General features: G+C 73.2%; 49 protein-coding genes, 2 pseudogenes and 1 riboswitch (1 of these 52 only partly in view). Of the genes and pseudogenes, 24 read left to right on the top strand and 27 right to left on the bottom strand.

The window, feature by feature from the left end:
* Positions 1 to 537: 537 nt before the first annotated feature.
* The 4 genes and pseudogenes from ACIRYZ_RS31870 to ACIRYZ_RS31885 form a co-directional block, all read right to left on the bottom strand.
* A complete protein-coding gene (locus ACIRYZ_RS31870) occupies positions 538 to 1581 on the bottom strand; it encodes an ABC transporter permease (RefSeq protein ID WP_402951194.1) in 1044 nt (347 codons plus the stop codon).
* A 15-nt stretch (positions 1582 to 1596) separates the two neighbouring features.
* Positions 1597 to 2019, bottom strand: a pseudogene (locus tag ACIRYZ_RS31875) (ABC transporter ATP-binding protein); the annotation flags it as partial.
* A gap of 110 nt (positions 2020 to 2129) precedes the next feature.
* On the bottom strand, positions 2130 to 2918 hold the full coding sequence (locus ACIRYZ_RS31880; RefSeq protein WP_402950975.1) for an aminotransferase class IV: 789 nt from the start codon (positions 2916 to 2918) through the stop codon (positions 2130 to 2132).
* On the bottom strand, positions 2911 to 3846 hold the full coding sequence (locus ACIRYZ_RS31885) for a GNAT family N-acetyltransferase (protein ID WP_402950978.1): 936 nt from the start codon (positions 3844 to 3846) through the stop codon (positions 2911 to 2913). The genes ACIRYZ_RS31880 and ACIRYZ_RS31885 overlap by 8 nt, the downstream gene beginning before the upstream one ends.
* Positions 3847 to 4233: 387 nt before the next feature.
* Here ACIRYZ_RS31885 and ACIRYZ_RS31890 point away from each other — a divergent pair, with 387 nt between their 5' ends.
* On the top strand, positions 4234 to 5394 hold the full coding sequence (locus ACIRYZ_RS31890; RefSeq protein WP_402950981.1) for a glycosyltransferase family 4 protein: 1161 nt from the start codon (positions 4234 to 4236) through the stop codon (positions 5392 to 5394).
* A gap of 152 nt (positions 5395 to 5546) precedes the next feature.
* Here ACIRYZ_RS31890 and ACIRYZ_RS31895 read toward each other — a convergent pair whose 3' ends face one another.
* From ACIRYZ_RS31895 to ACIRYZ_RS31905, 3 genes are all read right to left on the bottom strand, one after another.
* Entirely contained in the window at positions 5547 to 6206 is a 660-nt protein-coding gene (locus ACIRYZ_RS31895) for a response regulator (protein ID WP_402950984.1), read from the bottom strand.
* 61 nt (positions 6207 to 6267) lie between these two features.
* Positions 6268 to 6474: a hypothetical protein gene (locus ACIRYZ_RS31900; RefSeq protein ID WP_402950987.1), complete on the bottom strand. Its 207-nt coding sequence runs from the start codon at positions 6472 to 6474 to the stop codon at positions 6268 to 6270.
* Between the two features lie 57 nt (positions 6475 to 6531).
* Entirely contained in the window at positions 6532 to 7452 is a 921-nt protein-coding gene (locus ACIRYZ_RS31905) for a DMT family transporter (RefSeq protein WP_402950989.1), read from the bottom strand.
* 107 nt (positions 7453 to 7559) lie between these two features.
* Between ACIRYZ_RS31905 and ACIRYZ_RS31910 the strand changes: the two genes are divergently transcribed.
* Complete coding sequence (locus tag ACIRYZ_RS31910; RefSeq protein WP_402950992.1) at positions 7560 to 8468, top strand: LysR family transcriptional regulator; 909 nt, start codon at positions 7560 to 7562, stop codon at positions 8466 to 8468.
* A 536-nt stretch (positions 8469 to 9004) separates the two neighbouring features.
* A complete protein-coding gene (locus tag ACIRYZ_RS31915) occupies positions 9005 to 10222 on the top strand; it encodes a carbohydrate-binding protein (protein ID WP_402950995.1) in 1218 nt (405 codons plus the stop codon).
* A 55-nt stretch (positions 10223 to 10277) separates the two neighbouring features.
* Here the strand turns inward: ACIRYZ_RS31915 and ACIRYZ_RS31920 are convergent, their stop codons facing one another.
* The 5 genes from ACIRYZ_RS31920 to ACIRYZ_RS31940 all read right to left on the bottom strand — a co-directional run bounded on the left by ACIRYZ_RS31920 (position 10278) and on the right by ACIRYZ_RS31940 (position 18771).
* Positions 10278 to 13184 (bottom strand): hypothetical protein, encoded by a 2907-nt coding sequence (locus ACIRYZ_RS31920; protein WP_402950997.1) that lies wholly within the window; start codon positions 13182 to 13184, stop codon positions 10278 to 10280.
* Complete coding sequence (locus ACIRYZ_RS31925) at positions 13184 to 15052, bottom strand: HSP90 family protein (protein ID WP_402950999.1); 1869 nt, start codon at positions 15050 to 15052, stop codon at positions 13184 to 13186. Before ACIRYZ_RS31925 ends, ACIRYZ_RS31920 begins: the two co-directional genes overlap by 1 nt.
* 76 nt (positions 15053 to 15128) lie before the next feature.
* Positions 15129 to 16178: a hypothetical protein gene (locus ACIRYZ_RS31930; protein WP_402951002.1), complete on the bottom strand. Its 1050-nt coding sequence runs from the start codon at positions 16176 to 16178 to the stop codon at positions 15129 to 15131.
* Positions 16179 to 16329: 151 nt separating this feature from the next.
* Positions 16330 to 17151 carry a hypothetical protein gene (locus tag ACIRYZ_RS31935; protein ID WP_402951005.1) on the bottom strand — a complete coding sequence of 274 codons (822 nt, stop codon included), beginning with the start codon at positions 17149 to 17151 and terminating at the stop codon, positions 16330 to 16332.
* A gap of 177 nt (positions 17152 to 17328) precedes the next feature.
* Entirely contained in the window at positions 17329 to 18771 is a 1443-nt protein-coding gene (locus tag ACIRYZ_RS31940) for a glyceraldehyde-3-phosphate dehydrogenase (protein ID WP_387631437.1), read from the bottom strand.
* A gap of 298 nt (positions 18772 to 19069) precedes the next feature.
* Here ACIRYZ_RS31940 and ACIRYZ_RS31945 point away from each other — a divergent pair, with 298 nt between their 5' ends.
* The 4 genes and pseudogenes from ACIRYZ_RS31945 (at position 19070) to ACIRYZ_RS31960 (ending at position 22909) form a co-directional block, all read left to right on the top strand.
* Positions 19070 to 19537, top strand: a complete 468-nt coding sequence (locus ACIRYZ_RS31945; RefSeq protein WP_402951008.1) for a GreA/GreB family elongation factor — start codon at positions 19070 to 19072, stop codon at positions 19535 to 19537.
* A gap of 190 nt (positions 19538 to 19727) precedes the next feature.
* Entirely contained in the window at positions 19728 to 21029 is a 1302-nt protein-coding gene (locus ACIRYZ_RS31950) for an MFS transporter (protein WP_402951010.1), read from the top strand.
* A pseudogene (gene fdhD, locus ACIRYZ_RS31955) lies at positions 21017 to 21832 on the top strand (formate dehydrogenase accessory sulfurtransferase FdhD); the annotation flags it as partial. The gene ACIRYZ_RS31950 and the pseudogene fdhD, both read left to right, overlap by 13 nt.
* Before the next feature lie 159 nt (positions 21833 to 21991).
* Positions 21992 to 22909, top strand: a complete 918-nt coding sequence (locus ACIRYZ_RS31960; RefSeq protein ID WP_402951012.1) for a LysR family transcriptional regulator — start codon at positions 21992 to 21994, stop codon at positions 22907 to 22909.
* Positions 22910 to 22953: 44 nt separating this feature from the next.
* On the opposite strand, the gene ACIRYZ_RS31965 is transcribed toward ACIRYZ_RS31960, so the two are convergent.
* The gene (locus ACIRYZ_RS31965) at positions 22954 to 24255 is read right to left on the bottom strand and encodes a YhgE/Pip domain-containing protein (protein WP_402951015.1); all 1302 of its coding nucleotides are present in this window, start codon (positions 24253 to 24255) and stop codon (positions 22954 to 22956) included.
* Between the two features lie 183 nt (positions 24256 to 24438).
* Positions 24439 to 24616: riboswitch (M-box (ykoK) riboswitch) on the top strand.
* 345 nt (positions 24617 to 24961) lie between these two features.
* Between ACIRYZ_RS31965 and ACIRYZ_RS31970 the strand changes: the two genes are divergently transcribed.
* The 9 genes from ACIRYZ_RS31970 (at position 24962) to ACIRYZ_RS32010 (ending at position 32157) form a co-directional block, all read left to right on the top strand.
* A complete protein-coding gene (locus ACIRYZ_RS31970; protein ID WP_402951018.1) occupies positions 24962 to 26611 on the top strand; it encodes an NRAMP family divalent metal transporter in 1650 nt (549 codons plus the stop codon).
* Positions 26612 to 26714: 103 nt separating this feature from the next.
* The gene (locus tag ACIRYZ_RS31975; protein WP_402951021.1) at positions 26715 to 27002 is read left to right on the top strand and encodes a hypothetical protein; all 288 of its coding nucleotides are present in this window, start codon (positions 26715 to 26717) and stop codon (positions 27000 to 27002) included.
* 72 nt (positions 27003 to 27074) lie between these two features.
* Positions 27075 to 27323: a hypothetical protein gene (locus ACIRYZ_RS31980; protein WP_402951024.1), complete on the top strand. Its 249-nt coding sequence runs from the start codon at positions 27075 to 27077 to the stop codon at positions 27321 to 27323.
* Between the two features lie 46 nt (positions 27324 to 27369).
* A complete protein-coding gene (locus tag ACIRYZ_RS31985; protein ID WP_402951027.1) occupies positions 27370 to 27810 on the top strand; it encodes a winged helix-turn-helix domain-containing protein in 441 nt (146 codons plus the stop codon).
* Between the two features lie 54 nt (positions 27811 to 27864).
* Positions 27865 to 28356, top strand: a complete 492-nt coding sequence (locus ACIRYZ_RS31990; protein ID WP_402951030.1) for a hypothetical protein — start codon at positions 27865 to 27867, stop codon at positions 28354 to 28356.
* On the top strand, positions 28353 to 28721 hold the full coding sequence (locus ACIRYZ_RS31995; RefSeq protein WP_402951032.1) for a glyoxalase: 369 nt from the start codon (positions 28353 to 28355) through the stop codon (positions 28719 to 28721). Before ACIRYZ_RS31990 ends, ACIRYZ_RS31995 begins: the two co-directional genes overlap by 4 nt.
* Positions 28722 to 28803: 82 nt before the next feature.
* Positions 28804 to 30564, top strand: coding sequence for an ABC transporter permease (locus tag ACIRYZ_RS32000; protein WP_402951035.1), 1761 nt, complete (start codon positions 28804 to 28806; stop codon positions 30562 to 30564).
* Positions 30565 to 30575: 11 nt separating this feature from the next.
* Positions 30576 to 31997 carry a nitrate/sulfonate/bicarbonate ABC transporter ATP-binding protein gene (locus tag ACIRYZ_RS32005; RefSeq protein WP_402951038.1) on the top strand — a complete coding sequence of 474 codons (1422 nt, stop codon included), beginning with the start codon at positions 30576 to 30578 and terminating at the stop codon, positions 31995 to 31997.
* Between the two features lie 28 nt (positions 31998 to 32025).
* Positions 32026 to 32157: a twin-arginine translocation signal domain-containing protein gene (locus ACIRYZ_RS32010; RefSeq protein ID WP_402951041.1), complete on the top strand. Its 132-nt coding sequence runs from the start codon at positions 32026 to 32028 to the stop codon at positions 32155 to 32157.
* On the opposite strand, the gene ACIRYZ_RS32015 is transcribed toward ACIRYZ_RS32010, so the two are convergent.
* Positions 32154 to 33731, bottom strand: coding sequence for an IS200/IS605 family accessory protein TnpB-related protein (locus ACIRYZ_RS32015; protein WP_402951044.1), 1578 nt, complete (start codon positions 33729 to 33731; stop codon positions 32154 to 32156). The genes ACIRYZ_RS32010 and ACIRYZ_RS32015 overlap by 4 nt on opposite strands.
* 126 nt (positions 33732 to 33857) lie before the next feature.
* On the opposite strand from ACIRYZ_RS32015, the gene ACIRYZ_RS32020 reads away from it, so the two are divergent.
* Positions 33858 to 34094, top strand: coding sequence for a hypothetical protein (locus ACIRYZ_RS32020; RefSeq protein WP_402951047.1), 237 nt, complete (start codon positions 33858 to 33860; stop codon positions 34092 to 34094).
* Between the two features lie 18 nt (positions 34095 to 34112).
* Here ACIRYZ_RS32020 and ACIRYZ_RS32025 read toward each other — a convergent pair whose 3' ends face one another.
* From ACIRYZ_RS32025 to ACIRYZ_RS32070, 10 genes are all read right to left on the bottom strand, one after another.
* The gene (locus tag ACIRYZ_RS32025) at positions 34113 to 34523 is read right to left on the bottom strand and encodes an ArsR/SmtB family transcription factor (protein ID WP_402951050.1); all 411 of its coding nucleotides are present in this window, start codon (positions 34521 to 34523) and stop codon (positions 34113 to 34115) included.
* 33 nt (positions 34524 to 34556) lie between these two features.
* Entirely contained in the window at positions 34557 to 35213 is a 657-nt protein-coding gene (locus ACIRYZ_RS32030; protein ID WP_402951053.1) for a LuxR C-terminal-related transcriptional regulator, read from the bottom strand.
* A complete protein-coding gene (locus ACIRYZ_RS32035) occupies positions 35177 to 36475 on the bottom strand; it encodes a sensor histidine kinase (protein ID WP_402951056.1) in 1299 nt (432 codons plus the stop codon). Before ACIRYZ_RS32035 ends, ACIRYZ_RS32030 begins: the two co-directional genes overlap by 37 nt.
* 88 nt (positions 36476 to 36563) lie before the next feature.
* Positions 36564 to 38141 (bottom strand): IS200/IS605 family accessory protein TnpB-related protein, encoded by a 1578-nt coding sequence (locus ACIRYZ_RS32040; protein ID WP_402951059.1) that lies wholly within the window; start codon positions 38139 to 38141, stop codon positions 36564 to 36566.
* A 204-nt stretch (positions 38142 to 38345) separates the two neighbouring features.
* Positions 38346 to 40205, bottom strand: coding sequence for a hypothetical protein (locus ACIRYZ_RS32045; RefSeq protein WP_402951061.1), 1860 nt, complete (start codon positions 40203 to 40205; stop codon positions 38346 to 38348).
* Positions 40190 to 40984, bottom strand: a complete 795-nt coding sequence (locus ACIRYZ_RS32050) for an ABC transporter ATP-binding protein (protein WP_402951064.1) — start codon at positions 40982 to 40984, stop codon at positions 40190 to 40192. The genes ACIRYZ_RS32045 and ACIRYZ_RS32050 overlap by 16 nt, the downstream gene beginning before the upstream one ends.
* A gap of 163 nt (positions 40985 to 41147) precedes the next feature.
* Positions 41148 to 41615, bottom strand: a complete 468-nt coding sequence (locus ACIRYZ_RS32055; RefSeq protein WP_402951066.1) for a hypothetical protein — start codon at positions 41613 to 41615, stop codon at positions 41148 to 41150.
* Positions 41612 to 42004 carry a hypothetical protein gene (locus tag ACIRYZ_RS32060; protein ID WP_402951069.1) on the bottom strand — a complete coding sequence of 131 codons (393 nt, stop codon included), beginning with the start codon at positions 42002 to 42004 and terminating at the stop codon, positions 41612 to 41614. Before ACIRYZ_RS32060 ends, ACIRYZ_RS32055 begins: the two co-directional genes overlap by 4 nt.
* Before the next feature lie 10 nt (positions 42005 to 42014).
* Positions 42015 to 43592: a hypothetical protein gene (locus ACIRYZ_RS32065; protein ID WP_402951071.1), complete on the bottom strand. Its 1578-nt coding sequence runs from the start codon at positions 43590 to 43592 to the stop codon at positions 42015 to 42017.
* A 2-nt stretch (positions 43593 to 43594) separates the two neighbouring features.
* Entirely contained in the window at positions 43595 to 43912 is a 318-nt protein-coding gene (locus ACIRYZ_RS32070; protein WP_402951073.1) for a WXG100 family type VII secretion target, read from the bottom strand.
* A gap of 584 nt (positions 43913 to 44496) precedes the next feature.
* Between ACIRYZ_RS32070 and ACIRYZ_RS32075 the strand changes: the two genes are divergently transcribed.
* The 3 genes from ACIRYZ_RS32075 (at position 44497) to ACIRYZ_RS32085 (ending at position 46428) form a co-directional block, all read left to right on the top strand.
* Positions 44497 to 45246: a LuxR C-terminal-related transcriptional regulator gene (locus ACIRYZ_RS32075; RefSeq protein WP_402951076.1), complete on the top strand. Its 750-nt coding sequence runs from the start codon at positions 44497 to 44499 to the stop codon at positions 45244 to 45246.
* Between the two features lie 69 nt (positions 45247 to 45315).
* Complete coding sequence (locus ACIRYZ_RS32080) at positions 45316 to 46173, top strand: LuxR family transcriptional regulator (protein ID WP_402951079.1); 858 nt, start codon at positions 45316 to 45318, stop codon at positions 46171 to 46173.
* A gap of 75 nt (positions 46174 to 46248) precedes the next feature.
* Positions 46249 to 46428: a hypothetical protein gene (locus ACIRYZ_RS32085; protein ID WP_402951081.1), complete on the top strand. Its 180-nt coding sequence runs from the start codon at positions 46249 to 46251 to the stop codon at positions 46426 to 46428.
* A gap of 53 nt (positions 46429 to 46481) precedes the next feature.
* Here ACIRYZ_RS32085 and ACIRYZ_RS32090 read toward each other — a convergent pair whose 3' ends face one another.
* The gene (locus ACIRYZ_RS32090; RefSeq protein WP_402951084.1) at positions 46482 to 48620 is read right to left on the bottom strand and encodes a BTAD domain-containing putative transcriptional regulator; all 2139 of its coding nucleotides are present in this window, start codon (positions 48618 to 48620) and stop codon (positions 46482 to 46484) included.
* 673 nt (positions 48621 to 49293) lie between these two features.
* Between ACIRYZ_RS32090 and ACIRYZ_RS32095 the strand changes: the two genes are divergently transcribed.
* The 3 genes from ACIRYZ_RS32095 to ACIRYZ_RS32105 are packed head-to-tail and all read left to right on the top strand — an operon-like array spanning position 49294 to position 53427.
* The gene (locus ACIRYZ_RS32095; protein ID WP_402951197.1) at positions 49294 to 52089 is read left to right on the top strand and encodes an AMP-binding protein; all 2796 of its coding nucleotides are present in this window, start codon (positions 49294 to 49296) and stop codon (positions 52087 to 52089) included.
* Positions 52086 to 53009 carry an NAD-dependent epimerase/dehydratase family protein gene (locus ACIRYZ_RS32100; RefSeq protein ID WP_402951087.1) on the top strand — a complete coding sequence of 308 codons (924 nt, stop codon included), beginning with the start codon at positions 52086 to 52088 and terminating at the stop codon, positions 53007 to 53009. The genes ACIRYZ_RS32095 and ACIRYZ_RS32100 overlap by 4 nt, the downstream gene beginning before the upstream one ends.
* Positions 53010 to 53022: 13 nt before the next feature.
* Positions 53023 to 53427: a nuclear transport factor 2 family protein gene (locus tag ACIRYZ_RS32105; RefSeq protein ID WP_402951090.1), complete on the top strand. Its 405-nt coding sequence runs from the start codon at positions 53023 to 53025 to the stop codon at positions 53425 to 53427.
* A gap of 104 nt (positions 53428 to 53531) precedes the next feature.
* Here the strand turns inward: ACIRYZ_RS32105 and ACIRYZ_RS32110 are convergent, their stop codons facing one another.
* On the bottom strand, positions 53532 to 55148 hold the full coding sequence (locus ACIRYZ_RS32110) for a tryptophan halogenase family protein (protein WP_402951093.1): 1617 nt from the start codon (positions 55146 to 55148) through the stop codon (positions 53532 to 53534).
* A gap of 144 nt (positions 55149 to 55292) precedes the next feature.
* On the opposite strand from ACIRYZ_RS32110, the gene ACIRYZ_RS32115 reads away from it, so the two are divergent.
* Positions 55293 to 55631 carry a hypothetical protein gene (locus ACIRYZ_RS32115; protein WP_402951096.1) on the top strand — a complete coding sequence of 113 codons (339 nt, stop codon included), beginning with the start codon at positions 55293 to 55295 and terminating at the stop codon, positions 55629 to 55631.
* 70 nt (positions 55632 to 55701) lie between these two features.
* Here ACIRYZ_RS32115 and ACIRYZ_RS32120 read toward each other — a convergent pair whose 3' ends face one another.
* Positions 55702 to 56550: the 3' end of a BTAD domain-containing putative transcriptional regulator gene (locus ACIRYZ_RS32120; RefSeq protein ID WP_402951098.1), read on the bottom strand. 1044 nt of this gene lie beyond the right edge of the window; the window shows 849 of its 1893 coding nt (coding positions 1045–1893); its start codon lies beyond the right edge, outside the window; its stop codon occupies positions 55702 to 55704.

The raw sequence follows: 56550 nt of genomic DNA on the forward strand, positions 1-56550 counted from the left end.
CGCTGTTGAGTTCTCAAGGAACGGACGCTTCCTTCGGACCGCCTTCCAGCGGGCCCTCCGGGCGCTTCATTCTTTCGTGTTTCCAGCTTATCAGACGTTTTCCGCTCCGCTTCCGGGGCTTCGTTCATCCAACTCGCCGATGTCCTCTGGGGCTTGACGCCCCGTCCGACGTTTCAAACTCTAGCCGACCCTCGCTCCGAAAAGCGAATCCGGCCGCAACCCGATAAAACGCACACACCGAATAAGCACCGGGTCGCACCGCGAGAACGCGTAGACGACCGGTACGAACCGGAAGTGGTGTTTCAAAGGAGTGGCCGCCCCGGGACCGTCCGCGCCGATGCGTGTCCGGTGCTCCCTGCCGAGCGACTGGGAGACACTACCCCTTACCGAGGGCCCAAGACAATTCAGGAGGCTGTCGGGGTGCGCTTCTGCGTTTCACAGTCGACGTGGACGAGGCCGAAGCGTTGGTGACAGCCCTCAGGGCACTCAAGGCCTCCCCTCCCCCTCCCCCTCCCCCTCCTCCCCCGACGGTTTTGGCTACTGCCGCGCCGCGCCCGCTGTCGTCGGCCTGGTCCGCAGCAACGCCCAGGCGGGCAGCCCGGCCGCGCCGAGGCAGAGCAGCACGGCTCCGGCGGCCAGCGGCACCACGAGGGTCGCCGGGACGTACGGAGCGGTGCCCGCGACCCCGCGGGCGACCGGGACCAGCGTGATCCAGGCGATCACCCCGCCGAGCGTCAGCCCGGCGGCGGCGACCAGTAGCGCCTCCCAGCGCAGCATGCCGCGCACCTGGCGCCGGGTGGTGCCGGCCAGCCGCAGCAGGGCGACCTCGCGGCGCCGGTCCAGGACCATCATCACCAGGGTGTTGGCGGCGGTGACGGCGGCGAACCCGCCGAGCACGGCGGCCATCACGGTGTTGGCCCAGCCGTTGAGCTCCATGTCCTTGTCGGCCTTGGCGACGAACCCGGACCGGTCACTCACCGTCAGCCCGCCGAATCCGTCGAGCGCGCTCGCCACCGCCGTACGGTCCGCGCCCGGGGCGTCGGCGACCAGCACCTGGCTGTCGTACCCGGCGGTGACGTGAGCGCCGACCGCCGCCAGGGGCAGCAGCGCCCGGCCGAAGCCGAGCCCGCGGTCGTACACGGCGACCAGCACGGGGTGGACGGCGGTGCCGTCGCCGAGCCAGAGCGGGACGCGCTCGCCCACCTTGGCGGCCAGGGTGGCGTCCAGGGCGACGGTGTCGCCGGATCGGCCGAGGTCGGCGAGCGAGCCGCTGCGCACGCCCAGGTCGAGCACCCTAAGCAGCCGGGTCGGGTCGCCGTCCACGCCGAGCGCGGGGGCGGAGCCGAGCCGGCCGTTCTGCCGGTGGACGACAGCGGTGCGCAGCACGCCGACCGCGGCGTCCACCCCGGGCGCCCCGGCGGCCCGCTCGGCGGTGCCGGCGGGCAGGCCGGGGCCGGCTGCGGAGAGCACGTGGTCAGCGGTGATGCCGGCGCGGACGTTCTCGCCGGTGGCGTGGATCAGGGTGCTCTGGATCACCAGCACGGTCCCGCAAAAGGCGGTGACCAGCACGATCGGGGTCATCGCGGAAGCCAGTCGGCGGGCGTTGGCGCGGTCCTGGCGTTCTCCGGCGAGGCGCTGCGGGAGCAGCACATTCTGTTCGACGGTCAGTGAGGGCAGCAGGTCGAAGGACTGGAAGACGAAGCCGATCCGGCGGCGGCGCAGCTTGGTCAGCCGATTCTCGCTCAGCCCGGTGAGCTCCTCGCCGCCGAGCCGGACCTGCCCCGCGTCCGGGCGGTCCAGGCCCGCCGCGCACTGCAGGAAGGTGGACTTGCCGGATCCAGAGGGCCCCATCACGGCGGTGAAGCTGCCGCGGTCGAGCACCAGGTCGATCCCGCGCAGGGCGTGCACGGCCCCGTCACCGCGGCCGTAGCTGCGGCGCACCCCGCGCAGTTCGATCGCGGGGCCGGCGTGCGCGGCGGCGTACGGCTCGGCGGTCGGGCGGTCGTGGCGGCGTGCCATGGCGGGGCCTTCCTTCGGGAATCGTCGCTGGACGTCGACGGGTTCCACGCTAGGAAGCCAGGTCCACCCGGGCCATGGAGTCCGCTGGCGGACCGGGGGTGGGGTTATCCCTACACTGCCTCGGCGGCGATCCCCCGGTAGGCGGCGCGCAGTTCGGCGAGCACGGGGTGGGCGGGGTCGAAGGCGGTGCCGTCCACGGCGGCGAGCGGGCGCACGCCCACGCCCGCGTTGGCGGCGAAGGCCGCGTCGAACTCGTCCAGCCGGGTGGCGTGGACGGGCTCGCGGGACTGCGGGCCGCCGTACGCACCGGCCAGCAGCGCCTCGGTGACGCCGGGCAGGCTGGGGCCCTCGGGCCAGACCAGGCGGTCCCCGGCCAGGAAGCCGACGTTCCAGGTGGTTCCCTCGGTCACCCGGCCGTCCTCATCGGTGAGCAACGCGTCGTCGTGTCCGGCGAGTTGGGCCAGTCGGCGGTGGTGGACCAGACCGAACAGGCCGACGTGCTTCACCTCGGGCAGCTCCCGCCGGTACACCGTCGTCCGCACCCGCAGCGGGCCGGGCTCGGCCGTCGCGGCCGGGCGGGTGGTCACCAGCAGGGCGGGCGCGGCGGGCGCGGCGGGGCGTTCCAGGCCGAGAGCGGGGTCGTACCCGGTGGCCCGGACGATCACCGGTCCGCCGTCGGCGGGCAGCACCGCGCGGATCCGCTCCCGGACCGCCGCCCGGTCCAGCTCGGTGCCGAACAGCGTCCGGCAGTCCCGGACCAGCCGGTCCAGGTGCAGCGTCAGACCGCGGACCCGGCCCGCCTCGGCGCGCATGGTGGTGAAGTGCCCGTAGTTGAGCAGCCCCAGGGCGGCGAGCCGTGCCGGGTCCGCGGGGGCGCCGTCGATCTCGATGTCAGCCATCCCCCGAGTCTGCCAGCTGTGCGGTCGCCTCCGGCGCCGGACGGTACGGGCTCACCGCCCGGCGGCCCGTCCCCCGGGCGGCCTGCTCGAACTGCTCGATCTTGAAGGCGAGCCCCTCCGGCTCCCCCGCGTCCGACCAGCGCCACGCCTCCGCCCACCACTGCGGCCCGCGCACCATCGGCCACCCGGCGAGCGCCAGGTACAGCGCCAGCGTCGACCGCGCGTACTCGTGCACCCAGCCGTCGCAGCCCCGGTAGTCGGCGGTCTCGTCCAGCCGCAGCCAGCGCCCCTCCCGCCCGGCCGCCAGTATCGGCACCCAGCCGCGCTGCCCGTCGGCGACCAGCAGGAGCAGCCGCCCGTCCTCCTCGCGCACCCGGTGCAAGGGCAGTTGGGGCATCCGGGCCAGCGACAGCGACCGCTTCCAGCCCACCACCCACAGGCCCCGGCGCAGGTAGTACCGGACCGCCGACTGCCAGGTCCAGTGCGCCTCCAGGCGGAACCCCGGCAACCCCTCGGCGGTGGCCGCCGCGTACACCTCGTCCAGCGCGCCGGCGGCCAGCCCGCGACCGCGGGCCCCGGGCCCGACGTAGAGGGAACTGACGGCGAGTTGGCTCGGCCCCTTGGTCCAGTTGTCCACCGCGACGGTGCCGACGACCTCGGCCCGGTCATCCCGGATCCAGTACCGCCGCCGGTACAGCTCCCCGCCGGGCCACTCCCGTCCGCTCTCCCCCAGCCGCTCCCGCCAGGCCCGCTCGGCCTGCGGCGTCAGCCCGTCCGGGTCCACCACCTCGCCCAGCTCGCCCTCCACCAGGGAAGCCAAGTCCCACAGCGCGAACCGCCGTTCCTCCCCCTCCACCGCCGCCCGCAGCCGCTTCCCCGCCGCCAACCGCCCCTGCGCCCGCTCCACCGCGGCATCCCACGACCTCACCCACGCCACGATAGCGGGCCGCCGGGTACGAAACGTAATCCGCCGAACACCGACCGTCAGACCACGGTCACCGGGCCTCGTCCCGGGGTTTTCGCGCTGCCGGGCTCGGCAACGGGCCGAGCAGGCCGTGGGACCCGGTCCGTCCGGGGCGGTGGGTGGAGCCGTCGGGGGCGGTGCCGGGTGGTGGGGGAAACCCGACCATGGGACTCCACCTGACCCTGATGACCCAGCTGACCTGCGCCGATGGAATGGAGGGGGTCCTCCTCGTCCTGCTCACGTCCGCTTCCGCTTCGCCTGCCCCGCCGACTTTCCTGCCGATCGCCGTTCTGAGTCCGCTTCTGATTCCCGTTCCGATTCCCGTTCCGATTCCGTCATGAGAGGCCTGCCATGGGCAGCACGCTCGTCGTCACCAACGACTTCCCGCCCCGCCAGGGCGGCATCGAGACCTTCGTCCAGGCGATGGCCGACCGCCTCCCCGGCGGAGTGGTCGTCTACACCTCCGCCGAACCGGGCGCCGAGCGCCACGACGCCACACTCCCCTACCCGGTGGTCCGCGACCCCGCCCGCACCCTGCTGCCCACGCCCCGGGCGACCCGCCGCGCCGCCGAGACAGCCCGAGCGCACGGCTGCGACCGGGTCTGGTTCGGCGCCGCCGCCCCGCTCGCCGCCATGACGCCCGGCCTGCTGCGCCGGGCGCCCGGCCTGCTGCGCACCGTCGCCACCACCCACGGCCACGAGATCTGGTGGGCCCGCACCCCGGGCGCCCGCCGGGTGCTGCGCCGGATCGGGCGCAGCGTGGACACGGTCACCTTCCTCGGCGAGTACACCCGTGACCGGATCGCCCCCGCCCTCGGGCCGGGCGCCCGGCTGAGCCGACTGGTGCCGGGCGTGGACCCGGCCGTGTTCCGGCCGGGCACCTTCGTTCCGACGGCGCACCCGGTGATCCTCTGCGTCGCCCGACTGGTCCCGCGCAAGGGCCAGGACGTGCTGATCCGCGCGCTGCCCGCGATCCGCCGGGCCGTCCCGGGCACCACCCTCGTGCTGGTCGGCCAGGGACCGGACGAGTCCCGGTTGCGGGCGATGGCCCACCGCCTCACCGAGCCGGGCAGCGTCGAGTTCACCGGCGGTCTCGACCATGCCGCCACCGCCGCCCACTACGCCGCGGCCGACGTGTTCGCCATGCCGTGCCGCACCCGCCGGATGGGCCTGGAGGCCGAGGGCCTCGGGATCGTCTACCTGGAGGCGGCGGCCGCCGGCCTGCCCGTGGTGGCCGGCCGCTCCGGCGGCGCCCCCGACACCGTCCTCGACGGCGTCACCGGCACCGTCGTCGACGGCCGGAACCCGGCAGCGGTCGCCGCCGCCCTCACCCGCCTCCTGCTAGCTTCGCGGGCCGAGCGCGAACGGATGGGCGCGGCCGGGCGGCGCTGGGCGGCGGAGCACTGGTCCTGGGACGCCTCGGCCCGGCACCTGGCGCGGCTGCTGGACCCGGAGGTGCCCCTGCCGGACCGGATCGCGGACGCCGACTCGCCCATGGCCGAAGCGCGGTGAGCCGCCTCGGGCCGCCACCAGGCTCGGCCGACCAGCCGGCTCGTGTCCGCGGTGGTCATTCACGCGGCCGGTCCGCCCGCGGACGCCCCGGACGGCCACCCGGATCGCGCCCAGGCGTGCGCCGGCAGCGCGAGCACCCACCGGCCACCGTCCTACTCGTCGCCCCGCAGGTGTGCCAGCACCGCCAGCACCCGCCGGTTGCCCTCCGTCGGATCCAGGTCGAGCTTCATGAAGATGTTGCCGCAGTGCTTCACCACCGAGGCCTCGGTGATGCACAACCGCCCGGCGATCGCCTGGTTGTTGAGCCCCTCGGCCATCAGCGCGAGCACCTCGCGTTCGCGCGGGGTGAGGCGGGCCAGTGGGCGGTCGGCGGACTGGGCGCGCAGCAGGACGCGGACGACGTCCGGGTCGATGACGGTCTCCCCGGCGGCGACCCGGCGCAGCGCGTCGAGGAAGTCGGCGACCTCGCCGACCCGGTCCTTCAACAGGTAGCCCAGGCCCGCTGGTTGGGCGCCGGCGGCGGCGAGCAGGCGGGTGGCGTACGGGGTGGCCACGTACTGGGAGAGGACCAGGACGGGCAGGCCGGGGTGGCGCTCGCGCAGGGCGAGGGCGGCGCGCAGGCCCTCGTCGGTGTGGTCGGGGGGCATCCGGACGTCGGTGACCACGATGTCGGGACGGTCGGCGTCGACGGCCGCGACGAGGGCCTCGGCGTCGCCGACCGCGGCGGTCACCGAGTGCCCGCCGAGGCCGAGGAGTTCGACCAGTCCGGCACGCAGCAGTACCGCGTCCTCGGCGATCACGATCCGGAGCACGGGACCTCCAGCCGCAGCGTCGTCGGACCGCCCGTCGGACTCGTCACCATCAACCGTCCCTTCAGTAGGGCCGCCCGGTCGGCGAGCCCCGCCAGTCCGGCCCCGGCGGCACCAGAAGCGCCGCGAGGACGACCAGCAGCGGCGGCCCGAGCAACGCGCCGCAGAGCAGGTGCGCCCAGCAGCGCGGCACCCAGCGGGTGAACGGGAAGCGCAACGGACGGGCCAGCAGCGCGGCCCGGACAGCCACCGGATGCGGGTCCTCGTTCACCTGATTCCCCCCAGGATGCCCCCGGCTTCAGCCGGGGGAGGACGTCAACGGACCACTCTAACCAACCGGCTGACGGTCCTTCGGGGGCGGAGGAGCGGCGACGGGCGCCTTGCGGGGCCGGGTCAGGGCGACCGCGGCGATCACCAGGGCGCCGCCGGCCAGGGCGTTCCAGCCGACCGGCTCGGCCAGGAAGGCGGCGCCGAGGGCGGTGGACCACAGCGGCATGACGTAGGTGACGGCGGAGGCGACGGTGGTGCCCGCCGCGCGGACCAGGCCCAGGTTGAGCAGGTACGCCAGGCCCGTACCGAGCGCGCCGAGCACCAGCAGGGCGGCGGCAGCCGAGCCGCCCGGCCAGTGCGGGGCGCCTGCGGCGAGCGGGGTGACCAGCGCCAACTCGACCGCGGCGCAGCCGATCTGGAGCGCGGACAGGGCGGTCACCGACTCCGGGCGGCCGGACAGGAAGCGGCGCAGGTAGGCGAAGCCGGCGCCGTAGCAGCAGGCGGCCGACAGGCAGGCGAGGGCGCCGACCGTCGCGCCGGAGCCGAGGCCGCGCCACACCCCGAGCACGGTGAGCACGCCGACGAAGCCGAGCGCGAGGCCGGAGAGCCGGCGGGCGCCCGGGCGGCGCTCCTCGGGGACGGTGAGCACCGCGAACAGCATGGTGAACAGCGGGGTGGTCGCGTTCATCACCCCGGCCAGCACCGAGCTGACCCTGGTCTCGCCGAAGGAGAACAGGGTGAACGGCACGGTGTTGAGCAGCACCGCGACCACCGCCGAGTGCCCCCACAGCGCCCGGTCGCGCGGGGCCCGCTCGCCGCGCAGCAGCAGGACCGCCCACAGTGTGAGGGCGCCGAGCAGGCTGCGCCACAGCGCCACCCACGCCGGCGGCACCCCCGCGTCGACCGCCACCTTGATCAGGGCGAAGCTCGCGCCCCAGATCGCCGACAGTGCCACGAAGCCCGGCAACCAGCGCCGCACCCCGACCACCTCCCCGTCCGTCCTCCCGTTGTGTTCTGGACAGAGGGTGGCCCGACGACGGACCATGAGTCCAACAAGTGGCGATGCCGGAACGATGAGGAAGTCTCATGGCCTCGGAGGTCAACCTGGCCCAGCTCAGGGCACTGGTCGCGGTCGCCGACAGCGGCGGCTTCGGCGCGGCCGCCGACGAACTGGGCATCAGCCAGTCCGCCGTCTCGCACGCCGTCGCCGCACTGGAGCGCTCGCTCGGCTCCCCCGTGCTGCGGCGCGGCAGCCCGTGCCTGCCCACCCCGCTCGGCGAGCAGATCCTGCCGCACGCCCGGACCGCCGTCGCCTCCGCCGCCGCGGTCCGCACCATCGCCACCCGGCACTCCGGCGGCCCGACCGGCACCGTGCGGCTGGCCGCGCCGACCACCGTCTGCCAGGCGCTGCTACCCGGGCTGCTGCGGGGCTGGAAGGCGGCGTACCCGCAGGTCACCGTACGGCTCTTCGAGGGCGAGGACGCCGAGCTGCCCACCTGGCTGGAGGCCGGCACGGTGGACGCCGCCGTGCTGGTGGACGCCGGCCCGCTGCCGCCCGGGGCGGTCGCGCTCGGCGCCGACTCGATGCACGCGCTGCTGCGCCGGGACCACCCGCTCGCCGGGCAGGAGACCGTCCACGTGGCCGAACTGGAGGACGACGACTTCCTGCTCTCCGAGGGCGGCTGCGAGCGCCACATCCGCGAGGCCTACCGGCGGGCCGGCACCCGCTTCACGCCCCGGCACCGGATCCGCGACCTCAATACGCTGATCGGCATGGTGCACGCGGGCGTCGGAGTCTCGGTGATGCCGGCGCTGGCGTTGACCATGCTGCCGCCGGACTGCGTGCTGGTGCCGATCCGGCCCGCCGTGCACCGGACGCTGACGCTCACCGGGCCGAGCGGCCGGCCCTGGTCCCCGGCGGTCAGCGGCCTGCTCGCGGGGGTGGGTGCGGGGGTGGGCATGGGCGTGGGCGTGGCGGCCTCAGCCTCGGCCTGAGGGAAGGACGTCCCGGCAGACCGCCGCCCGCTGACGGGTCGCCCGGCGACGACGTGCTGGCGCTCACCACGGCGGTCGGCGAAGGGCGGCAGGCCGGGCGGCAAGTGGCAGGGGGCGGCTGGCGGCGCGGGCTGGGTCAGGTGCAGCTGCCCGATGGTGTGCGCCTGGACGATGGCGCCGGCGTGCACCCACCCGTCCACGCTGTCCGTGTTCTCCTCGGCCGCCCGTCAACTCCAGGGCCTGAGGCAGGTCCTGCCGCGGCGATCGGCTTGACCGTTTTGGGGTTGACCACCCTTCGCCAACAGGTCTATACCAGTGGGGACCATCGGCAACCACCCGCCGCCGACGGTCCGTTCGGCCGTCACGCCACCCCCACACCCGGCGCGACCAGGCCCGCACTGCCCCACCGCCGTTCACTGGAAAGGCCTCCGATGGAACGCGCTCTTCCCCCACAGTGTCCCTCGCGACTTCCCTCGCACGTTCCCCCGCAGCGGCACACCGCACCGGCATCGCGCAGGTCCCGGGCCGCGCTCGCCGTGGCCGGGGTGCTCGGGCTGGTCGCCGGGGGTGTCGCCGCGCTGGCCGGCACCGGCCCGGCCTCGGCCTCCACCGCCGACAGCGGCACCGGCCTGGGCAGCAACTGGTACGCCTCGGCGCCGTACCTGATGCCCGAGGACAACAGCCCGCCGGACGCCGCCGCCGTGATGGACGCGACCGGACAGAAGGCCTTCCAGCTGGCCTTCATCCTCGCCCAGGGCAACAGCTGTTCGCCCGCCTGGGGCGGCACGTCCCCGATCGACGGCGACACCACCATGCCGGCGGTCATCCAGACCGTCCGCGACAAGGGCGGGGACGTCTCGGTGTCGGTCGGCGGGTACGGCGGCACCAAGCTGGGCCAGGTCTGCGGCACCCCCGAGGCGACCGCCGCCGGATACCAGCAGGTGGTCACCAAGTACAACCTCAAGGCGATCGACTTCGACCTGGAGGAGCCGGAGTACGAGAACACGGCCGCGATCCACAACGAGATCGGCGCGGCCCGCATCCTCCAGCAGAACAACCCGGGACTGTACATCTCGATCACCACCGCCGGGACCAACGCGGGCACCGGCTGGTTCGGCACCCAGATGCTGGGCGAGGCCAAGTCCCAGGGCTTCACGCCGAACAACTACTCGATCATGCCGTTCGACGGCGGCTTCAACGGCGCCGCCGCGCAGACCGACGCGCTGGTGAAGTTCAACCAGATCCTGCAGACCACCTTCGGCTGGAACGAGGCCACCGCGTACGCCCACGAGGGCGTGTCGATGATGAACGGCCGCACCGACGCCGCCGAGTACTTCCACCAGGCGGACTTCCAGACCGTGCTGGACTTCGCCACCGCTCACGGCCTGGCCCGGTACACCTTCTGGTCGGTGAACCGGGACCGCCAGTGCACCGGCCCCGTGGACCCGGGGCTGTCCGGCTCCTGCTCCAGCGTGGCGCAGAGCGACTGGGACTTCACCAAGTACACGGCGAAGTTCGCCGGGGCGACCCCGCCCACCACCCCGCCGACCACGCCCCCGTCCACGCCCCCGTCCACCCCGCCGACCGGTCCGGGCACCTGCACGACCCCGGCGTGGAGTGCGAGCACCACCTACACGGCGGGCGCCAAGGTCTCGTACAACGGGCACGACTACCACGCCAAGTGGTGGACGCTGAACGAGGTGCCCAGCGCCAGCGGTCAGTGGGGCGTCTGGGCCGACGACGGCCCCTGCTGACGAGAACACCCGAGCAGAGGAGCGGCGGGCGCACACAACGCCCGCCGCTCCCCCGTCAGTTGGCGGTGAACCGCTCCCGCAGCTCGCCCAGGATCTGCGCGGCCTCCCGCAGCCCGGCGGCCTCGCAGCGGGCGATCCCGGCGGTCAGCCGGGCCACCGCCGCCTGGGGACGCCCGAGGTCGCTGCCCTCGATCAGCGCGGCCAGCCGGACGGACTCCGCGCGGGGCGACTCGGCCCGTTCGCCGCCCCGCTCGTAGACCGCGATCGCCCGCTCGACCTCGGCGAGGGCCTCCTCGTGCCGGTCGGCGACGGCCAGGCAGCGCCCCCGCTCGTAGTGCGAACCGCCGCGCAGGTACCAGCCGCTGTACTCCTCGCCGGTGCGCTCGGCGGCCTCGCCGATCGCGTCCGCCTCGGCGAGCAGGGCGAGCGCCGCGTCCAGCCCCTCGGCGCCCTTGTCGCGCATCGTGAGCCGGGCCAACTCCCGCAGGGTCGCCGCCAGTTGGTCGACCTGCGGGGCCTTGCCGTGTGCCTCTCGGGCGCGCCCGAGGGCCACCTCGGCGGCGTCCCAGCGGTCCGCCTGGGCGAGGGCGAGGGTGGCCTCGCAGGCGACCATCGTGTGGGTCTGCTGGTCCTCCCAGTCGGCGACCAGGTCGGCCAGTCGCAGGTACTCCTCGGCGGCGTCCCGGTACTCGTCCAGCTCGGCCAGGCCCCGGGCGAGGTCGAGGCGGGCCTGGGCGAGCATCCGCTCGTCCAGCCCGGCGCCCGCGGCGTCCAGCACCGACTCCAGGACGGCCACGGCGTCGGCCGAACGGCCGGTGCCGCGCAGCACGTCGGCCAGCTGCAGCCGCACCTGGGCGGCCTCCTCGACGGCCGTCTCGCCCTGGCGGTCGTAGCGCGCGGCGGCCTCCGAGAGCGCCCGGACGGCGCCGCCGAAGTCCTCCACCTGCATGCTCGCGTGGCCGAGCATCATGTACGTCGGCGCGAACGGGTAGGAGTCGTCGCCCCAGCGCACCGCCTCGGCCAGCGCCCGGTGGAACACCTCGGCGGCCTTTGCGGGTTCGCCGTCCTGCAGCAGCACCTGGCCGAGCAGGCCGAGCACCCGCGGGGTGTGCCAGGGCAGTTCGGCGGCGTCCAACTGCGCCAGCACCTCGCGCAGTTCGGCGGCCGCCTCGGCCAGGCGGCCCTGCCGGGCGGCGGCGTCGGCGGTGTACTGCCGCGAGGTCGCCGCCCGCCGGGCGGAGCCGAGGGAGAGGGCGGTCTGCCGGTAGGCGCCGACGGCGGCCTCGAAGCGCGCGGCGGTCTGCGCGGAGGGCTCGGGCAGCGCCTCGACCAGGTCGTGGTGGGCGGCGTAGGCGCGCGACTGCAGGATGATCAGGTAGTCGTCGTCGGCCAGCGTGCCCGCCGCCCGCTGCTCCTCGGCCCGGGCCAGCGCGGCGTCCAGCGCCGTCCAGTCCGCCACCGCGCCCTCGACGTCGCCGAGTTCGACGATCAGCGTACGGGTGCGGACCATCAGCGCCGCGCCGGGCAGCCCGGCCCGCTCGTACAGCTCGGCCGCGGCCAGCAGGCCCGCCGCGCCCTCGGCGTGCTGGTCGCGCTGCAGCGCCTCGTGGGCGTGCTGCTCGGCGAGTTCGGCGGCCAGCCGCTCGGGGCCGCCGAGTTCGGCACCTCCGGGGTGGACGAAGCCGTCGGCGCCGGCGCGCTCGGCGATCCGCTTCCAGAGCCGGTCGGCGTCGGGGTGGCCGACCACCTCCAGTTCGCGGGCCCGCAGCACCAGGGCGGTGAAGTCCTCCGGCTCCGCCTCGACGGTGCGGCGCGGCGCCGGGGCGGCGGCCTGGGCCGTGGACAGCTCGGGGGCCGCCGCGGCGCGCACCCCGAGCGCCAGCGGCTCGGCCAGCAGCGGTTCGACGGCCAGCCGGGCGCGCCGCGCGGCGCTCACCGCGTCGGTGCCGTTGCGGGCGTCGAAGCGGGCGGCCAGCGCGTCGGCCTCGCCGCGCAGGTGGGCGAGCAGGGTGTCGACCGTCCAGGAGGTGCCGGCCGGACCGCTGACCGCGAGTTCGCCGTGGCCGGCCGCGGCCAGCCCGGCGACCAGCACCTCGACGCCGGTGAGGAACTCCAGCCGGGCGGCGGGCTCGCCGGCCACCGCGAACAGGTCGCGGTTCTCGGCGAGCAGCTCCAGACCGCGCGGCTCGTTGCCGGACAGCGCGCAGAACTCGATGTGCAGGCCGACGGCGTGCAGCATCGAGGCCTTGCCGCGGGCGTAGCGGTAGCCGGTCAGGTGCGCGGAGCGCGCCTCGTCCAGCCGGCCGCGGCGCAACAGCGGCAGCAGGGCGGTCGCCTGGCTGAAGTAGGGCTCCTGCTCGCAGGTGCTGCGGCCGTCCAGCACCGGGGCGAGGATCTCCAGCCCGCGGGCGTCGTCCCCGGCCTCGATGAAGTGCCGGGCGCGGGCGCGGGTCTCGCAGGCGTGGCAGTCGCTCAGCTCGGTGCGCGGGCGGGCCGTCCACAGCTCGTACGCGTCCTGGACGGCGACACCGGTCTGCGCGGCCAGGTGGTAGCGCTGGGCGTAGTACGGCTGGAGGTCGTAGCCGGCCGCGCGGTAGCGGTCGCGCAGTTCGGTGTGCCAGCGCCGGATCGCGGCCAGCGGGACGTCCGGGGTGTCCATGAGCGCGGCGGCGACCCACTTGAAGCGCCAGGACACCTGGTGCCGGGCCCACTCGCCGAAGCCGTCCGGGTCCTGGTCCCACAACTTGAGCACCCGGGCGAAGACCACCGGGCTCTTGCTGCGCTCGCCGTCGTACTCGTAGGCCTCCATGAGTTCGAGCAGGGCCATCGAGCGGACCCCGGTGTCCTCGAACTGCTCGGCGGCGTCGACGAGTTCCTCGGCGGTGACGGTACGGGTGCGGCCGTAGGGGCGGGCGTCGTTCTCGCGCAGCGCGGCCATCACCGCGTCGGGGGTGTCCAGCATCACGCCTCCTTCTCGTCGGTGCCGGCGGCGGCCGCCTCGTGGCCGAGCATGGCGTGGTCGAGCAGGCTGATGAACGAGCGGTTCAGCAGCGCGGACTCGCTGGCCTTGAGCGGGCGGCGGGTCATCAGCACGGCCTGCCCGTACAGCGCCTCGACGGCGGTGACAGCCAGCTCCCGGTTGGTGACGGTGGCGGCGCGGCGCACCAGCGGGTTGAGGTGGTTCAGCACCAGCTGGGCGCGGGGCACCTCGGCGCGCAGCGAGCCCAGGATGTCCGCCCACAACCCGTCGGCTTCGTCGGCGAGTTGGGCGCGGGTGCGCTCGTGCCGGGCCTCCCGGTTGTCGAGCAGCAGGGCGGGCGCGTTGGTCGGGTGGAAGCTGCGCAGGGCGACGTCGCAGTCGAACCGGCCGACCACCTCGCGGGCGATCGCCAGGAAGACGCCCGCGGCCAGTTCGGCGGCCGGGTCGACGGTGTCCAGGTGCGCGGTGACGGTGCCCGGGTCGAGATCGGCGACCGAGACGCCGGGGCGGATCTCGGGCAGCCGGTGCACCAGGTCGCGGTCGTAGGTGTAGCCGCCGTTGACCACGCCGAGGCCGGCCGCGCCGGCGATCGGGGCGACCTGGCGGAACTCCTCGACCGTACGGGTCACCAACACCACCGGGTGGCTGCGGGCGAACTCGTCCAGGGTGACGTTGCCGTCGGTGGTCTCGAACGGCAGCCAGGGCAACATCATCCGCAGCAACTCGTCGTCGTAGCGCGCGAGTTCCTTGACTGCCAGGTGGTGCACGGAGAGGAAGCGGTGCAGCAGCGCCGGGTCGCTGGCGGACAGGCCGGTGAGCCAGTCGCGGATCCGGGCGCCGAGCGCCTCGCGGACGGCGGCCAGCGTCTCGTCGGCGTACAGGCCCTCGCGCGAGGCGGTGGGGCGCAGCCCGTCGGTGTCCACCACGCAGCGGACGAAGAAGGCCCATTCCGGCAGCAGTTCGTCGGCCTGGTCGGAGAGCAGCATGCCCTTGAGGTGCACCCGGTGGCCGTTGCGGCGCGAGGGCGGGGCGGCGTCGGGCAGCACGTACGCGACGCCGCGCAGGCCGACCAGCGGGAGGTCCAGCTCGATGGTGTCGAGCGGGGTGAAGTCGAAGGTGGCGCGACAATACTCGGCGAGCGCGTCGCGCCGGGCCAGCGGGGAGCCGTGCCGCTCGGCCCACGGCGGGGTGCGGTTGACCCGGTGCTCGGTGCCGTTCGCGTCGATGACGGTGACGTCGTGGCGCAGCAGGCTGCCGAAGTCCCGGGCGAGGGAGAGCACCCGGCCGGAGCGGGTCCACTCGGCGGCGTCGGCGCGCGGCACGAGGGTGACGGTGGTGCCCGGTTCGGGCTTGGCCTCGACGGGCAGGGTGCGGATGGTGTAGCTGCCGTCGGAGCTGCCGCGCCACTCGATCACCGGGGCGTCCGGGGTGGCGGCGGAGCGGGTGACCACGGTGATCTCGTCGGCGACCACGAAGCAGGCGAGCAGGCCGATGCCGAACTGGCCGATGAAGTCGCCGCGGGCCTTGGCCAGCCCGGCGCCGTCCAGGCGGCCGTCGGCGTCGCGCTTGGAGCTGCGGCCGATGGTGGCGAGGAAGGTGTGGACGTCCTTCTCGGTCAGGCCGATGCCGGTGTCGGTGACGGACAGCTCGTCGTCGGCGCGGACGGTGATCGCCGCCGGCGCCTCGGGGTCGAGCGCGCGGCGGGCGGAGATCGCGTCCACCGCGTTCTGCAGCAGCTCGCGCAGGTAGACCCGCGGGCTGGAGTAGAGGTGGTGGGAGAGCAGGTCCACCAGGCCGCGCAGGTCCACCTGGAAGGTGTGCGCACTCGTCGGGTTGTCGGATGGGGACACCGGAGGCTCTTTCGATCGCGAGGAGGGTGAAGGGTTCGGGGGACGCGGCGTGGCGTCAGCGGCGCGCGGCTCGGCCTCAGTGCGCGGCGCAGCGGTCGCGGTGGGCGCGGTAGACCTTGACCGGGTCGCCGGACAGGTAGTGCCAGGGCGACTCGGTGACGAAGCCGTCCAGCGCGTCGAACAGCAGCCGCGCGGTCTTGCGCTGGTCGGCGAGCGAGAAGGCCATCGCGAAGGTGTTGAAGCTCGCCTGCCAGCCGCGGATCGGGACGAAGTCCGGGTGCAGGACGGACCGGAACGCGGCCTCCTGCAGGTCGGCCAGCACGGTGGGGCTGGACAGGTACGCGTGGTCCTCGCCGTCCGGGAGGTCCAGCCAGCGCTCCAGGTGGGCGAGCGCGACCAGCTCACCGAGCTGGCTGCCCTCCGGGGCGCCCAGCATCGCGGAACGGGCGAACTCGTGCATCTCGTCGTGCGAGCCGCCCCACTTGGCGCTCAGCTGCTGGAGCCGCTGGCGGTGCGAGCCGGGGTGCCCGGGCAAGCGACGGACGGCGGCCTCGAAACGGCAGGTGGCGACCTCCGGGCCGAGCGAGGCACCACGGGCGCTGATCTGCAGGAAGTACCAGGGGGCGAGCCAGGACGGCTCCCGCTCGGCGGCCTCCAGTAGCTGCTCCTCGGCGAGGTCCAGCCGCTCGTGGAACAGCTTCCACTGCTCCTCGGTGACGTGCTTGGCCCGGGCGCCGGTCCGCGCCTCCCAGGCCCAGGTGACGTGCCGGGCGCCGGACAGCAGCAGCGGCAGCGCGTCGTCCGGCGCGTCGGCTATCGCGCGGGCCGTCCACTGCTCGACCCCGGACACGTCGGCGATCGCGCCGGCCAGCCAGGTCAGGTCGGCCGCGCCCGTCTCCGCCCCGGCCGCGGCGGCCAGCGCGGGGCGCAGCGCCGCCCAGTCCCCGGCGGCGGCCTGCCCGAGCACCGGACGGACGGACTCGTCACCGAACGTCGGGTCGAGCCGCGGCTCGGCCGCCCGGGCGGCCGCGGGCGCCTCCGCGGCCCGTCTGCCGAACCCGAACCCGCGCCGACCGGCCCGGTCCTGCGCGCCCTCCCCGCCCGAGCGGCGTCGGAACAGCGGCATGTGTGGCCCCCTCGAACTTCATCGGCATCTTTCGCATGGCCGCACAGTGGCCAGCCAGATGAGTACATATCACGGGTCTCCGACACCCGTTTCCCCAGCCCAGGGCCACCGGGGGCGGGGGCGCCCGGACCGCACGGCCGGTCAGGTCAGGTCAGGCCACGCCGAGCCCGGCGTCCGCTGCCTTTCCCGACTGCGCCTGCTCGATCCGCTTGACCAGCATCACCGCGAACCGCCGGGCGGCGGCCACGTCCACCGGACCGCCCTCCGTGGTCACGCTCGCCACCACGGTGCCCGAGCGGACCACGATGCTGACGCCGTCACCTGCGGACAGCGGCCCGACGAAGGCCTGGCTCTCACTGCCCAGCACCGGGGTGTCGACCTTGTGGAACGGCCCGACGGGATAGGAGGCGTAGGTCTCCTTCAACCGGTCCTTGGCCGCGTCCCGGCTGGGCAGGGTGTCCACCAGGAAGCGGGTGACCAGATCCCCCGAGGAGAACCGCACCGACCCACTGAGCGGCTTGCCCGCACAGGGGGTGGACGCCGTGCAGGTGGTGGCGTGGTCGGCGGTGTCGACCTTGCGCTTCTCCTCGTCCCACCCGGCCATCACCTTGCCGTCCGGCAGCACCTGCCCGACCACCTTGTCGTCCAGCAGCGCCCCCTCCAGGTCCGCCCCGGGCGTCGCCGCGACGGGCGGCGGCACCGGCGCCCCACTCTCTGCTCCGGCGGCGCCCCCGACCGTGGCAGCACCGGCCGCCGACGTCGCGGCCCCCGTTACAGCTCCCGCCCCGACCCCGGACGCCGACGGCACCGGGGCGGAGGCCGACACCGCGCCCGTCACCGTCGGCCCCACCGAACTCGCCGCTCCCGAGGCCGCCTTGACGCCCTCCGACCCGCCGGACGAACACCCGGCCAGCACGCCCATCAGCACCCCGACCGCCACCCCGACGGCCACCCGCCGACCACCCATCCCCATGCCCGCTCCCTTACGGCTGTCCGTGACCCCTCAAGATAGCGACCACCCCCCACCCCACCCACCCCGGGCCCCGCGCACACGAACCGCTTCGCCCGCACCATGACGCAACCGCCCGGGAACGCCGACGGGGCGGCGACCAACCGGTCACCGCCCCGTCGAAACCGATCAACCGGTGGATCAGACCGCCGGAGCCGGGAAGGTCGGGTACTCGACACCCGAGATGTACTGCACGACCCGCACGACCTGGCACGAGTAACCGAACTCGTTGTCGTACCACAGGTACAGGATCGCGTTGTCGCCCTCGACCTTGGTCGCGCCGGCGTCCACGATCGAGGCGTGGCGCGAGCCGATGAAGTCGCTGGAGACCGCGTCGGGCGAGTCGGTGAAGTCGATCTGGCGCTTCAGCGGCGAGGTCAGCGAGATCTCCCGCAGGTAGTCGAGGACCTCCTCGCGGTTGGTCTCACGCTTCAGCTGCAGGTTCAGGATCGCGATGGACACGTCCGGCACCGGCACGCGGATCGAGCTGCCGGTGATCTTCGCCTTGAGGTCCGGCAGGGCCTTGGCGACGGCCGAGGCGGCACCGGTCTCGGTGATCACCATGTTCAGCGGCGCCGAGCGGCCACGGCGGTCGGCCTTGTGGTAGTTGTCCAGCAGGTTCTGGTCGTTGGTGAACGAGTGGACGGTCTCCACATGGCCGCGGACCACGCCGTACTCGTCCTCCATCGCCTTCAGCGGCGGGACGATGGCGTTGGTGGTGCAGGAGGCGCAGGAGATGATCTGCTCGTCCGGCTTGATCATGTCGTGGTTGACGCCGTGCACGATGTTCGGCACGTCGCCCTTGCCCGGGGCGGTCAGCACGACCTTGGCGATGCCGGGGCGCAGGTGCTTGGACAGGCCCTCACGGTCACGCCACTTGCCGGTGTTGTCGATCAGGATCGCGTCCTTGATCCCGTACTCCGTGTAGTCGACCTCGCTCGGGTCGTTGGAGTAGATCACCGTGATCTCGTTGCCGTTGACGACGATCTTGTTGTTCGCCTCGTCGACGGTGATCGTGCCCTGGAACTGGCCGTGGATCGAGTCCCGGCGCAGCAGCGAGGCGCGCTTGACCAGGTCGTCGCCGCCGCCGTTGCGCACGACGATGGCCTTCAGGCGCAGGCCGTTGCCGGAGGCCTTCTCGATCAGCAGGCGGGCGACCAGGCGGCCGATGCGGCCGAACCCGTACAGCACGACGTCCTGCGCGGACCGGCGCTCCAGCTTGTTCTCACCGGTGGCACCGGCGACGGCCTGGGCGGTGAACTCCTCCACCGACAGGCCGCGGTCGTCCGCCCGGTAGGTCGAGGCGAGCATCCCGAGGTCGATCTGCGAGGGGCCGAGGTCCAGGGTGGTCAGCGCCTGCAGGAACGGCATGGTCTCGGTGACCGAGAGCTCCTCGCCGGCGATCTGCCGGGCGAAGCGGTGCGTCTTGAGGATGCTGACCACCGACTTGTTCACCAGGGACCGGCTGTGGAGCAGGACGGTGACGTCCTTCTCCCGGTGCAGTCGCCCGATGATCGGGATCATCGACTCCGCGATCTCCTCGCGGTTCTTCCAGTCCGTGAACACGTCGTCGTTGACAGTCACAAGTCCATCTTTCGAGCTGAGGGTGTTGCCTTCATGGTAGCTTCGCCCGCTCCCGCCCCAACGGCCGGTCCCTCCTCCGACCACCTCACACCCCCCTCCCACCTGCGCTTTCCCCCACGACCCCACCGCCAAAGGTGATCACCGCCACCCCCAGCTCCCCCCTGCCACCGGGGAGTTGGCCGGGCGGCTCCCGCTCGCGCGGCCCGCCCCGGCCGAGGATTTGCCGGGGGTGCGGTGAGGTGGGGTAATGGGAGGCGGCCGATGTTCGAGTGTTCCGTGACAGACCCGGGAGCTTGCCATGAGCGGTGGGCCGGAACCGATCAGTGCCGAGGGCCTGCGTGCAGTGCAGGAGGAGTTGGCGCAGCTGCGGGCGGAGCGGGGGGAGGTGGCCGCGACGCTGCGGGGGGACGATCCGGTGGGTGATCCCGCGGATGCGGCGGACGAACTGCAGCGGGCCTCCGACGTGACCCGACTGGACCGGCGGATCGCCGAGTTGGAGGGGCGGCTGCGGGAGGCCGAGGTGGCCGGGGCGCCGTCCACGGACGTGATCGGGGTGGGCTCGACCGTCAAGGTGCGGTTCGAGGACGGCCAGGAGGAGACCATCGAGGTCTCGGAGCTGGCCGAGGAGCGGGAGTTGACCCTGGTGACGTACGACAGCCCGCTCGGGAAGGCGCTGCTGGGCCGCCACGCCGGGGAGACGGTGAGCTACGAGACGCCGGGTGGCGCGGCGAGCGCGATCGTGCTGGCGGTCGGCAACGCGGCGTAGCCCGGGCGGGGTTGCCGGTCGCGCGGCCGAAGGTGTCCGCGAGCCGAGGTGCCGGTGCGATCCGCCGCTGATAGGCGTGGCTTATCGGCTCACAGGAATTGCGTCTTTGACGCCTCTCGACGACGGACCACACACTGGACCGGCGGAGTCCGGGAATGACCGGAACGTCGGAAAAGGGGCAGTACGGAGCATGGTCAGCAGCAACGACATGCCCGCGCCACACCCCACCCGCCACTGGCTCCCGGCGGCCGCCGCCGTGGCCGTCGCCGCCTGGGGTGCGAACCAGTTCACCGCCCTCGCCACCGTGTACCGGGCGCGCACCGACTGGTCGGCGCTGTCGTTGGCGGCGATGTTCTCGGTCTACCTGCTCGGCCTGCTGCCCGGCCTGCTGCTGGGCGGCCCCGCCGCCGACCGGTACGGCCGGCGGCGGACGGTGCGCGGCGCGCTGGGCCTGTCCGCCGCCGCCAGCGTCCTGCTGGCGCTGGGGGACGAGCCGTCGGTGTACGCGGCCCGGCTGGGCACCGGTTTCGCGGCCGGGCTGGTGTTCCTGGCCGGGACGACCTGGCTGCGGGAGCTCTCCGGGCCCGAGGTCCCGCCCGAGGACGGGGCCCGCCGCGCGATGTACGCCACCGGCACGGGCTTCGCGGCGGGCGCGCTGGTCTCCGGGGTGATCGCCGAGTGGCTGCCCGGACCGATGGCGCTGCCGGGCCTGGCGCACGCGCTGGGCTGTCTGCTGGTGCTGCGGGCCACCCGCCGGCTCCCGGAGACCGCCCCCGGCTGCTGCGCGCCCCGGCACCACACGGCGGCCGTCCGCCATCCCCGGTTCCGCTACGTCGTGCTCCCCGCGAGCCCCGCCGTCCTCGGCGCCGCCACCGTGGCGTACGTGGTCCTGCCGCCGCTGGTCGCCGACCGGGTGCCCGGCTACGCGCCGCTGTTCAGCGGCCTGGTCGCGGCGCTGACCCTGACCGCAGGCGTGGTCGCCCAGCCCTTCGCCGCCCGACTGGACGACGCGGACAGCGCCCGGGCCACCCTCACCGCGATGGCCACCGTGATCGCCGGGCTGCTGCTCGGCTCGCTCGCCGCCGCCCACGACTCGGTGGGCCTGGTGGTGGCCGCCGCCGTGGTGCTCGGCACCGGGTACGGGCTGACGCTCGGCGCGGGGCTGCACGAGGTGGAACGGCTCTCCCCGGGAAGGACCGCGCGCCCCGGCGGCCCGACCTCCGCCTCGCTCTACCAGAGCACCACCTCCAGCGGCTTCCTCACCCCGCTGCTGCTCGCCGGGACCGCCGGCCACGCCTCCTATCCGGCGCTGCTGGCGGGCATGGCGGCCGTGGGCCTGCTCTGCCTGGCGGTGACCGCCGCGCACAGCCGCCGCCACCTGCCCGGACCGGAGCACCTCCACCCGGCCCCCGCGGGCCGCGGAAGGAGCGAGGATGCATCCGTACAGTCCGGACCGACACCACCGAGGAGCCGACGACGATGGGCCGAGTGACCGTACCGCGCAGGGTGCTGCGACTGCGCCAGGGCGTGCCCTCGCACCGCCCCGACACCCTGGCCGCCGAGGAGCCGATGGAGATCCGGGTCGGCGGGCGCCCGCTGACGGTGACCATGCGCACCCCGGGCAGCGACTTCGACCTGGCGGCCGGTTTCCTGGTCGGCGAGGGCGTGCTGCACGCCGCCGACCACCTGGCCGGGATCCGCTACTGCGCGGGGGCCACCGCCGACGGCGGCAACACCTACAACGTGGTGGACGTCGTGCTCGCCCACGGCGTGCCCGCCCCGGACGCCTCGCTGGAGCGCAACTTCTACACCACCTCCTCCTGCGGCCTGTGCGGCAAGGCCAGCCTGGACGCGGTGCGCACCACCGCGCCGTGGAGCGTCGCCGAGGACGGGCTGCGTGTGACCCCCGCGCTGCTGTCGGCACTGCCCGAGCGGCTGCGGGCCGCCCAGAAGGTCTTCGACAGCACCGGCGGCCTGCACGCGGCCGGCCTGTTCGACGCCGAGGGGCGGCTGCTCTGCCTGCGCGAGGACGTGGGCCGGCACAACGCGGTGGACAAGGTGGTCGGCCACGCCCTGCGCGAGGGCCTGCTCCCGGCGCGCGGCACGGTGCTGATGGTCAGCGGCCGGGCCTCCTTCGAGCTGGTGCAGAAGGCCGTGATGGCGGGCGTCCCGATGCTCGCCGCCGTCTCCGCGCCCTCCTCGCTGGCGGTGGACCTGGCCGAGGAGAGCGGGCTGACCCTGGTCGGCTTCCTGCGCGGCGACTCGATGAACGTCTACACCCGCGCGGACCGCATCGACACCGACCGGCTCGACACCGACCGACCCGACCCGGCCCGCCTCGACCCTGCCCCCGTCGACCCTGCCCCCGTCGACCTGGTTCGACTCGACCCTGCCCGCCTCGGCCCCGCGCACAGCGGTACCGGCCGCACCGACCCCGTCCCGGTGGCCGAGTAGATGCTCTTCCGCCAGCTCGAGTACCTGGTCGCCCTCGCCCGCGAGCGCCACTTCGCCCGCGCCGCCCAGGCATGCCACGTCTCCCAGCCGGCCCTGTCCGAGGCCGTCCGCAAGCTGGAGGACGAGCTGAAGGTGCTGCTGGTGCGGCGCGGCCGGGCCTACGAGGGCCTCACCCCCGAGGGCGAACGGATCGTGCTGTGGGCGCAGCGCATCCTGGCCGACCGAAACGCCCTGCGGGACGAGGTGGACGCGCTGCGCACCGGGCTGAGCGGACGACTGCGGATCGGCGCCGTGCCGACCGCCTCGGGCGCCGTCTCGCTGCTCACCGGGCCACTCTGCGCCGCCCACCCGCTGGTGGCCGTGGAGCTGTCCACCAACCTGCGCTCCGAGGAACTGCTGCGCCAGGTACGGAACTTCGAGATCGACGCGGGCATCACCTACCTGCCCGGGCCTGGCTCCGCGGACCTGCGCGCCCTGCCGCTGTACGAGGAACGGTACGTCCTGCTGACCAGCCTGGCGGACGGGCCGGCCCGGCATCCGCGCGCCACCTGGGCGGAGGCCTCCCGGCTGCCGCTGTGCCTGCTGCACCCGGGCATGCAGGGCCGCCGGGTACTGGACGAGGTGTTCACGGGCCTCGGGCTGGAGCCGACGCCCCGGGTGGAGACCGACTCGGTGGCCTCGCTGTTCGCGCACGTGCGCACCGGTCACTGGGCCAGCGTGGTGCCGTACGCCTGGCTGCACGTGTTCGGCGTCCCGCCGGGGATGCAGGCCGTTCCGCTGGTGGAGCCGGTGCACAGCGCGCCGATCGGGTTGGTGATCGCCGCCCGGGAGCCGGGTTCGGTGATGGCCCGCGCGCTGCTAGAGGTGGCCCGGCGGACGGATGTCGCCGCCGTCCTGGGCAGCCTGCCGGGGGCGTAGCGGCTCGACGCGCGGGGCCCGGTCGACCGGCACGCCCACGGGAGTCAGTCCGAGGGCTGAGGCGTCCAGCGGTGCAGGCCCTTGCGGTCGTAGTAGCGGGTCATCGCGAAGCCGAAGGCCAGTGCGAGCACCAGGCCGACGACGATCATGATCCAGCCGCGGGCCAGCCCGGCGTCTCCCCGGGCGTCGAAGTAGAGGATCGCCCGGATGCCCGCGCTCAGCTGGCGCATCGGCTCGAAGATGCCGAGGAAGCGGTAGAACCCGGGCACGGCCTGGAGCGGGACGGTCGCCCCGGAGGAGGGCAGGGCCAGCGCGATGAAGACGAACATGGACACCAGCTGCCCGATCCCGCCGAACGCGGCGTTGATCGCCTGCACCCCGAGGCCGACGGCCACGCTCGCGCAGTAGCCGAACAGCCAGAGCATCGCCTGGTGCGGGGCGTCCATGCCGAGGATGCCGACCGTGCAGAGCAGCACCAGGGAGGCGGTGGGCAGCATGATCCCGGCCGTCATGACCATCTTGAGCAGCAGGGTCTGGGTGCGGTTGATCGGGACGGTCGGACGGCGGGTGTGCCAGGGGCCGATCTCGCTGTCGCTGTAGCCGAGCGCGCCGTCGACGCCGTTGTGGATGATGTTGCCGCCGATGAAGCCGGTCAGCACGGCCAGCAGGGCGTAGTAGAAGGCGCTCAGGCCGAGGCCGCTGTGGCCGCCGATCGGGTGGCCGACCCGGGCGGTGACGGCGATCGGGTCGGCGAGCAGCAGCCGGGCGGTGGCGCCGGTGTCCGGGCCCCGGGCGGTCGAGGCCGGTAGGGCGGCCAGCAGCTGTTTGCCGGTCGTGACCGAGGCCTGGTGGGCGGCGGTCTGGACGATCTGCGCGGCCATCGAGGCGCCGAGGCTGCCGAGGCCGGGGTTGGTGAGGACGGTCAGGGTGGGCCGTTCGGTGGCGCCGCCGGCGGCCAGCTTGGTGACGGTCGCGGTGAAGTCCTCCGGCACGAGCAGCGCGCCGTAGACCTTGCCGGAGGCGAGCAGGTCGCGGACGCCGGCGTCGTCGGTCTGCCGCCAGTCGACGGTGTCGTCGGGGGTTCCGGCCACCACCGCCCGGGTCAGCTCGGTTCCGAGGTTCACCGGGCGGCCGGGCGGCGGCGCGCCCTGATCGGCGTTCACCAGGGCGATCGGCAGCCGGTGCAGGTTCCCGTTCGGGTTGACGATGCCGCCCATGTAGAGCAGTGAGAGCACCACGGCCAGCAGGCCGCACAGGACGCTCGGGAAGAGCCACAGCTTGGGGTGCCGGGCGAGCGCCAGCGCCCTCGCCTGTCGGGGAGCCCCCTGGGAGCCTGTGGTCGCCATGCCACCCCTCGGGTCGTGGGCACTGCCTGGTGCCGCTGCGGGTACGGCGGGAAGTCGTTCCGTGGCGGCAGGGTGGTCAAACCCGCGCCACCCGGGCGGGTGGCTCCCCTTCACAAAGGTAAAGGTTCTACCAAGTGCGCAAGTATAGACCTCCGGCCGGTCTATGCTTCTGGAGGTTTGAAGAAGGCACCTCGTTCGGTGAGGCTTCTTCACGGACACAGGCCACTGATCCGACGACGTCGAGAGACGCCCAGGGTTAGGACAGATCTTCCCGACCTAAGGGTTGATCCGAAGTGGCTTCCGGCCCAAGGGGGTTGGACACGCCGTGGAGTGCCAAAGCTCTGACGAGTTGGGGTGAGCCGGCGGTCGCTTCGCGCGCCGGCGAACTCCTTGCCGCGTCGATGACACGCACCACGGGGTGCGTCGACCGGGAGGAGGCGAGAGACATGGATTGCAGTAGTCCGGGCCACAGTAGCCCCTACCTCCGCCTGTCCTCGTACACCCCGTACACCTCTGGCACGCGGTAACAACCTTCCCTGCGCGTACATCCGACGACGCATCAGCACTGAGCACCACGCACGCGGCTCCGCCGTGCCCGAACGGGCGCGCACCGCCGCGCGCCGACGCGCCGTGCCCGCACGCAGGGGGGACTGCTGCCGCGTGCCCCCAACCGCCCCACCTGTCAGGGGCCCACGGGAGGAACGCCATGACCACCAACGCCACACTCGACTCGAAGGTTCCGCCGCAGCGTTCGGCGGTACTTGACGACGCCCACGTCGGCGACATCAAGGGTGCGCTCGGCACCATCAAGCTCGATGACGACGCACCACGCCAGGGTCTTTCAGCAAGACTCAAGACCCTGCTCGCGATCGTCGGCCCCGGCCTGATCGTGATGGTCGGCGACAACGACGCCGGCGCCTTCTCCACCTACGGCCAGGCCGGCCAGAACTACGGCACCCAGCTGCTGTGGACGCTGGCCCTGCTGATCCCGGTGCTCTACGTCAACCAGGAGATGGTGCTGCGCCTGGGCGCCGTCACCGGCGTCGGCCACGCCCGCCTCATCCTGGAGCGCTTCGGCAAGTTCTGGGGCGCGTTCAGCGTCATCGACCTCTTCCTGCTGAACGCGCTGACCCTGGTCACCGAGTTCATCGGCGTGACACTCGCGGCCGGGTACCTGGGCCTGCCCAAGGTCGCCTCGGTGGTGCTGGCGGCGGCGGTCATCATCGCCTCTGCCTTCACCGGCTCCTTCCAGCGCTTCGAGCGGGTCGCGGTGACGCTGTGCGTCGGCTCGCTGCTGCTGGTGCCGATCTACTTCATGGTCCACCCCAAGACCTCGCAGATGGCCCACGACTTCGTGGTGCCGCAGATGCCGGGCGCCTCGGGTGAGCTCGCGACCGTCATGCTGCTGATCGTCTCCATCGTCGGCACCACCGTCGCCCCCTGGCAGCTGTTCTTCCAGCAGTCGTACGTCATCGACAAGCGCATCACCCCGCGCTTCATGAAGTACGAGAAGGCCGACCTGTGGATCGGCATCGCGATCGTGATCATCGGCGCCTCCGCCATGATGGGCCTCTGCGCCGCCGCCTTCGACGGCACCGACGGCTTCGGCAACTTCACCGACGCGGCCGGCATCGCCAAGGGCCTGGAGGACAAGGCCGGACACCTGGTGGGCGTGCTGTTCGCCATCGCGCTGCTGGACGCCTCGATCATCGGTGCCTTCGCGGTGTCGCTGTCCACCGCCTACGCCATCGGCGACGTCTTCGGCATCAAGCACTCGCTGCACCGCGGGGTCAAGGGCGCCAAGGGCTTCTACGGCATCTACGCCGGCGTGGTCGTGGTGGCCGCGGCGATCACCCTGCTGTCCACCGACTACGCCCAGGGCCTGATGACCCAGTTCGTCCAGGTGCTGGCCGGTGTGCTGCTGCCCTCCGCCACGGTCTTCCTGCTGCTGCTCTGCAACGACAAGGCCGTACTCGGCCCCTGGCGCAACGGCCCCAAGACCAACGCCTTCACCTCCGCCGTGGTCGGCATCCTGGTCATGCTGTCGCTGATCCTGACCGCCGCCGTGGTCTGGCCTGACATCAGCTCCGACGCGCTCCTGTGGATCATGGCCGGCTGCGGTGTGGCGGGCGTGCTGGTCGCCGGGTACTTCTTCACCTTCGGCCGCCGCGGCACCAAGGAGGACCCGATCGACCGCACCGGTCGGGAGAGCTGGCGGATGCCCCCGCTGGAGACGCTGGAGCGGCCGGTCATGTCCACCGCCCGCAAGATCGGCATGGGCGCCCTGCGCACCTACCTGCTGATCGCGATGGTCATGGTCATCATCAAGATCGTCCAGACCGCCCTGAGCCACTGACCCGGACGCCGGGGGCGGCGCCTCGAAATGAGCCCCGCCGCCCCCGGCCCCGACCCGGAACCCTCAACCACCCCGCACCAGGGGGAAGGAAGGGAGTACGGCCATGCGCACCACCCCCCTGCTCCACCACTGCCCGAGCGTCCGCCTCGCCCTGTACGACGGCGTCGAGCGCGCCTACCGCCTCGACGACCCCGGCGCCTGCCCCCACTCGGGCACGCCCAACAGCCCGGCCTCCGCGTACGAGCCGCGCGTCCACCTGGCCTACCTGCTCGCCCGCCAGGGGCACCGCCCGGACTGGCTCGCCGCCTTCGCGGACCTCCCGCCGGCCGCCGCGCACCGCCTCGCCCACGCCGCCGCCCATCACCGGGCCGCCACCGCGACCGCTGCCTGAGTCTTCATCGATTACCGCGCACATCGGCGCACTTGCTCATTTTTCATTGTCCCGTCACGGAGGTGACCTGCCATGTCCATCGTTGCCGCGTTCCAGCCCGCCCTTCCGTCCACCGACCCCGGCCGACTGCGCGCCGCCCTCGCCGCGGTGGGCCGACGCCTGGCAGCGAGCCCGCTGGACAACCCCGTCCTGCAGGCCGTCGCCGGGCCGGCCGCGACCGTGCCGAGCGGCCGCCCGTTGCCGATGCGGTCCAGCTGGCGGACCGTCACCGCCCCGAACGGGACGGCCCGGCTGGAAGCCTCCTGGCACCCGGGCCTCTGACCCACCACTTCCCCGACTCGTTTCGACCCGACGAAGGAGCTCCGCCATGGCCGTGCGCTACCCCAGGCTCGAAGCCATCTTCTCGGACCACGCCGCCGCCCCCGCCGTCCCGGCACCGGTGCGGCACCTGCGCCCCGCACCGGCCGCACCGGCCGCACCGGCCGCCACGCGCCCCGTCATCAGCCCGGACCCCGGACTGGTGGTCGACCCCGATCAGCGCACCGTCACCGTCGACGGCCAGCAGCTCGACCTGCCGTACCTGGAGTTCGAACTGCTCGCGCACCTGGTCGGCAACCCGCTGCGGGTGCACTCCCGCCGCCAGCTGATGGAGGCGGTCTGGGGCCGGCCGGACACCGGCGACACCCGCACCATCGCCACCCACATAGCCCGGATCCGCCGCAAGCTCGGCCCCGGCCACCGGGAGGCGATCGCCACCGTCCGGCAGATCGGCTACAAGTACGACCCCCGGCTGGTCCGCGCCGCCTGAGGCCGCCCGAGCCGGCAGCCGCACCCACCGCACCACCGAAGGAGGACGCCGCACATGACCAGAACCGCCCTGTTCCCCGGGACCGGCAGAGGGACCGCCCTGTGCGGCGTCCTCCTCCTGCTCGTCCTCCAGACCGCCGCCCTCGCCCTCGCCCCGGCCCCGCTGCGGCCCTTCCTGTCCGGCGTGCTCATCGGCGCCGCGACGGCCGGGCTGCTGCTCGCCCTGCTGCTGGCCCAGAGCCGGCGGGCGGGCCGGCCGGCCGCCGAGCGGGTCGCCGCCGGGGCCGGAGACGACGACACCCAGTGGTTCAGCGCCCGCTCGCTGGAGGGCTTCCCGATGGAGCAGGTCCGCCCGCTCCTGCTCTCCGCCGACGCCCCGGGGCTGAACCGGCTCTACACCGCCTGGGTGTTCGCCACCCACGGGCACGACCCCCAGTGGATCGCCCGCCACCTGGACCTGCCCACCCCGACCGCCCGGCTGCTGGTAGCCGCGGCCCGGAGCCACGCCACGTCCGTTCCGACCTCGTCCGACAGGAGGCCGCATTGATCACGGCCCTCGACCACGTCCAGCTCTCCGCCCCACCCGGCAGCGAGGCCCTGTTGCGCGCCTTCTACGGCGACGTGCTGCAGATGGCGGAGATCCCCAAGCCCCAGCCGCTCACCGGGCGCGGCGGCTGCTGGTTCGCCGCCGACGGCGGCCGGGTGCGGCTCTACCTCGGCATCGAGGAGCGCTTCCGCCCCAGCACCAAGGCCCACCCGGGGATGGCGGTCTGCGAGATCGACGAGTTCGCGGTCCGGCTCGCGGAACTCGGCGCCCAGGTGGTCTGGGACGAGAGCCTGCCGCCCCGGCGCCGCTTCTACACCACCGACCCGGTCGGCAACCTGCTGGAGTTCGTCGAGGCGGCGGCCTGACCGGCCGGTCCGGCACCGGTCCATTTGCATACGGACGTCGGCAGGGAGCAGACTGCCCGGGTTTGTGCGCCGGAGGTCCGTCATGTCCTTGCTGAAGTCCGCCCCGGGCCTGTCCCGGGGCCCGCTGCCGCCCCGGGCCGCGCGCCGCCGGACCCGGACGGTCTGGGTGGACGCGGTGGTGGCGGCCGCCGTGCTGGTCCTGCTCTACCTGGCGCTGCGGGTGGGGCAGGGCACCACGGTGCGGTTCGCCACCGCCCGGGACGCCACCGTCTCCACCGACCCGTCCCACCTGCCGTACTACGCCGCGCGCTCACTGCTGCGGATGTTCGCCGCGCTCGCCCTCTCGGTCGTCTTCACCTTCGGCTACGCCTACGCCGCCGCCCGCAGCCGCCGACTGGAACGGGTGCTGATCCCGGCGCTGGACATCCTCCAGTCGGTGCCGGTACTGGCCTTCCTCACCGTCGCGGTGACCGGCTTCCTCGCCCTGTTCCCCGGCTCGATGCTGGGCCTGGAGTGCGCCGCCATGTTCGCCATCTTCACGTCCCAGGCGTGGAACATGACCTTCGGCTTCTACCACTCGCTGGTCTCGCTGCCCCGCGAACTCGACGAACTGTCGCGGTCGTTCCGGTGCAGCCGGTGGACGCGGTTCTGGAAGGTGGAACTGCCCTCGGGGATGATCGTCCTGGTCTGGAACGGCATGCTCAGCTTCGGCGGCGGCTGGTTCTTCCTGGTCGCCTCCGAGGCGATCACCGTCGACAACCAGCGGTACGCGCTGCCCGGGGTCGGCTCCTACGCGGGCGCCGCCATCGCCGCCGGGGACCTCGGCAGCGTCGGCTGGGCGATCGCCACCATGGTCGTCCTCGTCGTCGGCGTCAACTTCCTGTTCTGGCGGCCGCTCACCGCCTGGGCCGAGCGCTTCCGCAACGAGCAGTCCGAGGCCACCGAGGTGCAGCGCTCCACGGTCCTCGACCTGCTGCGCCGCTCCCACCTGCCCGCCCTGCTCGGCCGGGCGCTGCGCCCCCTCGGACGGGCGCTGAACCGGGCCGGGCTGGTGTTCGGCACCGACGACCGCCCGCTCGCCGTCCACCCGGCCCGGCAGCGGGCCGGGGACGTCACCTTCGCCCTGGTCTCCGGCGCCATCGTGCTCTGGGGCCTGGTCGACCTCGGCCGCTACCTCGCCCACCGCACCGGCCTCGGCATCTTCGGCGAGCCGCTGCTGCTCGGCCTGGCCACCCTGGCCCGGGTGGTCGTGCTGGTCGCGGTGGCCACCGTGGTCTGGGTGCCGGTCGGGGTGAAGATCGGCTTCTCGCCCCGGCTGACCCGGATCGCCCAGCCGCTGGTCCAGATCCTCGCCAGCTTCCCGGCCAACTTCCTCTTCCCGCTGGTGGTCTGGCTGCTGCTGCGCACCGGCCTGTCGATCGACCTCGGCGGCATCCTGCTGATGGCCCTCGGCGCCCAGTGGTACATCCTGTTCAACGCCATCGCCGGCGCCATGGCCATCCCCAGCGACCTGCGCGAGGCCATGGACGACCTCGGCGTGCGCGGCTGGCAGCGCTGGCGGCGGCTGATCATCCCCGGGATCTTCCCGGCGTACGTCACCGGCGGCATCACCGCCTCCGGCGGGGCGTGGAACGCCGCCATCGTCTCCGAGGTGGTCACCTTCGGCGGCACCACCCTGACCGCCACCGGCCTCGGCGCGTACATCGCCCGGGCCACCGAACGCGGCGACCACCCGCACCTGCTCGCCGGGGTGGCGGTGATGAGCCTGTACGTCGTCGCCCTCAACCGCCTGCTCTGGCGCCGGCTGTACCGGCTGGCCGAGCGCCGCTACTCGCTCCAGTGAGGTTCCGTCCGATGCGCTTGCCGTTCCTCCGTCGCGCCGTCGTCGCCCCCGTGGCCCCGGTCCCGCCGCACTCCCCGGCCCCGCCGGCGACGCCGGTCGACGACGGGATCCTGCTGGAGACCGTCGGCCTCACCAAGGCCTACGCCGGGGCCGACGGCGAACTGCCGGTGCTCTCCGGGATCGACCTCACCGTCCGGTCCGGCGAGATCGTCGCCCTGCTCGGCCGCTCCGGCTCCGGCAAGTCCACCCTGCTGCGCTGCCTGGCCGGCCTCCTGCCGCCCAGCTCCGGCACCGTCCGCTACCGCGGCACCCCGCTCACCGGCGCCAACCCCGGCACCGCGCTGGTCTTCCAGACCTTCGCCCTGCTGCCCTGGCTGACCGTCCGACAGAACGTCGAACTCGGTCTGGAGGCCCGCGGGGTGCCGCCCCGCGAACGCGCCCGGGCCGCCGACCAGGCCATCGACCTGATCGGCCTGGCCGGCTTCGAGTCCGCCTACCCCAAGGAGCTCTCCGGCGGCATGCGCCAACGCGTCGGCTTCGCCCGGGCGTTGGTGGTCGAGCCGGACGTGCTGATGATGGACGAGCCGTTCTCCGCGCTCGACGTGCTCACCGCCGAGAACCTGCGCGGCGAACTGATGGAGCTGTGGGACTCCGGCCAGTTCCCCACCCGCGCCGTCGTCCTGGTCACCCACAACATCGAGGAGGCGGTGCTGATGGCGGACCGCGTCGTCGTCCTCGGCTCCCGCCCGTACGGCACCATCCGCGAAACCGTCGAGGTCGACCTCGACCGCCCGCGCGACCGCGACTGCGCCGCCTTCGACGAACTGGTCGACCGGGTCTACCGGATCATGACCGGCCGCCCCAAGGAGACCCGCCCGCCCGGCCGCCCCGACCCGGGCCGCCCCGACGCGGATCGCCCCGACCGCCGGACCCTCGCCACCACCCCGCTGCCCACCGCCAGCGTCGACGGCCTCTCCGGCCTCGCCGAGATGATCGCCCACCGCGACGGCCGCTGCGACCTCGCCGACCTCGCCGACGAACTCGGCCTCGACATCGACGACATGCTCCCCCAGGTCGACGCCCTCGACCTGCTCGGCTTCGCCGAGATCCACGGCGACGACCTGCTCCTCACCGAGGACGGCACCGCCTTCGCCCACGCCGACGTCCAGGACTCCCGCGCCCTCTTCGCCGCGGCGGCGGTGGAGGTACCGCTGGTCAGGCTGATCACCAACAGCCTCCGCGGTGAAGCGGGCGCCACGGTCCGGGCCGGTTTCTTCCGTGATCTGCTCGCCCACCACTACACCAGCGAGCAGGTCGACCGGCAGCTGGAGACGGCGACGGACTGGGGCCGCTACGCGGGCCTGTTCGGTTACGACGCGGCCCGGCGGGAGTACCGGCTGGAGGAGGCCTGCCCGGGGACAATGCTGCCGTAACGGCACGGCAACTGGACGGAGGGCAGGGATGTTGAACAGGCGTGGGTTCCTCGGCTCGGTCGGTGCGGCGGGGTTGGTGGCGTACGCGGCGCCGGGCAACGAGCGGTTCATGGCGCAGGCGATCGAGGAGGGCCGCAGGAACGAGCGCTACCGTTCCTAAAGACTGAGCGGGAGTGAGTCCTGTCGCCAGAACCCTTGCTCAGCCGAACGCCCCGAACGGTGTTGGGCGTTCTGGTCCACCGCGTTCCTGCCGCGTTCAGCGCCGACGGATCGTGTCCGTGGTCCGGGTACGCGGGGGCGGTTTCCCTCACGCCCCCGGTCGCCGGGTCGGGCCTGGACGGTCCGATGCCCGTGCACATCGCTCTGGTGTGCACGGGGCGGTGCCGTCCGTCGCCTGATCCGGTGTCCGAGGGCGCGCCTGCCGATCGCCACGCCGGCAGCCTGGTGGCGGCTGGCAGGGCGTCGGGGTGTGGAGAGCGGGGCTTGCCAGTGCTGCGCGCCCCACAAGGAGGTGTAAGCGGGATCGACCACGATGACCGAGATCCCGACTTCGGCGGTCATCGCGAGGAGCCGGGTGCGCAGCTTGGCGGTGGGCATGCCGTTGACGAGTTGCCGGAAGCGGCGTTTGCGGCCGTGCTTCTCGCGGGTCCTGGAGTCGGTGAAGTCCAAGTCCTCGATCGCGATCGCCTTGACGCCGGTGGCCCGTGCCCAGTGGAGCAGGCGGGTGATCGCGTGCCGGATCTGCGCGTCGCGGTGATCGGCGGTCCCGGACAGGTCGTAGTCGAAGCGGCGGGGCTGACCAGTGGGGTTGCCGTGGGTGTCGAGGCGCCAGGCGGCGAGGTGGTCGGCGTTCATGTCCACGCCGACCACCTCGCCGCACCGCAGGGTTTCCAGCGGCACGACGGGCAGGTCTTTGCGCTGCCAGCTCGCGCCCAGGTACCAGCGCCCGCGCTCGACGTCGAGGTGGATGCGGTAGGCCACCGCCCGGTTCGCCTCGACGCGGTCGCGCCATTCCTCGCCCCGGTGCGGGAACGACACCGTGGAGGCCAGGACGTACCGGCCGTGCGGGGCGTTGGCGAGATATGCGAGCGGTGCCGGCAGCCTGATGCCGATCCGACCGTCGGGGGTGACCCGGATGGTCTCGTTCCCGTAGTGCTTGCCCGACTCCCCGTCGGCCGCGAGGAACCAGCGGGCGGCCTGCCACCGGGCGCGCCACTGCTCGACGTTCTGGCCTGTTGCCTGGAGGTTGTGCCGGTTGTTGAGGAGCTTTCGGCCGCCGCGCACCACCGACACCCGGCCCGCCTCGCGCTCGGCCCTCACCCGCTCGTGCTCACGCTCCAAATGCGCCAGGCGCCGCGACTTGGCGTGCCACTCCCGCTGCGACCGGTAGCCGCCGGGCTGCCCTTTGGTGCCTTTCGCGCCGAGCGGCAGCGCGAGACGGTGGCGGATCGTGGCGATCCCCGCCTCCAACCCCTGGAGGTGCTGCCACTGCGCGCGCCGGGACAGGCCCCACTGATCGTGCGTGGCCTTCGTGACGGACCCGGCCCAGCGCGACGACGACAGCGGCGTGAGGTCCCGCTTGCGGGCCGCCCACGTCCCGGTGGAGTGCTCCAGGCCGTCGGCGACGCGCCGGGCCAGATCCCGCGAGGCGAGAGACCCGAGGTGCCCGCCCAGCAGACGCAACATCGCGTCGTCCTCGGCGGTGAGGCCCTTGAGTCGGTCCCGTATGCACACACCCGACGTGGGGTCGGCATTCCTTCGACCACGCACATGGTGGCATACGCAACAGCATCAACGGCCCGAAAAGGTCTAACCGAAAGCATCTTGACAACACTTCAGCAGAAGCCGACAAACTCACTCATGAGCGCCTGTGCAAGGGCCGGGATCGGGCGGGTCGTGTGGGGGACCTCGATCGAAGGACTGCGTCGCACCGGCCTGGACCAGATCGACCTGTCCGCCACCGCCGTGGCCGACGCCGCCAAGTCCTTCTACCGCCCGCAGCTGCTGCTGGGCGGGGTGCTCGCCGAGGAGACCGACGCACTGTTCCGCCGCGCCCAGGCCATCCGCGACGGGGACGGCGAGGAGCAGTCCTCGTAGTGCTTCGTCGGACAGGCCTCAGGTCGCGGGGCGGCGGCGGACCGCCCGGACGGCGCGGGCGAAGGGCTGCTCGGCCGGCGCGGCGGCCGGGGTCGCACCGCCGTCGCCGCCGTCGCCACCGCGGGCCGGCAGGTCGTTGGCGATCACGGCGGCCTCGGCGAGCAGGCCGCGCACCTCGGTGGCGCGGTAGAAGATCCGGGTACCCTCCCGGCGGGCCACCACGAGGCCCGCCGCCCGCAGCTTCGCCAGGTGCTGCGAGGTGGCCGCCACGTGGGCACCCAGCAGCTCGGCCAGCTCGCTGACCGGCAGCTCCCGACGGCTCAGCGCCCACAGCAGCCGGTACCGCGACGGGTCGGCCACCGCCTTCAGCACGGCCACCGCCCGTTCCGCCGCATCGGTGTCCCAGGCCTCTTCCTTCGCACCACCCATACGTGAATCGTACCGACGTACTGAATGTCGTTCTCAGGCCCCACTCGTCCCGTTCAGGTACGCCAGCACCGCCAGCACCCGCCGGTTGTCGTCGTCCGACGCCCCGAGCCCCAGCTTCGCGAAGATGTTGGAGGTGTGCTTGCTGACCGCGCCCTCGCTGAAGTGCAGGCGCTGGGCGATCGCCGCGTTGGAGCGGCCCTCGGCCATCATCGCCAGGACGTCCCGCTCCCGCGCCGTGAGCATGGCGAGCGGCTCGTCGTAGGCGTTGCGGGCGAGGAGGCGGGTGATGACCTGGGGATCCATGACCGTGCCGCCGGCGGCGACGGTGTGGACGGCGTCGACGAACTGGTCGGCCTTGGAGACGCGGTCCTTGAGGAGGTAGCCGACGCCGCCGGCGCCGTCGGCGACCAGTTCGCGGGCGTAGAGCTGTTCGACGTGCTGGGAGAGGACCAGGACCGGCAGGCCGGGCTGTTCGCGGCGGGCCGCCAGCGCGACCTGGAGGCCCTCGTCGGTGTGGGTCGGGGACAGTCGCACGTCGACCACGGCGATGTCCGGGCGGTGTTCGGCGAGGGCGGCGGCCAGTTCGGGGCCGCTCTCCACCGCTGCGACGATGTCGTGCCCGTGGGCGCGCAGCAGCAGTTCCAGTCCGTCCCTCAGGAGGACGAGGTCCTCGGCGAGGACAACGCGCACGGTAGCTCCATGATCAGCCTGGTCGGGCCCCCCGGGGGGCTGGTCACCGTGAGCGTACCGTCGAAGACCGCCAGCCTGCGCTGGATGCCCCGCAGGCCACTGCCCTTGCCGGGGTCGGCCCCGCCCTGGCCGTCGTCGGCCACCTCGGCCCGCAACAGCCCTGCGGCGTGCGTGAGTTCCACCGTGGCGTGGCGGGCGTCGCCGTGCTTGACGGCGTTGGTGAGTGCCTCACTGACGGCGAAGTAGACCGCCGACTCCACCGGGGCCTCGGCCCGGCCCGGCAGTTCGGTCCGGACCTCGACCTTCAGCGGCACGTCCAGTGCCAACGCCCGTACGCCCTCGGCCAGTCCGCGTTCGGCGAGCACCGGCGGGTGGATGCCGCGGACCAGGTCGCGCAGTTCCTGCAGGGCCTGGGTGACGTTCTCCTGGGCGTCCGTCACCACCAGCTTGGCGCTCTCCGGGTCACGGTCGATCAGCGCCGCCACCGCACCAAGCCGCAGGCTCACCGCGACCAGTCGGGCCTGGGCGCCGTCGTGCAGGTCCCGCTCTATTCGGCGCAGTTCGGCGGCCTGGGCCTCGGTGGCGTCGAGCCGGATCTCGGTGAGCTGCTCGACCCGCTGGGCCAGCCGGCTGCGTTCGGTGGGGCCGAGCACGGAGCGGGTCCAGAGGCCGTGCAGGCGCAGCGCGGGCCGGGCGAGGGCGAGGCCGCCGGCTACCAGGACCGGGCCGAGGAGGAGGGCGAGCAGGCCGCCGAGCGGCAGGTCGTACGGCACGAGGGACTGGCCGAGCCCGTACAGGCCGGCGGCGACCAGCAGGACGGGCGTGGCGGCGACGGCCCCGCCGACCAGCGGGTCGGAGATCGCCCAGAGGGCGTCGCGCCAGGTCGCCGGGTCGTTCCAGAGCCAGCGCAGGGTGCGTGACATGCCCGCGAACCAGCGGCTCTTGTGGTAGTCGTGGCCGGTCCAGAACCAGCCGTGCAGGGTGCGTTCCAGCACGGGCTGCGGCTGGTACGGCACCGGTACGGGTACCTGCGACCAGTGGCCGGACGCCCAGCGGGCGGCGCCGGCGGCGGCGCGCACCACCTTGGTGGCGGGCGGGAAGAGCGGGAACATCCCGAGGCAGCCCCAGAGCAGGAAGGACGCCAGGTACAGCACGCAGAGCACGGCCCCGACGGGTATCAGCAGGGTCAGGACGGCGAGGCGCCCGAGCGCCCGCACGGCCGTGCGCAGCGCCTGGGCGGCTCGGGTCTGCGGGGTCGTCACGGGTCCTCCGGCATCTCGGGTTCGGGTGATCATGATGGCAGCCGGCCCGCCCCGGCGTGCTTGGCACGGATCAGCCGGTACACCGTTCCTAAAGACTGAGCGGGAGTGAGTCCTGTTGCCAGAACCTTTGCTCAGCCGAACGCCCCGAACGGTCTTGGGCGTTCTGGTCCACCGCGTTCCTGCCGCGTTCAGCGCCGACGGATCGTGTCCGTGGTCCGGGTACGCGGGGGCGGCTTCCCTCACGCCCCCGTCCACCGGGTCGGGCCTGGGCGGTCCGATGCCCGTGCACATCGCTCTGGTGTGCACGGGGCGGTGCCGTCCGTCGCCTGATCCGGTGTCCGAGGGCGCGTCGTCCGATCGCCACCGCCGCCGCCTGGTGGCGGCTGGCAGGGCATCGTGGTGTGGAGAGCGGAGCTTGCCAGTGCTGCGCGCCCCACATGCTGGTGTAGGCGGGATCGACCGCGATCACGCCGATTCCGGCTTCGGCGGTCATCGCAAGGAGCCGGGCGCGCAGCTTCGCGGTGGGCATGCCGTTGACGAGCTGGCGGAAGCGGCGTTTGCGGCCGTGCTTCTCGCGGGTCCTGGAGTCGGTGAAGTCGAGGTCCTCGATCGCGATCGCCTTGACGCCGGTGTCGTTCGCCCAGTGGAGCAGGCGGGTGATCGCGTGCCGGATCTGCGCGTCACGGTGCTCGGCGGTCCCGGACAGATCGTAGTCGAAGCGGCGGGGCTGACCGGTGGGGTTGCCGTGGGTGTCGAGGCGCCAGGCGGCGAGGTGGTCGGCGTTCATGTCCATGCCGATCACTTCGCCGGTCCGCAGGGTTTCCAGCGGCACGGCGGGCATATCTTTGCGCTGCCAGCTCGCGTCCAGGTACCAGCGGTCCCGCTCGACGTCGAGGTGGATGCGGTAGGCCACCGCCCGGTTCGCCTCGATGCGGTCGCGCCACTCCACGCCCCGGTGCGGGAACGACACGGTGGAGGCCAGGACGTACCGACCGTGCGAGGCGTTGGCCAGGTGCGCGAGCGGCGCCGGCAGCCTGATGCTGATCCCACCGTCCGGGGTGACCCGGATGGTCTCGTTCCCGTAGCGCTTGCCCGACTCCCCGTCGGCCGCAAGGAACCAGCGGGCGGCCTGCCACCGGGCGCGCCACTGCTCGACGCTCTGGCCCGTTGCCTGGAGGTTGTGCCGGTTGTTGAGGAGCTTTCGTCCGCCGCGCACCACCGACACCCAGCCCGCCTCGCGCTCGGCCCTCACCCGCTCGTGCTCACGCTCCAAATGCGCCAGGCGCCGCGACTTGGCGTGCCACTCCCGCTGCGACCGGTAGCCGCCGGGCTGCCCTTTGGTGCCTTTCGCGCCGAGCGGCAGCGCGAGGCGGTGGCGGATCGTGGCGATCCCCGCTTCCAGCCCCTGAAGGTGCTGCCACTGCGCGCGCCGGGACAGACCCCACTGATCGTGCGTGGCCTTCGTGACGGACCCGGCCCAACGCGACGACGACAGCGGCGTGAGGCCCCGCTTGCGGGCCGCCCACGTCTCAGCCGAGTGCTCCAGGCCGTCGGCGACGCGCCGGGCCAGATCCCGCGAGGCGAGAGACCCGAGGTGCCCGCCCAGCAGACGCAACACCGCGTCGTCCTCGGCGGTGAGGCCCCTGAGCCGGTCCCGTACGCACACACCCGAAGCCGGATCGGCGACGAACGGCCGAGCAATCTGCCGCAACACAGTTGGCCCGACCCCCAACCCTCATCCCCCAGCGCTTCCTTCGATCACGCACAGAGTGGCACACACAACGGCATCAACGGCTCGAAACGGATCAAACGAAAGTATCTCGACAAGACTTCAGCAGAAGACGGCAAACTCACTCATGAACACCGAAGATCACTCAACAACACTCAACCGCAAGCAGTTCACCACCCCGAAGAAACAGGCCGCGCCAAGCAGGATGAAGCCCGCCTCCACCGGCAGCTGCCAGTCCGGGGGCAGGTACAGGGCCAGGAACCAGCTCCGGTTCGTCGGCGCGAGCAGGGTCATCCCCATCGCCACCCCGCCCTGCGGGGCGGTGCTCAGCACACCGGCCGTCACCAGCAGTCCGGCGGTCGCCGTGCGGCGGCGGGAGAGGCCGTCCAGCAGGTCCTGCTCCTCCTGCGGCCGGGCCGTCTCCGTCACCCGCCGCACGCCCTGGCGCATCACGTCGAGCAGCTCCGGCCCGCGGGTCTCCAGCCGGCGCCGGGCTTCCCGGCCCATCCACCAGGCGTACAGCAGCCCGGTGCCCAGGCCGACCGCCACCCCCGCCCAGCGCAGCGGCGCGCTGTGCAGCAGGGTGCCGGCCAGCACGACGCCGGCCGCCGGCAGCGCGGCGAACAGCTGGAGCAGCAGCACGGCCAGGCTCTGCATCCGGACCTGGTCGCCGCTCTCGTCGCTGAAGCCGTCCAGCGGGTTGCCGCCGGGCCGGTCGGGGAACGGCGCCGGGCCGAGCAGGGACATCAGCGGTGCCAGGCCCGCTCCGGCGCCGAGGACGGCGGGCAGGGTGGCGAGCAGCCAGGGCCAGGCCCAGCCGTTCGGGACGGCGAGGGTCGCGGCCACGGTGAGCAGCAGGGCGGCCGGGCCGACCACCAGCAGCCAGGCGAGCTGCCGGGCCCGGACGTCGATCCGCTCGGCGCCGGGGACGACCAGGGTCAGCCAGAGCGCGCCGGCGTCCAGGCCGTACAGGCTGCAGCCGAGCGCGCCGGCGTACAGCGCGAGGACGACACCCGTCCACGGCAGCACGGTGGGGAATCCGCCGAGCAGCGGGAGCAGGCCGGTGAACAGGGCGGTCCACAGTGCGATCCGCAGGAAGCGGGCGCGGCGCGGGTCGCGCGCCCACAGGCGCAGCTCCTTGCCGAGGACGGCGCCCCCGGGGCTGTCCGGGAGGGCCCGCAGCCGGGCGCCCCGGCGGGCGGTGGCCCGGCCGCCGCCGACCGTGCCGCGCACCAGCTGCCGGGAGAGCAGGGCGGTCCAGGCGGCGAAGAGCAGCGCGCAGAGGGCGAGCAGTCCGCCGAGGCAGGCGCCGGCCAGGACCCAGTCGGAGCGCCGGGCGGCGTCCACGGCGACGGCCGCCCAGCCGGAGGGCAGCGCGCGCACGACCGTGCCGACGGTGGCGGCCCAGTGGCCGCCGAGCAGCTTGACGAAGAAGCCGATGCCGAACCAGCCGGTGTTGAGGAAGCCGCAGACCAGTCCGACCAGCAGCGCGGACAGCTCCCAGCCGAGTCGCGAGCGGGCGACGCTGCCGAGGCCTTGCAGGCTCAGCTTGGCGAGCACCACCACGAACAGCAGTTGGAGCAGCGCGGCGGGGACGGCGACCAGGGCGGGCAGCAGCCCCAGCCCGGCGCCGAAGACGATCAGCACCGTGAAGGCGATCAGGCCGACCACCGGGGTGATGCCGACGAACGAGGCGCCCAGCAGGCCGAGGGCGAGCCTGCTCGGGCGCTGCGGCACCAGGGTGAAGTAGGAGAGCCGCAGGGCCGGGTCGCCGCCGGTGAGAGTCGGGCCGACCGCCCAGCCCACGGTCCACACCAGCAGCACCAGGGCGATCGTGCCGACCCCGGCCTCGGGGGCGGGGAAGTCCACCAGGCCCAGCAGCGCCGTGCCGACCGCCGCCGGGGCGCCGCACACGCCCCCGATGATCAGGCTCGCGGCCCGGGGGCCGGACATCGACCGTCGCAGGACGACCAGCTTCATCCCGATCAGGACGCCAACCACGACAGCCCCTCCTTCCCACCGGTACGGGCGCCGACCAGCTCGACGAAGACGTCCTCCAGGCCCCGCCCGGCGCGGACCCCGTCGACCGGGCCGGCCGCCAGCACCCGGCCGCCGGCGATCACGCCGACGTGGTCGCAGAGCTGCTCGACCAGGGCCATCACGTGACTGGAGAGCACCACCGAGCCGCCGGAGGCGGTGAAGCGCTGGAGGATGACCCGGATGGTCGCGGCGGACACCGGGTCGACGGCCTCGAAGGGCTCGTCCAGCACCAGCAGTCGGGGGGCGTGCAGCAGCGCGGTGGCCAGGCCGATCTTCTTGCGCATCCCGGTGGAGTAGTCGATCACCGGGGTGTGCTCGGCCCCGTCCAGTTCCAGGACGGCCAGCAGCTCCTCGGCCCGGGCGTCCACGGTGGCGGCCGGCAGGCCGCGCAACCGGCCCAGGTAGTGCAGAACTTCACGGCCGGTCAGCCGCTCGGGCAGCATCATGCCGTCCGGCAGCACCCCGACCAGGGCCTTGGCGCGCACCGGGTCGCTCCACACGTCGACCCCGAAGATCTCCGAGCTCCCGGCGTCCGGCCGCAGCAGGCCGACGGCCATCGACAGGGCGGTGGTCTTGCCGGCGCCGTTGGGGCCGACCAGCCCGTAGAACGAACCGCTCGGCACGACCAGGTCGACGCCGTCCACGGCGGTGTGCGCGCCGAACCGCTTGCGCAGGCCGGCCAGCCGCAGCGCCGCGGCGCTGCCGTCCGTCGCCGGCCGGGGCTCCCGCCCCCCGTGCACCGCTCCCCGCTCCTTGCCCCGCACCTGGTCCTCCCGGTGTCTCCCACGGCCGCCCGGGCTCCGGGCGGCTCGTGATCAACACTAGGAAGGGCGAACGGGCCGCAGAATACGGCTGAGCCCCCGGTTGGGGGTGGGCCTGGACCCACCCCCAACGGGTCATGGCTCAGCCGACGTTGACGGTGAACTCGCGCCTGGTCTGCTCCGGGCCGCCGGAGTACGTCCAGCCCGCGTGGTCGCGGTAGTCCACGTGGAGGGTGACGGCGGTCCGGCCGGGGTTCGGGGCGGCACGGAAGACGAAGTAGTAGTGGCCGCCGGAGTCCGAGCCGTTCGCACCGCCCAGACTGTCCAGCCCAAAGCTCTGGACGTACTCGTCGCCGACGGTCTGCACCACCGCGGAGTCGGGGGCCGGGCCGGCCACACTCCAGATGTCGCCCCAATTCCGGTGGGCGCTCACCTCGACCGAGAACAACTGGCCCGGCTTGACGAGGAGTTCACCCGAGGTCGCGGTGAACACCGTGCCGTGGTCGAGCTTGCCGGTGGTCATCCGGTGGATCGCCACCGCGCCCGCCGCACCCGCGACGGCCAGCAGGACGACCGCGACGAGGAGGATCCGCTGCCACTTCTTCTTCAAGAGTTCGACTCCCGGTTGGTTACGCGCAGTGCCAGTACGGCGGCGACCGCGTCGAGCCAGCGGGCGACCAGCCGGTCCCCCGCCGGGTCCCGCACGACCGTGGCGGCCGCCGCCAGCCAGCCCCGGGCCGGCGCGGCCGCCGGGCCCGGCAGAGGTTCGGGCAGTTCGGCCGCGAACACGGTGCCGCCGGAGCGGACCACCTCGCCGAGGAAGACCACGGCGCGCGGCAGCACGCCGAGCCGGTCGGCGGTGATCGCGGCGGCGACCGCGCCGTCGCCGAACAGCACGGAGCGGACCACGCCGTCGGCCGGCAGCCCGAGGCGCAGCAGGACCTCGATGTCCATCTCGGCCAGCCGGTCGTCGCTCAGGGGTTGGTGGTGGGTGCTCAACTCTCAGGCCTCACTTGGGCATGCGGACGCTGTCGGCGATGGGGAGCTCGTCCCCCTGGGTGGCGCCCCCCAGGTGGTTGTGGATGAAGTCGTCCTCGCTGACCCAGACGGTGTAGCCCCAGGGGTTGTAGATCTCCAGCTGGTCGCCCCGGTGTCCGATGATCATCATCTGGTGGCCGTCCGGGATGAACTTGTCGTTCTTGACCGAGATCGGGACCGGCTTGCCCTGGTCCACCGACGACTCGACCTGGGCCAGCACGTCCTTGCGCTGGTCCGCGTCCCCCAGGTCCACGTTCTTGTAGCCGGCCCCGGTGTGGTCGCCGATCTCGGAGTTGGCGATGTCCTTGGACTCCCAGTCCCACATCCCGTCCGCCCCCAGGTGCATCCAGGAGCGGGAGTCGTAGACGCGGTTCGTCTCGCTGTCCCAACGGTCCTTGGCGGCCTGCCCGTTGTCGTACTTCGGGTCGCCGGGGTGCCCGCCGGTGGTGAGCTGGAAGGCGAACAGCGGGTCGACCATCGCCCGGGCGGTCACGGTCGAGGCGGCCACGCAGGTGCTGTGCTGGCCCTGGTCCCACGCCACGCCCCCGTAGCCGGTCCCGTTCTGGCCGGGCGCGGCCGAGTCCAGCTGCACCGGGGAGATCCGCGCCGCCAGCCAACCGGGATCGTCCGCGTGACCGTGGATCTGGTCGTCGAAGGCCTTGATCTCGTCGTAACTGTGCCCGGCGGCCAGCGCCTTCATCAGGTAGGCGCGCTCCTCCGGGGACTTGCTGCCGGCCAGCAGCTGGTCGAACCGGGCCCGGCCGGCGTCGCTCATCTGGTCCATCAGCTGGGCGGCCCGGGTGGCGTTGGCCTCGGTCAGGATGGTGCCGTCCCCCTGGTTGCCGCCGACGAAGGCGTCGACCAGGACCAGCTTGTCCTCCGCACCCAGGCCCTTGTTCTTGAACTTGCCCGCCAGCGCCTTGTCCGCGATCGCGTTCAACTCGCGGGCGGCCGTCCGACCCGCGTTCTCGGCCTTCACCGCGGCGTCGTAGATCGACTTGATGCCCTCCTTCGCCTTGGCGTGGGCGCTGTGCATCTTGTCGTCGTCCCAGTTGATCGGGTCCGGCGCGCCGGCGACGGTGATGTCGTGCAGCAGCTTCAGCGCCTCGCCCAGCGGAGCGGCGCCCTGCCCGTGCAGGGTCTGCGCCTCGCTCAGCGCGGTGGCGAGCGTGCTGAGCTGCTGGCGGCCCTTCTCCATCGCGTCGCGGCAGCGCGTCAGGTCGTCGGCGGAGGCCTTGACCACCTCGGCGGCCTTCTCACCGACCTGCCCGGTCCAGGCGTCCGGCAGGTGCTGGGAGCTGACCTGCGCCACCTTGGTCTGGATCTGGTCCAGCTGGCCGACCGCCTTGTAGTAGGCGGCGGCGAGGTCGCCGACCTTGCCGGAGTCGCCCTTGGGGGCGGGCAGCTGCAGGGCGTCGTGGACGGCGTACTTGAGATCGCCCGCGCCCCACATGCCGTGCGACTCGTCGATGGTCTTCTTCAGCTTCTCGGCCTGCTGCCGCTGGGTGCCCGGGTCGAGGCCGAGCGGATTGAGCTCGTGGTCGGGCACGGTCAGGCCCCCGGCTTCTGGTACTGCTGCTCGACGCCGCTGTCCGTCGTGGTGTAGTTGGCTGCGGTGGTGTGCACCTTGCCTCCGAGGTCGGTCAGCGCGTCGAGGTTCACCCCGAGCTCGTCCTGCCAGGCCGACCAGAAGGCCTTGGCCGCGTCACCCGCGTACTCCCCGAGCACCGCCGGGTCCGACATGTTCAACTTGCCCAGGGTGTCCTTGACCGAGCGGACGTCCTGCCCCGCCGCGATCAGCCGGTCACCCGCGTCCCCGAGCTTGTCCGGATGCGCACCGAACCCCGTCCCGGCGCCGTCGCTACCCATGCTGCTCCCCCGATTCCCCGTCATACCGTCCGAAGATCGCCGGTCAGCATAGCGGCAGTTCTGCCGCCTCCTAGTGGGGAGAACGGCGGAGTGGAGGGGTGTGCGCACAACCCGCCGAATCTGTACGGAACGGGCACAGGATGAGGAAGAAGCCTTGGGGAACCGAACACTCACACAGCGGAGCCCCGCCCCCGCTCCCTCACCCAGATGAATCAGTCCAACCGTCAATCAACTCCTGGCAATCCCACCGCCGGAACGTGAGAAGACGAAGGAATCCGCCACGCACACAGCATGATCAGGCAGACAAAGCCCTGCACGGGCGATCAAGTTTGACTGGAGAGTAGGCTCAAACTAATGTCCTCGGCGGTCTTTACTTCTTCGAACCACCACAGAGCCAAGCCTTCCACCAGGACTGAACCGCACGGCCGACCCACATTCGGCCCGGCCGGGAACTCCGGGCGGGCTTCGCGCCTATTCGAAGGAGAACGGGGAAGAGATCAACGGGGGCAGTTGTGGCGGATGGGACGGTCAGTGCACCGGTCGACGATGACGAAACTTTACGTTCAGGGACGCACGCGGCCCACATGGAACAGGCCCTGCTGCAGGCCCGTTCCCTGATCGAGTCCACCGTCTCCCTGCACCGGCGCAGCACCGGCGGCTCCACCCATCTGACCCGGACCGAGGCCAACGCGATCGGCGAGTCCCTGGACGATCTGATCGGCGGCGCCCGGCACTCGGTGAGCATCGCCCTGATCGCGGCCAATGACTTCACCGAGGCCGTGTCGCGCGCGATGGAGCAGCTACTCCCCGACTTTCCGCCGGCCGCGGGCCGGGCCCAGGACCGCTCGGTCGCGGTGCGGGTGCTGTGCGCCGCGGACGCCGTCGACACCGCGCTCGACCTCACCCGGCGACTGTGCGGACTCGATCCCGAAGTACGCGTCTCCGAGGGGGAGTTGCGCGAGGCACTGGTGGTCGACGGCCGCGGCGCGCTGGTCCGGTCCGCCGCCCACGGGCAGGGCGGGAACGCCGCCGTGGTCAGCGAGCTCGCCGTCGTCCGCGCCCTGGACCTGCTCTTCGCCGGGGCCTGGTCGCGCGCCAGGCCGCTGGTGACCCACCTCGGGCTGAGCCCTCGACTCGGGGCCGAACTGGCCCAGTCCATCCTGGAGCGGCTGCAGAGCGGCCACACCGACGAGGCCGCGGCCCAGGAACTGGGCGTCTCGCTGCGCACCTACCGGCGTCACGTGGCGGAGATCATGCGTGAGCTCGGCGCCACCTCCCGTTTCCAGGCAGGTGTGCGGGCCGTCCAGCTCGGCCTGCTCTCGATGGATCGCTGAGCCCCCCGTCGGCGGTACGCCGCAACCCGGCGGACCGTCGAACCCCCCGTCGCCGAAGGGAACGAGGACGTGTCCAACACCGCAGCGGATGACTTCGAAAGAGCCCTGCTGGGGGTGAGCGAGCTGATCGACTCGACCGTCGCCATGCACCGTGACCGTTACTCCGCGGACCGACTGGTCACCGTGGTGGACGGCGGGTACGAGGAGATCCTCGGCATCGCCGAACGGCTGATCAAAGGAGCGGCGAGCAGCATCTCCATCGTGCACGCCCGCGGCCTGGACGGCGAGAAGCGCCCGGAGCAGGCCGAGCGCGAGCTGCTGTACGGCGTCGACACGGCGATCCCGGTCCGGCTGCTCACCTCCCCCGAGCTGGTCGACGAGCAGTTCGTGACGGAGCAGCTGGACCGCGCCAAGCCGGTGGCGATCCGGGTGGCCCGGGTGCCCCCGCTCCAGGCGATCATGGTCGACGGGACGGCCGCGCTGGTGGTGGCCGGCTCCGGGGCCGGGCGACGCGCGTCGGTGATCCGGGTGCCCGAAGTGCTCACCACCCTGCACACCCTGTTCGACAGTGTGTGGCGCACGGCCGTGCCCGCCCACGAACGAGTGGTGTTCGGCGACCGGGCCCGGGCCGCCTTCGCCCGGCAGATCCTGGGCGCGCTGCGGGCCGGTGTCACCGACGAGGTCGCCGCCCGCGAGCTGACCGTCTCGGTGCGCACCTACCGTCGGTACGTCGCGGAGATCATGACCCTGCTGGGTGCCAGCTCCCGGTTTCAGGCCGGAGTGCGGGCCGCCCAGTTGGGCCTGCTGCCGCTGGACGGCCCGGACGGACGGTCCAGGCCTCGGCTGGGCGTCGGGCCGCCGTCCAGGGCCAGGCCCGGACGAGTCCGGCCCGAGCAGCGGTCGATCCCTGGAATGGAGGATTCATAGGGTCATGGCGTAAACCTGGATGCGAGCTTCCCACCGGTGTTTCCGTACCCGACCACCGTGCACCCAGGAGGACAGATGAACGACGACGAGGGCCTGGCAGTCCGGTCTGCGCAGCCGCAGAACCCGCTGATCGGCGACGGCCCGGCCGAGGGGGCCGGGGCCGCGTCCAGCGGGCAGGACTCCGGTCCCTGGGCGAGATTGCTGGTCGAGTACATCGACACGCTGACCGAGCCGCCCACCGCCGACGGGCGGTAGACCCCGGGGCGGGTACGGTCGCGGGCCGGGCGGGACTCCGTGGCGGGACCCGCCTATCCGCAGAGGTGCCAGTCCTCCTGGCCCTCCCCGTCGTGGAAGAGCGTCACACCGGCCGTCATCAGGTCGCAGGCGAGCTCCGGTTCTCCCTCCTGCACCGCCTGGTCGACCAGGCCGGCGATGGCGGCCCGCTCGCTCTCGAACCAGGTCAGCGGGTCGGCCAGCAGGTCCTCCACCGAGTCGGCGGGCAACGGATGCACCCGGGCGGGGCCGTGGACGTCGCCGTGCTCACCGCCGTGCAGTCGGCGGTGAGCCTCGCCGGCCAGGCCCAGCCAGGCCCCGTAGGCTCGGTAGACCGCGGCCCGTCGCTCCTCCTCGCTGTCCTCGGCCCGGGCGCGCTCGCGGGCGAACAGCCGCAGCAGGTTCTGGAAGCGGTAGCGCACCGGGCCGGCGTCCGCGCCGAGCGGTTCCAGCAGCCGGGCGTCGACCAGCTGCTCGATCAGGTCCTCGGCGTCCGTCGGGGAGGTGTCCAGCAGAGCCGCGCCGGTCCAGGCGGCGAACTCGGGCAGGTCGAGCAGCCCGAGCAGCCGGAACATCCGCGCGGCGGTGGCCGGCAGGTCACGGTAGCTGAGCCCGAAGCCCGCCCGCACCCCGCGCCCACCCGGGCTGAGCTCGTCGAGCCTGCGCTGCCCGTCCTCCAGCCGGGTGACCAGGCTGCGCACCGGCCAGTGCGGCTTGGCGGCGAGCCGCCCACCCGCGATCCGCAGGGCGAGCGGGAGGCAGTCGCACAGTTCGGCCAGCCGGGCGGTGCCCTCCGGGTCGGCGGCCAGGCGCTCGGATCCGGCGACCCGGGCGAGCAGTTCGACCGCCTCGTCCCGGCCGAGCGGGCCGAGGTGCAGCGGGACGAAGGCGTAGTCGCCGGCCAGCGCACCGCCCAGGCCGTCCCGGCTGGTGATCAGCACGCAGCAGCGGCCGCTGCCGGGCAGCAGCGGGCCGATCTGCTGGAACGACCGGGCGTTGTCGAGGACGATCAGCACCCGGCGGCCGTCCAACAGGCTGCGGAACAGCGCGGTGCGCTCGTGCTGTTCGGACGGGATCTGCCGGCCGGGCACGCCGAGCGCGCGCAGGAAGCGGTCGAGCACCGCGCCGGGGCGGTGCGGGTCCTCCTGCTCGTCGTAGCCGCGCAGGTCGGCGAAGAGCCGCCCGTCGGGGAAGCGCTCGCCGACCTGGTGCGCCCAGTGCACGGCGAGGGCGGTCTTGCCGACGCCGCCACTGCCGCTGATCGAGGCGACCGGCAGGGCGGTGCCGCCGAGCTTCACCAACAGCCGGTCCAGTTGGTCGAGTTCGGTCCGGCGACCGGTGAAGGCGGCGGCGTCCGGCGGCAGCTGGGACAGGGCCGCGGTCACCGGGGCGAGGGTGACGGACTCGCCGGGCGCGCCGAGGCCGGGCGCGTCGTTGAGGACCGCCTCGTGCAGTTCGCGCAGCCGGGGTCCGGGGGCGATGCCGAGTTCCTCGGCGAGCAGGCCGTGCCACTCCCGGTAGGTCTCCAGCGCTTCGGCGCGGCGGCCGGAGCGGTACTGGGCGAGCATCAGGTGGGCGGTGGCCTGTTCGCGCAGCGGGTGGTCGCGGAAGAAGGTGGTGAGTTCCCCGACGAGTTCGCGGTGTTGGCCGAGTTCGAGGCGGATCCCGGCGTGCTCCTCGTAGGCGGTGAGCCGCAGTTCGGTCAGCCGGGCCGCCTCGGCCTCGACCCGTTCGGCGGTGACGCCCTCCAGGGCGGGGCCGCGCCACAGGGCGAGCGCCTCCTGGTAGCGGGCGCAGGCCTGTTCGGCCCGGCCGGCCCGGGCGGCCTCCCGGGCCCGGGCGACGAGCGCCTCGAACTCCACGGTGTCGATGCGGTGTTCGGCGGCGTCGAGCAGGTAGCCGGGGTGGCTGGTGACGATCAGCCGGTCCACGCCCGCCTCGGTCTTGAAGGTCTTGCGCAGCGCGGAGACGCAGATCGCGATCTGGTTCCGGCAGGTCGCGGGCGGGCGGCCCTGCCAGACGGCGTCGGCCAGCGCGTCGACCGAGACCGCCCGGTTCGGGCTGAGCAACAGCATCGACATGATCGTGCGCTGCCGGGCGCCCTGGAGCGGGACGGGTCGGCCCGCGACGCCGATCTCCAGCGGCCCCAGGGCCCGGAACACCACCTGAAGCACGAGCTGCCCTCCTGATCCGGCCTCAGCCGCCACCGCCCCACGGCTCCGGGCGTGCGCGGCGGAACTCCGGCCCGGGCGACGGCGGTTCGCCCGGGGGAGCCGTTGCCGTGTGCGCCGGAATGAGGGTTCCGGCACGAACGGACGGCGGTCCGTCTGCCAGGCGGGTTTTGGTGGCCGCATCGGCGGAAGTCGTACTGAACCGTTTGGCCTCGGCCACTCTCCCAGGGCGCGTCCTGCCTGGACAACGGGCCTGTCCGGAAGTTGACACCCGCTCAATGCGAATCCCGCGATGCGAGATTCCTCGTCGTCGGAGGAATCATTGGGCGGCGGGTGCGGAACAGTGCCGGAAGACCGGGGAATTGCGCGTCGGCGCTCCGGCGAGGGCCGCCCGGGCCCGTCGGCCGGGGAAATCCCGCGGGCGGTGAACCGGCCGGCCGGGCTCTACCGTTCGTGCGCGGCAGGCTCAACCTTCCGTCACCCAGCTGACAGGAAGCTGCCCCGTACCGCCATAAGCGGTGCAACGTCGATCCAATTCGGACACCTTCGGCAACCCCCTCCTCACCAGCCGTAGACAAGGCATGGCGGCGGGCGCCTCTTCAGGCCACCAGTGGTCCCGGTGGGGCGGGAGCGCACCTACCTTCCTCGTGTGACCACCTTCACTGAGGTTTCCGCGATCGGCCCGCTAACCCCACTGACCCTGCAGACCGACGCCGCCGCCCCCGCACGGGGCATCGCCGACCTGCTGCTGCGCGCCGCCGAACGGCACCCCGACACCGGGGTGCGCTACGCCCTCGGCGGCACCTCCACCGGCCACGCCGACCAGAGCTACCCGGAGCTGCTCCGGGAGGCCCAGATCCTGCTGACCGGTCTGCGCGCCCGCGGCCTGCGACCGGGAGACACGCTGGTCCTGCTGCTGACCCACCCCGAGGAGTTCCTGATCGCGTTCTGGGCGTCGGTGCTGGGCGGCTTCGTCCCGTGCCCGATGGCCCGGCTGCAGGGCGACCCGGAGCGCTGGGCCACCCAGCTCTCCCACGTCAACACCCTGCTGGAGAGGCCGCTGCTGATCACCAGCGAGGCGATCTCGGCCGAGCTGCCCCCCGTGGAGGGCCTCGCCACGGCCACCCTGGAACTGCTGCTGGACCCGGAGGCGGAGCCCGCCGAGGACTTCCACACCCCCGAGCCGGACGATGTCGCGGTGCTGGTGCTCACCTCGGGCTCGACCGGCAACTCCAAGGCCGTCATGCTCAGCCACGCCAACCTGCTGGCGTCGATGGCCGGGAAGAACGGCTACCACCGGCTCACCGCCGCCGACACCACGCTCAACTGGGTCTCCTTCGACCACGTCGCCGCCCTGCTGGAGTGCCACCTGCTGCCGCTGTCGGTCGGCGCCCGCCAGGTCCACACCGAGGCCGCGGTCGTCCTGCGCGACCCGGTGGAGTTCCTCCGGCTGATCTCCGGGCACGGCGTGACCATGACCTTCACCCCCAACTTCCTGCTGGGGCTGCTGAACTCGGCCGCCGAACGGCTGGACGCGGCGGACCGCGCCCGGATCGACCTGAGCGGGCTGCGGCACATCATCAGCGGCGGCGAGGCGGTGGTCTGTGCCACCGGCCGCTCCTTCCTGCGGACCTTCGCCCGTTACGGGCTCTCCCCCACCGCGCTCTGGCCCGCCTTCGGCATGACCGAGACCTGCGCCGGCAGCATCTACTCCCTCGCCTTCCCGCAGGGCGACGAGGGCGCGGAGTTCGCGAACCTGGGCACCCCCGTCCAGGGCCTGCGGATCCGGGTCGCCGACGAGCGGGACCGCGCCCTGCCCGAAGGCGGCGTGGGCGAACTCCAGCTGTGCGGACCGATGATCACCCGCGGCTACTACCGCAACGAGCGGGCCACCCGGGACGCCTTCACCGCCGACGGCTGGTTCCGCAGCGGCGACCTCGGCCGGATCGACGACGGCCGGCTCACCCTGGTCGGCCGCTCCAAGGACAGCGTCATCGTCAACGGCGTCAACTACTTCAGCCACGAGATCGAGTCCGCGCTGGAGCGGCTGGACGGCGTCGCCGCCTCCTACGTCGCGGCCTTCCCGATCCGCGCGGCCGGCGGCGACACCGAGCAACTGGTGATCGCCTTCCACCCGGAGCTGCCCGCCGAGGACGAGAACGGGCGCTACCGGCTGCTCGCCGCGATCCGCAGCACCGTCGTGATGCAGTGGGGCTTCCGACCCGCGCTGATCCTGCCGCTGCCCGCCGAGGCCTTCCCCAAGACCAGCCTCGGCAAGATCCAGCGCGCCCTGATGCGCACCCGACTGGAGAACGGCGACTACCACGAGGCGGTGCGGGCGGTGGAGGAGCTGACGGTACGGCGGCTCGGCGGGCACACCGAGCCCGAGGGCGACACCGAACGGGTGCTCGCCGAGATCTACGCCGAGCTGTTCGACACCGAGCCGGAGCGGATCAGCGCCACCGCCAACTTCTTCGACCTCGGCGGGACGTCCCTGGACATCCTGCGGCTGCGCAACAGAGTGGCGCAGCGCCTGGGCGCCACCGACCTGCCGGTGCTCACCGTGCTGACCGCCCCGACGGTGCGCGACCTGGCCGCCCGGCTCGCCGATCCGGCCTCCCCCGGCGAGCGGGTCTACGACCCGGTCGTCCCGATGCAGGTCAGCGGGGACAAGACGCCGCTGTTCTGCGTGCACCCCGGGGTCGGCGAGGTGCTGGTCTTCGTCAACCTGGCCCAGTACTTCGTCGGTGACCGGCCGTTCTACGCGCTGCGCGCCCGGGGCTTCAACGAGGGGGAGAAGCCCTTCGCGACCTTCGAGGAGATGGTCGACTGCTACGTGGCGGGGATCCGCGCCCGCCAGCCGCACGGCCCGTACGCGCTGGCCGGCTACTCCTTCGGCGCGGCCGTCGCCTTCGAGATCGCCAAGGTGCTGGAGGCACAGGGCGAGCGGGTCGACTTCGTCGGCAGCTTCAACCTGCCGCCGCACATCAAGTACCGGATGGACGAGCTGGACTTCGTCGAGACCGCCGTCAACCTGGCGTTCTTCCTCGACCTGGTGGACAAGAAGCAGGCACGCGAACTTCCGGGGCAGCTGCGGGGGCTGTCCGAGGAGGCGCAGCTGGCCACGCTGATCGGGCTCGCGCCGGCCGAGCGGATCGCCGAACTCGACCTGGACCTCGCCAAGTTCGGCGCCTGGGCGGATCTCGCCGACCGGATCACCGACCTGGGCCGCGGCTACCGGCCGAGCGGCACGGTCGACTCGATGTCGGTGTTCTACGCCGTCCCGTTGCGCGGGACCAAGGAGGACTGGCTGGCCAGGGAACTGCGTCGTTGGGACGAGCACACCCGCGGCGCCAACCGGTACGTCGACGTGCCGGGTGAGCACTACACGCTGATGGGACCGCAGCACGTGGCCGCCTTCCAGGCCGTGCTGCGCGCGGAACTCGACCGTGCGATGGGGGACGGGCAGTGAACGGCAAGAAGATCCTGGTGACGGGTGGCACGGGGCAGGTCGCCCGGCCGGTGGCGGAGGCGCTCTCCGAGCGCAACGAGGTGTGGTGCCTGGGCCGCTTCGGCACCGCGGGCGTGGAGCGGGAGCTGAACGACCGGGGCATCACCACCTGGCACTGGGACATGGACGACACCGGCCCCGACGGCCTCAAGGGCGTGCCGGAGGACTTCACCCACGTCATCCACTCCGCCGTCCGGCGCGGCGACGACGGCGACTTCAACGCCACCGTCGAGGTCAACGCGGTCGCCACCGGCCGGCTGATGGCCCACTGCCGCACCGCCGAGTCCTTCCTCTACGTGTCGACCGGCGCGGTCTACGCCCGGCAGACCCTGGACCACCGCTACACCGAGACCGACCCGGTGGACGGCGTCGCCGACTGGCTGCCGGCCTACCCGGTGGGCAAGCTCGCCACCGAGGGCGCGGTGCGCGCCTTCGCACAGGTGCTGGGCCTGCCGACCACCATCGCCCGGCTCAACATCGCGTACGGGCCGGGCGGTTACGGCGGCGTGCCGATGCTGTACTTCCGGCGGATGCTGGCCGGCGAGCCGATCCCGGTGCCGCTGGAGGGCCAGAACTGGTGCTCGCTGCTGTACACCGACGACCTGGTCCGGCAGGTCCCGAGGCTGTGGGAGGCCGGCGCGGTGCCCGCCACCCTGGTCAACTGGGGCGGCGACCAGTCCGTCGGCATCACCGACTGCGTGCGTCACCTGGAGGAGCTCACCGGGGTGCGGGCCAAGCTGGCGCCGAGCTCGGTCACCCGGGAGACCTACCAGTTCGACCCGACGCTGCGCCGGGAGCTGACCGGCCCCTGCGAGGTCGACTGGCGCGACGGCATCCGTCGCACCCTCGAAGCCCTGTACCCCGAGCACGTCCACTCCTGAGGAGGTTTCCCCGATGTCCCGAACCCACGAGAACCTCGACCTGGTCCACAGCGCCTACCAGGCCTTCCACGACCGGGACGTGGCCGCCCTGCTGGCCGTCATGGACCCCGCCGTCGAGTGGGTCCACCCGGACGGCCTGGCCCCGTACGGACTGGGCGGCACCAAGATCGGCCATGACGGCGTGCGGGGCTTCCTCGCCACCGTGCCGACCGTACTGGGCGGCATGCGGCTGGAGCCGCAGGAGTTCGTGCAGTCCGGCGACCGCGTGGTGGTCTTCGGGGTGCGCTCCGTCACCTCGCTGAGCGGCCGCACCGAGACCCTGCCGTTCATCCACTCCTGGACCTTCCGCGACGGCCGGGCCGTCCGGATGGAGGACGTGTTCGACACCGTCGTGTTCACCCGGCTCATCGAGAGCTGAGCCGGCTTCAGCGAGAAGCATCGAGAGTCGGGGGGCGGCGACGCTCCTCCCGCACGAAGGGCACCCCGGCCGGGGTGCCCTTCGGCGTTCGGGCCGCGGACCGCTCACACCACCAGTTCGTCCGCGCCCCGCCCGTGCAGGCGGCTCAGGTAGTCGTAGGCGCTGGGCAGGGTCTCCAGCAGGTTGCGCTGCTGGCGGCGGACCTGCTCGAAGAGCGTCCCGGCGCCGCGCACCGACTCGGGCCGGTGGGCGAGCACCGGCGAAGGGCCGACCGGGGCCGGGGCGAGCCCGGCGAGCACGCAGTAGTGGTCGGCGTCGGTCCACGGGCTGAGCGGCTCCTCCGCGCGGTAGCCGTAGTAGCGGGCCTCCTCCACCAGCGCCGAGCCGCAGGGCAGTCCGGCCCGGTAGACGGCGATCCTGGTGCGCACCGCCTCCGAGAGCGCCAGCCGCCCGGTGGCCCGCCAGAACGGGGTGTCGTCGCGCGGGGAGCAGCCGTAGCGCAGCTGGAGGAAGTCCCGGGCCTCGTCGAAGGCGCGGTCGACGGCCCGGTTGTAGCGCTCCGGCAGGACGGGAGGCAGCGGCCCGGCCGGGAAGTGCGCGACCAGCAGCTGGAGCGCCCGCACGGCCAGGTGCGGGCAGTCCGGCCCGGCCGGGTCCAGCACGCCGGCCGCCGCGCCGAGGGCCACGCAGTTGCGCCGCCAGGAGCGGCGGGTCCGGCCGGGGCCGTGCTCCTGGTGGTGGACCTCGGTGTGCCCGGGGTCCAGGCCCCAGAGCCGGCACAGCTCGGCGGCGGCCTCCTCGGGCGTGGTGTGGTCGCTCCCGTAGGCGTAGGCGGCGCCGAGCCGGCCGAGCACCGGATGGACGGCCACCTGCCCGGCCGGCATCGCCAGCAGGGTGCTGTGCGGCTCGATGCCCCGGCGCCGGGAGTCGGGCGCGGGGACGGCCACCGACACCGCCCGGTCGCAGGGCAGTTGCTCCCCCAGGCCGAGGAAGGGCTCGCCGAGCAGGTCGCCGATCAGCCGGCGGCGCGGACCGGAGCAGTCCAGGAAGAGCTGGCCCGGGATCCGCTCGCCGTGCTCGGTGACCAGGGCGGCGAGGTCGCCCTGCTCGTCCCGCTCGACCCGGGCCAGCCGGCCGCGCACCTGCCGCACGCCCCCGGCGGCGACGGCGTGGCGGCGCAGGTGGGCGGTGAACTCCCGGCGGTCGAAGTGCCAGCCGTAGCGGGTGGCGCTGCGCCCGTCGAGCCAGCGCGGGGAGCGCCGGGCGTCCAGCAGCGGGGGTTCGCGGAAGCAGGCGTAGTCGAAGGGCTCGGTGGTCTCGCCGCGCTGGCGGCGGTGCTGCCAGTAGTGCGAGAGCGGGGCCCGGTCGTACTCGGGCAGCAGCCCGAACGGGTGGTAGAAGGCGTCGGGGCGGGCGTCCGGCAGCTCCCACGGGGTGGTCCGCCCGGGCCCGGCGGTGCGCCAGTTCACATAGCGGTCGGCCGCCTTGAACGTGGCCGAACTCGCCCGCATCCATTCCTGTTCCTCGATTCCCAGGACGTCGAAGAACGAGCGCTGGAAGGACGGCAGGGCCGTGCCGATCCCGGCCTCCGGCGGGTCGTCCGGATTTTCCAGGACGGTCACCGAAACCGTTCCCTGGAGTTCCTTCTGCAGATAGGCGGCGGCCGTCCAGGCGATCTGGCCACTTCCCAGAATCACCACGCGCTCGATCCGTACGTCCATGTCAGGACGCTGCCTCAGCTGTCTATGAGGATTTCCATGAGAGTTCTATGGAGCCGGCACCGAAAGTCCTCATAGGGGTCGTGTAGGCCCCCGTCCCATCCTTTTCTCGCGACCGGACAACCCGTCACGAGACCGGAGGCGACGATGCGGACGAACAACAGCGAGAACGGTTCTGCTTACAGCGACGTGGAATACGACGCCAAGGCGGTCGAGCTGATGGAGCTCGACTTCCAGGATTGGCTGGCCCAGGGGGGGCTGGTGGACATGCTGCGGCCCGAGGAGCTGATGCACCTCGACCTCAGCGACCCGGAGGCGGTCTCCAGCACGGCGACCCTGCTGGGCCTGGACCCCGACCTCGACTACGACCGGCCGGACCCGGACTCCGGTCTGCGCTGGGGCAGTCTGCTGGCCGCCTACGTCGCGATGATCACGGCCGGGCCGGAGCAGAGTCTGGACGGCGGCCACGCGGGCGGCTGCGGCTGACGGACCGGCGACCCGAGGCCCCGTCCGGCAACGGACGGGGCCTCGGGGAACCGGCACGTCGCGACCGGGATCAGCTGGGCACCGGAGCGGGCTGCTCACGGGCGAACAGCCGGACCAGGGAGGAGAAGCGGTAGCGCAGCCCGCCGCCGTCGGTGGCGGTGAGCAGCCTGGCCTCGGTCAGCCGTTCCAGGATCTCCTCGGCGCCGTCCTCGCTCTCGCCCAGCAGCGGCGCGGCCTCGCCGGGGGTGAAGGCGGCGGCCTCGGTGAGGGCGAGGGTGCGGAAGGCGGTCCGGTCGGCCGGGTCGAGCCCCTGGTAGCCGGCCCGCAGGCTGGTGCGGACGTCGAGGTCGCCGAGCCGCAGCTCGTCCAGCCGGCGGTGGGCGGGGTCGAGCCGGTCGGCCAGCCGGGCCGGCGACCAGTGCGGGTGTGCGGCGAGACGGGCGGCGCAGATCCGCAGGGCGAGCGGCAGCCGGTCGCACAGCTCCACGATCCGGGCGGCGGCGGACGGGTCGCCGACCGCCCGGTCGGGGGCCGCGGTGGCGAGCAGCTGGTAGGCCTCGGGGAAGTCCAGCGGGCCGAGCCAGAGCAGCCTGGCACCCTCGACCGTGCCGAGCGCGGAGCGGCCGGTGACCAGGGTGCGGTTGTGCTCGTCCGCGGTGAGCAGCGGTCGGATCTGCCGGTCGTCGCGGGCGTTGTCCAGCACCACCAGCATCCGGCGGCCGGCCAGCCGGCTGCGGTAGAGCTGGGCGCGCTCGTCCAGGCCGGCCGGCAGCGCGCCCTCGGCGACGCCCAGGGCGCGCAGGAACCAGCCGAGCACCTCGGCCGGGGTTCGGCTGCCACCCTCGGGGGTGCGCAGGTCGGCGTAGAGCTGGCCGTCGGGGAAGTCGGCACGGCACCGGTGGGCCGCGCGGACGGCGAG

Origin of the sequence: Kitasatospora sp. NPDC101155 (genome assembly GCF_044768305.1) — a bacterium.
Lineage (GTDB): Bacteria > Actinomycetota > Actinomycetes > Streptomycetales > Streptomycetaceae > Kitasatospora.

What these genes read in the sequence shown, in the direction of transcription:
- ACIRYZ_RS31870 (WP_402951194.1), bottom strand. Translation starts at nt 1,581, where the DNA reads ATGACCCCGATCGTGCTGGTCACCGCCTTTTGCGGGACCGTGCTGGTG.
- ACIRYZ_RS31880 (WP_402950975.1), bottom strand. Translation starts at nt 2,918, where the DNA reads ATGGCTGACATCGAGATCGACGGCGCCCCCGCGGACCCGGCACGGCTC.
- ACIRYZ_RS31890 (WP_402950981.1), top strand. Translation starts at nt 4,234, where the DNA reads ATGGGCAGCACGCTCGTCGTCACCAACGACTTCCCGCCCCGCCAGGGC.
- ACIRYZ_RS31910 (WP_402950992.1), top strand. Translation starts at nt 7,560, where the DNA reads ATGGCCTCGGAGGTCAACCTGGCCCAGCTCAGGGCACTGGTCGCGGTC.
- ACIRYZ_RS31920 (WP_402950997.1), bottom strand. Translation starts at nt 13,184, where the DNA reads ATGCTGGACACCCCCGACGCGGTGATGGCCGCGCTGCGCGAGAACGAC.
- ACIRYZ_RS31930 (WP_402951002.1), bottom strand. Translation starts at nt 16,178, where the DNA reads ATGCCGCTGTTCCGACGCCGCTCGGGCGGGGAGGGCGCGCAGGACCGG.
- ACIRYZ_RS31935 (WP_402951005.1), bottom strand. Translation starts at nt 17,151, where the DNA reads ATGGGGATGGGTGGTCGGCGGGTGGCCGTCGGGGTGGCGGTCGGGGTG.
- ACIRYZ_RS31945 (WP_402951008.1), top strand. Translation starts at nt 19,070, where the DNA reads ATGAGCGGTGGGCCGGAACCGATCAGTGCCGAGGGCCTGCGTGCAGTG.
- ACIRYZ_RS31950 (WP_402951010.1), top strand. Translation starts at nt 19,728, where the DNA reads ATGGTCAGCAGCAACGACATGCCCGCGCCACACCCCACCCGCCACTGG.
- ACIRYZ_RS31960 (WP_402951012.1), top strand. Translation starts at nt 21,992, where the DNA reads ATGCTCTTCCGCCAGCTCGAGTACCTGGTCGCCCTCGCCCGCGAGCGC.
- ACIRYZ_RS31965 (WP_402951015.1), bottom strand. Translation starts at nt 24,255, where the DNA reads ATGGCGACCACAGGCTCCCAGGGGGCTCCCCGACAGGCGAGGGCGCTG.
- ACIRYZ_RS31970 (WP_402951018.1), top strand. Translation starts at nt 24,962, where the DNA reads ATGACCACCAACGCCACACTCGACTCGAAGGTTCCGCCGCAGCGTTCG.
- ACIRYZ_RS31975 (WP_402951021.1), top strand. Translation starts at nt 26,715, where the DNA reads ATGCGCACCACCCCCCTGCTCCACCACTGCCCGAGCGTCCGCCTCGCC.
- ACIRYZ_RS31980 (WP_402951024.1), top strand. Translation starts at nt 27,075, where the DNA reads ATGTCCATCGTTGCCGCGTTCCAGCCCGCCCTTCCGTCCACCGACCCC.
- ACIRYZ_RS31985 (WP_402951027.1), top strand. Translation starts at nt 27,370, where the DNA reads ATGGCCGTGCGCTACCCCAGGCTCGAAGCCATCTTCTCGGACCACGCC.
- ACIRYZ_RS31990 (WP_402951030.1), top strand. Translation starts at nt 27,865, where the DNA reads ATGACCAGAACCGCCCTGTTCCCCGGGACCGGCAGAGGGACCGCCCTG.
- ACIRYZ_RS32000 (WP_402951035.1), top strand. Translation starts at nt 28,804, where the DNA reads ATGTCCTTGCTGAAGTCCGCCCCGGGCCTGTCCCGGGGCCCGCTGCCG.
- ACIRYZ_RS32005 (WP_402951038.1), top strand. Translation starts at nt 30,576, where the DNA reads ATGCGCTTGCCGTTCCTCCGTCGCGCCGTCGTCGCCCCCGTGGCCCCG.
- ACIRYZ_RS32010 (WP_402951041.1), top strand. Translation starts at nt 32,026, where the DNA reads ATGTTGAACAGGCGTGGGTTCCTCGGCTCGGTCGGTGCGGCGGGGTTG.
- ACIRYZ_RS32020 (WP_402951047.1), top strand. Translation starts at nt 33,858, where the DNA reads ATGAGCGCCTGTGCAAGGGCCGGGATCGGGCGGGTCGTGTGGGGGACC.
- ACIRYZ_RS32025 (WP_402951050.1), bottom strand. Translation starts at nt 34,523, where the DNA reads ATGGGTGGTGCGAAGGAAGAGGCCTGGGACACCGATGCGGCGGAACGG.
- ACIRYZ_RS32070 (WP_402951073.1), bottom strand. Translation starts at nt 43,912, where the DNA reads ATGGGTAGCGACGGCGCCGGGACGGGGTTCGGTGCGCATCCGGACAAG.
- ACIRYZ_RS32075 (WP_402951076.1), top strand. Translation starts at nt 44,497, where the DNA reads ATGGAACAGGCCCTGCTGCAGGCCCGTTCCCTGATCGAGTCCACCGTC.
- ACIRYZ_RS32085 (WP_402951081.1), top strand. Translation starts at nt 46,249, where the DNA reads ATGAACGACGACGAGGGCCTGGCAGTCCGGTCTGCGCAGCCGCAGAAC.
- ACIRYZ_RS32105 (WP_402951090.1), top strand. Translation starts at nt 53,023, where the DNA reads ATGTCCCGAACCCACGAGAACCTCGACCTGGTCCACAGCGCCTACCAG.
- ACIRYZ_RS32110 (WP_402951093.1), bottom strand. Translation starts at nt 55,148, where the DNA reads ATGGACGTACGGATCGAGCGCGTGGTGATTCTGGGAAGTGGCCAGATC.
- ACIRYZ_RS32115 (WP_402951096.1), top strand. Translation starts at nt 55,293, where the DNA reads ATGCGGACGAACAACAGCGAGAACGGTTCTGCTTACAGCGACGTGGAA.